The following is a 56,217-nucleotide window of genomic DNA, read 5'->3' on the forward strand; positions in this document are numbered from 1 at the left end:
GTATACGAAGCTGAAACCATTGAACGGCAATACCAGCGCTTGAAATCCGCATTTCAGGTTGAAAAACTCAAAATCAGTTATGCCTGCAAGGCATTGACCAATATTTCGATCCTTAAATTCATCAAACAACTGGGCAGTACCATTGATTGCGTGTCTATCCAGGAAGTGCAAATTGCGCTCAAAGCGGGCTTCAACCCCGTAGACGTATTGTATACGCCTAGTGGTGTGAATTTTGAAGAAATCGAAACCGCAGTATCTCTCGGAGTGCGCATCAACCTGGACAATCTTCCCGCGATCGAAAGATTTGGAGAGACCTACCCACATATCCCCGTTTGTGTGCGCATCAATCCACACATCATGGCAGGAGGCAACCTCAAAACATCGGTGGGCCACATCGATTCCAAATTTGGAATTTCATACCTGCAAATGCCACTCGTACAAGGCATTCTGGACAGCACGGGCATGAAATTGGAAGGTTTGCACATGCACACAGGTTCAGACATTCTCAATCCCGAAGCTTTTCTGGCGGGCGCAGATGTATTGCTCAATTTGGCCAAAGATTTTCCTGATCTGGATTACATCGATTTTGGCAGCGGCTTTAAAGTGCCTTACAAACCCAACGACCTGGAAACCAATATCGAAGAGTTAGGGGAGAAATTGTCTGCCAAGTTCAACGAATTCTGTACCACCTATGGCCGCCCACTCACGATGGTGTTCGAACCTGGCAAATTTTTGGTCAGCGAAGCCGGGTCGTTTCTGGTAACGGTGAATGTGATAAAACATGGCGCCACCACGGTATTTGCGGGTGTAGATTCTGGCCTCAATCACCTGATCCGCCCCATGTTTTATGATTCATACCACCGCATCAGCAACATTTCTAACCCGGAAGGTACCAAGCATACCTACAATGTAGTGGGGTACATCTGCGAAACCGATACTTTTGCCAGCAACCGCGAGATCCCAGAAATTGCCCCTGGCGATGTCCTCTGCCTCCACAATGCTGGCGCATATTGTTATTCAATGGCTTCGAATTACAACTCCCGGCTTCGCCCAGCCGAAGTGCTGATCTATCAGGGAAAAGATTTTCTGATCCGGGAACGCGAAACCATCGAAGACTTGTTGAAACATCAAATTGACGTATTCTGATTTAGGTTTTAAGATCTGGGTATTACGGTTTCAATCATATCGTTTCAACTTAATACCCAAATCTTAAAGCCCCAAAACCCAATATCATGTCCTTGTCCACACGTTACACCCCGCAAGAAATCGAAAGCAAGTGGTACCAACACTGGTTGGATCAACGGTATTTTCATTCTGAACCCGATGATCGTGAGCCATTTACAGTGGTGATTCCGCCTCCAAACGTAACCGGGGTATTGCACATGGGACATATGCTCAACAATACCATTCAGGACATCTTGATCCGCAAGGCGCGGCAGGATGGAAAGAATGCTTGTTGGGTACCAGGAACCGATCATGCCTCCATCGCAACCGAAGCAAAGGTGGTACACTTGCTGCGCGAACAAGGCATCCGCAAATCAGACATTGGTCGGGAAGCATTCTTGCAGCACGCCTTTGAGTGGAAAGAAAAATACGGTGGCATCATCCTGGATCAACTCAAACGACTCGGCGCATCCTGTGATTGGCAGCGGACCCGTTTCACCATGGAACCCAGTCTTTCAGCTGCCGTTGTGCGGGTATTTGTGGATTTGCACCGCCAAGGGCGCATTTACCGGGGCTTGCGCATGACCAACTGGGATCCAGAAGCCAAAACGGTGCTTTCCAACGAGGAAGTAATCTATGGCGAGGAAAATGCCCAACTGTTTCACCTCCGCTATCCGCTGGAAGGTGACCCAAGCCAGGGCATCGTCATTGCTACCCAACGCCCAGAAACCATCATGGCGGATGTTGCTGTAGCAGTTCACCCCGAAGACGAGCGCTACCAGCACCTGATCGGTAAAATGGTATTGATCCCGCTGATAGATCGCGCCATTCCCATTATCGCCGACGAATACGTAGAGCGTGACTTTGGAACAGGTGCCTTGAAAATCACTCCTGCACACGATCAAAATGACTACGCGATCGGGCAACGCTACAACCTGCCCGTAATTGATATCCTCACCGAAGATGGAAAGCTCAATGAGCAAGCCCAAATTCTGGTAGGAGAAGACCGCTTTATTGCCCGCAAAAAAATCCGCAAACTCCTGGAAGAATCCGGGCATTTGATCAAGCTCGAAGATTACCGCACCAAGATTGGTCGCTCCGAGCGCACCAAAGCGGTAGTTGAACCCCGCTTGACCTTGCAGTGGTTTGTGGAAATGAAACAATTTGCCCATTCTGCCCTGGAAGCGGTGCGCAGCGGTGAGGTTGTGTTTTATCCAGAGCATTTCTGGAACATGTACAATTCCTGGCTCAACGAAGACAATGTGCGCGACTGGTGTATTTCTCGCCAGTTGTGGTGGGGTCAGCGCATACCCGCCTGGTACCTGGCCAACGAAAAAATGGGCGAAGAAAGCCATATTTTTGTGGCAGATACAGCTGATGAAGCCCTCGCACAAGCCCAGGAAAAAACTGGAAACCCAACCTTGGAAATAACCGACCTGCGACAAGAAGAAGACGTAGTCGATACCTGGTTTTCATCCTGGCTTTGGCCCATCTCGGTTTTTGATGGGTTCCAATCTCAGAAAGAGTTGGAATATTACTATCCAACCAGCGTTTTGGTCACGGGCTGGGACATCATGTTTTTCTGGGTGGCACGCATGATCATGTCGGGCTACGAATGGGCGCCGGCGTTGATTCCAGAAGCAGTAAAAGCCAAAGGCGCCATGCCTTTCAAAGGGGTGTATTTCACCGGGATGGTGCGCGATAATTTGCGCCGCAAGATGAGCAAATCATTGGGCAACTCGCCTGATGCTTTGGCACTGTTGGACAATTATGGCGCGGATGGCGTGCGTTTTGGCATGTTGTCAAGTGCAGCTGCTGGCAACGACATCATCTTCGATGCCCCCATTGGCAAAGATGGGGTACTCAACGAAAGCAAACTCTGTGAACAAGGCCGCAACTTTTGCAATAAAATGTGGAATGCCTTGCGCCTGATCAAAGGCTGGGAAGTAAGCGAGCAGGCCCCTGATACAGAAACCGCACAAGTCAATCAACTGGCGGCTACTTGGATGGAACACAAACTGAACCAAACTCTGGCTCAGGTGGAAGGCATGTTCATTGATTACCGCCTGTCAGAAGCCCTGATGACCTTGTACAAATTCATATGGGACGACTTTTGCTCCTGGTACCTGGAAATGATCAAACCCACTTACGGAGCCCCCATCGATCGTCCAACTTTGCAGCAAAGCATCTCCTTATTTGAGCGCATGATGACGCTTCTGCAACCATTTATGCCTTTTGTGACGGAAGAAATCTGGCACCAATTGAGCGAACGTGCCGCAGGCAACGATTGTGTAATCAGCAGCTACCCTAAATCGACATCGTTTGACGCCAATTTCATCGAAAACATCGAACGCGCCAAAGACATCGTAGCGGGAGTTCGGGATGTGCGCAACAACAACGGACTCAAGCAAAAGGAATTGCTGAGGGTTTTTGCCCAGGATACCCCTACCAGCCAGGCCTTACTGGCAGTAGATGGCCTGTTGCCAATGGTGGTCAAAATGGCCAGTCTGGAGTTTTTGCAAATCACCAACGCTGAAATCAGCAATGGTGTAGCGTTTCTGGTTGGCAACGAAAAATACTACGTGGAGCTGGAAAAAGCAATCGATGTAGTCGAAGAGCGCCAACGTCTGCAAAAAGAACTGGAATACTATCAGGGCTTTGTGAAATCGGTGCAAAACAAACTGAACAACGAAAAATTTGTCAGCGGCGCTCCCGCAGAGGTGGTAAACAAGGAGAAACAGAAACTGGCCGACGGCGAAATGAAAATCAAGAATTTGGAAGAAGAATTGGGAAAATTAGGTTAACCGTTAATTATCGAAACAAACAACAATCGACCATGCAAACGCTCATTTTTGCCTCCTCCAACCCCAATAAAATCCGCGAAGTGCGCGAAATGCTGGATGGCCTTTACGAAATTAAGGGCCTTCATGACATTGGCTGCAACGAAGACATTCCGGAAACCGCTGATACCATTGAAGGCAACGCCCTGCTCAAAGCCCATTATGTTGTGGAGCATTATGGCCTCAACTGTTTTTCGGAAGACACCGGACTGGAAGTAACCGCGCTCAATGGTGCGCCGGGAGTTCACAGCGCCCGTTATTCTGGTGAAGACCGCGATCCGCAAGCAAACATTGACTTATTGCAAAAAAACCTTGCTCCTCACGCCGACCGCAGCGCCCGTTTCAAAACGGTAATTGCGTTGAGTTTGGATGGCGTAGAGCATTTGTTTGAAGGCCTGGTGTACGGCCATATTCGGCAAGAACAGTTTGGCACGGGTGGTTTTGGTTACGATCCGGTTTTTGTGCCCGATGGCTATTCTATCAGTTTTGCAGAAATGGACAAGGAGGAGAAAAACCGCATCAGTCACCGGGGCAGAGCTGTGCAAAAATTACTGGATTTTTTGAAGCAAGCTTGATGGAAGCTGCTTTCCGCTGCCTGATCCTGGAAGACGAGCCACCCGCTGCCCGGGTACTTCTGCGTTACCTCCAGGACTACCCCGAATGGACTTGCCTGGGCGTGCATCATTCGCCCCAAAGTGCCATCGCCGCATTGGAAAGCCAGTCCCCTGATCTGCTGTTTCTCGACATTCACCTGCCAGATATCAGCGGACTGAATGTACTGCGGCAATTGTCTCAGCCGCCTTTGGTCGTTTTCACCACTGCTTATCCACAATACGCGGTGGAGGGTTTTGAACTGGCTGCACTGGATTATTTGCTCAAGCCCATTTCTCCTGAGCGCTTTCAAAAAGCCATGGAAAGAGCCATCGAACGTCTGGAACAAGAACGCATTTTGGAAAATACCGGCCAAGACAGTGGTTTTTTGAGCTTTCGAGCCGATCGTAAAGTACACCGCCTTCCCTTTCAGCGCATCCTGTACTTGCAAGCCCTGGACGATTACGTCAAAATCATCAGCATTGAAGGGACTTTTTTGCCAAAAATTACCTTGTCACAACTGGAAAAAGAATTACCTGATCATTTGTTTTTGCGCATTCACCGTTCGTACATTGTCAATCTGAAGCAAGTGAATCTCTATGATCACCAAGAAGTGGGCGTTGGAGAAAAAAAATTGCCAATTGGCAGTTCGATCCGGGAACAGGTACTGGCAAAACTGAAGTTGACGCTTAAAGCTTAAGAGCATGTCTCCAATTCTACAAACCGAACGGCTCTATTTACGCGCCCTTAACCTAGAGGACGCTGCCTTCATTCTGGAACTAGTCAACAGCCCTGGTTGGTTGAAGTACATCGGGTACCGCAACATCAATACCATCGAGGATGCCCAAAACTACCTCTTGGATGGCCCATTGAAGAGTTACAGCATGAATGGATTTGGATTGTGGTGCATTGTACTTAAAGAAAGCAATGTTCCAATCGGGATGTGCGGTTTGCTCAAACGGGAATACCTGGATCATCCGGATCTTGGTTACGCCATTTTACCTGCTAATGAAGGCCTTGGTTACACCACCGAAATCACCAAAGCGACACTGGCGTATATAGTTGAAATCCTGAAAATCAACACCATTATGGCCATTACCAATGTAGACCATGTGCGATCCATTCGGGTGTTGGAAAAAAATGCTTTTGTGTTTGAGCGATATATGAATATGCCTGGAGAGGATAAGGCGATACGGCTTTTTCGTTTGAATAATAAAACCTACTAATCCTTCAACTCCTCCACCCGATCCAGATAAAAACAAAACTCGTGCCGACTCATCCCGATTTTCGGGTAATATCCTGTTGCTTTGGGAGCAGAAAGCAAAATCAATTTGGCTTGTGGGCTAGCCAGTTTGGTATGTCTAATCAGTTCTGTACCAATGCCCTGGTGCTGAAAAGACTCATCTACAGCCAGATCCGACAAGTAAGTGCAATACACAAAATCCGTCAGAGCCCGAGATACGCCTACCAATTTACCATCTGCTGTGCGCGCAGTCACAATCAGGTTGCCGTGTTCCAGCATTTTTTGCAGGCGTTCGGGTTCGTCCACCGGTCGGCGTTCGCCGAGGGTAGAAGCGATCAACAGGTCCCGGAATTCGGATACGGAGAGGTTATTTTCGATTTGATAGGTTAGCATGTTAAGGCGTTTTGTTTGATGTCGAGCTTAATTTTGGGTCTAAACATCAAAGCTAAGTTTCCACTTCGAATGTTCCAAAACATTCTAGATACTTGTATACCAGCCCATGCCATCACAGCGAATACATGCATCCGCGGATGTTGCCTCTGGTGGTTTTAACCAACCGACCCCGGAACAGCGTTCACATTGGCGCATTCCAGAAGGCGCCTGCGGAATCAATACACTAAGTTCAGGATAGTCACGTGCACCCTGGTTCAGTACAGCAAAAATCGTTTTGGGATCAGTCTCCTCATCAATGGGATGGCTAAAAGCTTCATGATCCATGCACAGTACCTGTCCATCAGGTCGCAAGGCCCAAATGTAGATACTCGTGCTGTGCAAAGGCAACATTTGTTCTTCTTTGCACACATTCAATACCCAATTTGAAAGTCCGCCAGTAGGTAGTGCTGCGATCCATTCCTCAATCTGTGTGGCCAATTTTGCTGAAGGTTGTTTCATAATCATCATAGACGATTGAGCCTTTAATGTTTGAATTGCCCGAGCCAACTTTCAATCGCCGCTTTCTCCGCAGACCGCATCGGCAAAAGATAAGTAGACCCAATCATTGTATCGGTGATAAGCTCAATGATCATGCCAGAGCCCTTGAGTCTTGAATCTTCATGGATGGTTTTATTGGCTACACCTGCCTTCAAAAGGACCTCAATTTCATTGAACTGTGCTACAGAAATGGCTTTTTCAAAGGGTTTACCTCCGCTATAAATACCAGATGAACTCATGACTGGAGTGACGGGTTGGTATACAATTTTTTGGGGACCAATGCTCCATTCATTGTTGCTGCCATCGTGGTAACGGTAAACCACATTGTGAGCGAGATTGGCAAATTTAGCGCTGTCCAAAAGATCACAAAATAGTTGATGGTATTGGGTCGTATCACTGGTGGGACTCAATGGCAACAATTCTTGCGCATTCACGGAAAAAGCTTCTACGGTTTTTTGAAAAAAGACGATACTTTTTTCACCATCAGCTTCTTCTCGAACCGTGTATTCAAAGCCTTTTCCAAGCAATACCCTTTGGTTCTTGCTCAATCTTTTGGCGGTTTTTAACTTCCATTGGGCGTAACGTAATGTTAGAATATAGTTTTCTGGTGTAAGGCATTGCGACATAGGTGGCTGGTTAAAGGCGAAATTGGAAGAAACGGGTTGCGGCTGCTTACCCTCCGCATGAAGCAATGGGCAACACAAAAACAGTGTACAAAAAAAAAGTAACAGCTTATATTTCATTGGTGGATAAATTATAGGCCAAAAATAAGGGCATTTTTGATCTATTTTTCCCTATTTTTGGCAGTATAAGCACTTACACCTATGCCAAAAAAGTCATTCTACCCTACCCTATTTACTTTTCTGTTGCTGCTCTTGACGTGGACAAGTTCCTGGGCAGCCGACGAAAAGCCCAAAAAAGCCCCTCAAAAGGTCTACACCGGCATCTACCTGATGAACGTGTACGACCTGGACATCAACGGCTACTCCTATTACGCTGATTTTTACCTCTGGTTTCGCTGGAAAGGCAAACTGGATCCCACCAAAATCGAATTTGTCAATTCCATCGAAAAATGGGGCTCTACCCAGGTGATGTTTCACGATTCCACCAAAACCCTGCCCGATGGCTATTCCTACAATGGCATGCGCTTTGAGGGCCGCTTTTACCATTCCTTTGAATTGAAAGATTTCCCGATGGATCGCCATCCGCTGGACATCCGCATCGAGAGCATTGAATACTCCAAAGATTCATTGATTTACTTGCCCGACACCAGTAAAACCCTACTGCGCGAAGGCTTTAACATACCAGGCTGGGTGATCAAGGATGCCAAAATAGTCACCCACAACAATACCTACAAAACCAATTTTGGAGAGCCCACTGGTCCGCCTACTTTTTCCAATTTCACCTTCAAACTCACCATTGGCCGTCCTTTGAGTTATTTTTTACTCAAACTGTTGTTGCCGCTGCTGGTGATGCTGATGGCCAGTTTGTTGGGCCTTTTTATTCATCCAGATTACATCGACGCGCGTATTTCGCTGCCCATTGGCGGCCTGTTGAGTTGCGTATTCTTGCAACAGTCGTACAGCACAGCCTTGCCAGACGTTGGGTACATGGTGCTCATGGATCGAATTTACCTGGTGGCTTATGTGATGATAGCCATCATTATGATGCGTATCATCAAGGGTTCCAACCTTTTGACCAAAGACCACGGGCGCGAAAACGTTCAAAAAACCTGGGCAACTGACCGAAGAAGAGGCTATCAGTTAATGGGGTTTATTGTAATTGCCATATTCATTCTGGTAATCATCCGATAAGTCGCACGTTGGTCATTGTAGAAAATATTTGTTTTTTTCCCTTGCATCATTCGGAGGTCTGACTTACATTTGTTGCATCCACACGGGTGGCCAACTTCTATTTTGACTCTAACAATTGAACTAAATTAGGGGGAGATTCAGTGTAACTAGGGCGGGCCTCAACTGTTTGACTTGTCGCAGTTCTCTTCGGGGACAAGAGGATTACCGAACCATGCTGACTACCTTATTCGTGTGCTCTCGAGGGTCTCAAAATAACCCTTAGCTGCTTGTGTGGTCTTTTTTTTTCGCCGAAGGCGCTAAGCAAACTGAATTGCTTAGCGCCTTCTTTCATTTAGAACAGGTTATAGAGTCTACGCCCGATTGCTGCGGCGCAATAGATCGTGCAACAGGTCATTAAATTCTACCGCTTCCAGCAAAGTCTCGATTTTCACATGCATCCGATACCTCCAGTAATAAGGCATGATCGCTGGAACGTTGATGCGCTCTTCCATGGGGTTTTCCCGCCGCAATTGTAAATCCATCGCCAAAAGATCCTGGAGCGGGAATACCGTCCACATGCACGGCCAACGCAGGTGTTTTTCAACTACTGCCTTGGCAATAAATGGCTCACAGGTATAAGGCTCTTGGCCCATCAACTGCAACTCATTGTGAAAATACCGACTGATGGTTTCGCGGCTTTCTTCTTCCCACCAGGCCCGAATGGGTGCCATGTCATGGGTGGAAGGACTCGCTACGGAGAGGTACGGGATATCGGCTTCCTGCAAAAATTCGGTAGCCGGATTCTTGGACATGCGTTGAATTTCCAGCGTCAAAATACCCAATTCGCGCATCACTCCGGGCACACAGGCTGGTACCATGCCCAGATCTTCTCCACAAATCAACATATCGGTAGCAGCCTTGATGGCAGGCAATTTTTGCATGGCTTGGGCGCGCCAGAATTCTTCCTGCCGGCGGTAAAAATAATCTACATACAAGTCTTGTAACTTGTTCTGCTGATTGTAATCGAGGCTTTGAAAAGAATGTGTTTTGCTCAGATCGATCCGTGGATGGAAAGCATGGCCATTGCTACCAGGAATTTCCAACAACAACACATTGCTGATCAATTTGAACAGGATGCTTTGCAGGTGAATTTTATCTTGATGCTCAGGCGCTTGAAAGAATTGTTCAATTTTCCGTTGTGTATCAAATTCAGGTTTAAACGCAAAGAAATTGAAGCGGATTTCGTCCAAAAATAGTGCCTGTACGTAGGCCAGATCAGCACCCAAGCGCTCTTCAAGCAGTTGCCGGGTGAGGTAGGGTTTGCAATAGCGCTCCTGATCAAACTGGATGCCCCGAGCATCCAATTCTTCACGCATGATGGGCAGCGCGGGGTTAAAAAAGCCTAGTGTACCTTCCACCTGATCGAGCGGAATTTGCCAGATGCGGAAGAATCCCAAAATATGGTCAATGCGGTAAGCATCAAAGTAACGAGAGAGTTGCGACATGCGTTGCCGCCACCAGAGGTAACCATCTTTGGCCATTTCAGCCCAGTTGTAGGTCGGGAAGCCCCAGTTTTGGCCATTGTCGGAAAATGGATCCGGTGGCGCACCTGCCTGTCCATCCATGTTGTACAAATGCGGTGCTACCCAGGCATCCACACTGTGGCGGTAAATGCCAATTGGCAAGTCGCCTTTGAGAATCAAGCCTTTTGACCGGGCATAATCCGAAGCTTCGCGCAGTTGTTTGTCCAGGTGGTATTGCAGGTAGTAGTGAAAAGCGACCTCGGCATATTCTTTAGCCTTAGGTGATGCTAATTTGGCCAGTATTTCGGGAGAAAAAGTGGCATAATCCCCCCATTTTCCAGCAAACTCTACCGATTTAAATTTTTCACGCAGGTAGCAAAACACCGCATAAGGCTCCAACCAATGTTTGCTTTCCTCAAAAAAAGCAATAAAGGCAGGATCGCTCAGAAACGCATCTTGCGTTTTGTTGAAAGCTGCTCTGGCCATGCTCAGTTTAGCCTTATTCACTGCCTCATAATCCACCGCTGTGAGCAAATTCAACTTTTTCCGCTCGGCAGCTACTTTCTTGGCATCGATGCCTTCAAGTACATCCAGGTGCAAAAACTGGGGATGCAGGGCAAATACCGAAATGGCCGCATAAGGATAAGAATCCGTCCAGGTATGATTGGCAGAGGTATCATTGACAGGCAGGATCTGCACCATGCGCAAACCCGTCTTTTGCGCCCAATCGATGGTTTTTTTCAGGTCGTTGAACTCCCCTACCCCCATGCTTTCCTCCGTACGCAAAGAAAACACGGGGACTGCTACACCTGCGCCTTTCCAGTTGCCGCTGGTCTTGGTGAAATATTCGTCATTGATGATGGTCGAACTCACCAGTGCATCCAGAGGGGCTCCATCGAGTTTGCGGTTGGGGCCTGCTTCCAGTTCAACAATGCGCTTTGCCTTGGGGTCGTACAAGCCGTACTTGTATTCAAAAGCTTGCCGAAAACCGACACTGATCTCACCCGTCCAGATGGGAAAATCAGCATTCCCCAAAAGCACCGGATGCCCGTAATCCCAAGAACCAAGCTCAGGGAGACTTCCAAGAACAGCAAGTTGTAGCCCCGCCGGAACCTGCACCGCCCGCAACTGAAAACGGATGCTCAGGCGCAACTCGTCTGGCGCAACCGTAGTGCCTTTAAAAGTAGCTTGTGGTTTAAAAATTACTTTTTCAAACGCAGCGGTATAAAAGGCATTTTCAGGATGGTCTACTGCCCGCCAACTGTCTTTGAGAAACAGGTGTTCTCCGGCGTTGCGGGCTATGCGGAGTTTGCGGCGGTTGCCCCATTCAGGGGTATTCGAAGAAAGGGTTGAGTTATCGGTAAGTATGTATTGGTATTCCAGGCTGGAGGGTGCTTTTTTCAAAGGAATGGATACGCGCCAAAAGCCGCCGCCGATGTATTGCATGGTTTGGGCTTGCTGATTATTTCCATTGCCCAACTCTGGTATATTTCCAACTACAGCAATCTGTTGCCCCCAATTGGTGAGGTAGTGAATTTGAAAAGTAATTGTCATGGTTTCATACATTGAAGTGGGGCGAAAGATAATAAAAGTTGGGGAGTTTGGGGAATATGGAATACGCTGAGTAACCTTAGTTCAAATTAATCAATTTTTGCATCAATAATTTCGTGTTCTTCCATCGAATCTCTACTGATTTTCCACATTTCTATTGGCGTAAGGAAATGAGTAAAAGTAGCTGCCAAGCTGCCAAAAATCCAAAATCCCATGTTGATGGCAAGAATGGGTAACCCACAATTTACCCGATTAGGCTTCGGTTCAGGGTAAAAATATTGGGGTAAAATGAAGAAATAGACAATAAGCACGGCAACCAAAATGAAATATCTGGCAGGTTTAAATCTCAGTGCCGCAGCAAAAAGATAGAGCAATGCCTGGATAAAAGAGATCAAGAGGATGATTTGGAGGATCATTGGTTGTGATGAATTATGTTTTTAAAACGGTTCATCAATGTGCAAAGTATTCGTAAAATGGCAAAGAAAAATCTCTCGCTGCAGCGCAAAAGCTTACTCGCCATTACGTGGGCGCTCGTCGATCCTTTTAAGCTCGTTAAGGAGAGCAGGTTCGACGATCGTAGCTACCTTGAGCCTACCTCAGCGCAACAAACTTACGCTACCCTGCAAATCCACCCCCTTTCCCAAAACATCCACTCCCCGCAATCGATAATAATACATCCCTGCATCTATTGCCCGCCCCCGAGCGCTTCCATCCCAGCAAGGCTGGGGCTCATTGGGATTGGATTGAAAAACCAAATTCCCCCAGCGATCATAAACCCACAATTGTGCCTCCGCAATACAAGGGCTATAGGTGCAAAAGGCATCATTGATCTGATCACCATTGGGGCTAAAAACATTGGGCATGTACACCTGGCACTTGCCATCAAGCGTGACCTCGGTACAAGCCTCGCTGCGGCAATTGCCGTCGCTGACCACTGTGACGCAGTATTTCCCGGATTGGGTCGTGCGCAGCTCGGGGTCGGGGCAGTTGGTACAACTTAAGCCATCGGCGGGTGTCCATTGGTAGTTCCCGGTTTGGGTTCCGGCAACTAATTTTAAGCTTTGGCCCAGTTTGAGTTTGTATGCGGGCAATAGGGTCAGTTCTGGATGAGCTTGCACCTCCAGGGTATAACTTGCGGTATCCCGACAGGCATTGGCATCTCGCACAATCAGGGAATAGGTACTGGTCTGTTGGGGGCTTACTTCGATTTGTTCCGTACTTTGACCATCCTGCCAACTGTAGCGATACGGCGCTCGTCCCAGTGCGACAGATTTTTTCAAAGTTGCTTTTTCGCCCACACAAAGCTGTTTAGGTCCCGTAATTGATATGTCCGGTAGGGCGTTGACCAGGATGGAGACATTGCCACTCGTTTCACACCCTTGTCCATCGGCAATGCGGAGGCCCAGAGAGGAGCTATTTGGCGGGCGAAATTGGATTTTATTGCTGCTAAAACCATTGCTCCAGGTGTACCTGTATGGAGCAGTACCCCCGCTGACTTGTGGTTCAATGTTCACTGTTTCACCCGCACAAACCTCAATGTTACTGGGAAGTTCCAGTTTCGGGACAGGATTGACTTGCACCTGCACTTGAGCGGTATCTTTACACCCTTCGGCATTGGTGCCCAGTAGCGTATAAGTTTGGGTACGGTTGGGCAAAAAAGCCACACCATTTAGTACGCCTCCATCCCACTTGTAGTTCAAAGCTCCACTTCCTTGCAAAGTCAGTGAATCTCCTGCGCAGATTTGGCGATCCGGGCCGGCGCTGACCTCTGGCTGTTCATTTACTTTGACGGAAAGATAAGCCGTATCCATACATTGGTTGTAGCCAGTGAGTACCAATCGGTAAGTCTCGGTCCGGGTTGGTTTCAAGCGGATTTCCTGGGTTTGCTCCCCGGTATTCCACTCAAATGTACCACCCTGTAAGCTTGCCAAAACTAGGGAATCACCTTTGCAGATACTGGAAGGCCCTACAATCATGGCCCCAACCCGGGGGGGTACCGTTATTTGAAACGAGGTATTGAAACTACAAGCTCCCTGAGTACTGCGACCAATTACATCGTACCTGCCTTCCAAGGGTCTACGAAAGTATACGGAAGAACCCGTACCTTGAAATCCGTCTGGCCCACGCCAGATGTATTCATCCGCGCCAAAAACTTTTACGGTTAGGGGAACGCCGGTGCAAATGACAATATCCAGCCCGGGTTCAACGCGCAAATCAGGGGCAGCAAAAACTTGCAGGGTATAACTTGCCGTATCCCGGCATCCATTGCCATCCTCTAAAATCATGGTGTACGTGCTTGTTTCACGGGGTGCCACCGTAATTTGTTCGGTGCTTTGGCCATCTTGCCAGGTGTAGCGATAAGGTGGGCGACCAACATTGATTACCCTTTCCAAAATGGCCTGATCGCCCGTGCAAATGGAGTCTGGGCCGGTTATCGACACCTGGGGTGGTGCATTGACCACGATAAAAGCGGTATCTCTTGCTTCACATCTTTGTTGATCGGTAATGAGGAGCCTTAATTCCAAATTGTACTGCGCTTGAATCTGGATGCTGGTCCCCCTGAATCCACCGCCCCAGGTATAAAAGTAAGGCCCCTTTCCACCACTTACCCGAGGTTCGATAGTCACTGTTTCTCCGATGCAAGCTCCGATAGTGCCGAGAAGTTCGATGATCGGTCGAGGGTTTACCTGAACCTGCACTTGTGCCGTATCAGCACAACTGTTGGCATCACGCCCAATTAGTGTGTAGACTGCAGTACTCGATGGCCGAAAAAGTTGATTGTTGATCACGCCACGATCCCAGGTATAAGTCAGCGCCCCTTTGCCTTCCAGACGTATTTTTTCCCCTTCACAAATGACCCGATCACTTCCTGCACTGATCCGGGGGCGGGGAAGAACTGATACTTGTACCTGAGCGGTATCCCGACATTGATTGGCGTCGACCCCGATCACCGTGTAAAGGCGACTTTGGGTAGCTTGAAAAGGCTGCGCATTTTTGACACCCCAGTCCCATTCGTAAGTTAAGGCACCTGTGCCTTGCAAACTCAAGGTGTCGCCAGCACATACCCGGCGCTCGGGGCCTGCATCAACAGAGGGTTGGGGCACCTGACTGATCGTCATACTGGCGGTATCTCTACAGCCATTGTTGGCTTGACCAATCACGGTATAAGTACCACCAGATGGGGGCACAAAGCGCTGCCCGTTTACAATGCCACGATCCCAGGTGTAGCGCAAGGCACCAGTCCCTTGCAACACCAGACTTTCTCCCGGACACAATCTGCGATCGGGGCCGGCACTGACCTCGGGTCGGGGCAGTACGGTAACCAACAACTGTGCAGTGTCCCGACAACCAAAACCTCCGGTACCCACTACTGTATACGTCCGCGTTTCACGGGGGGTGAAGGGAATGCCGTTGACGGCTCCACCATCCCAAAGGTAAAAAATGGCACCTCGGCCACTGAGCATTACACGTTCACCCGCACAAACCGTTTGAGGCGAACCAGGATTGACATCCGGTCGGGAATCAACCTGTACTGTGACGGCAGTACGGGTACGGGAGCGCCCACAAACACTGTCTTGAACATAAAAAGTGGTGGTGGCAAAAAGCGGGACGGTGCGCAAGCTATCCCCTTCGCCCAATAAACGTCCACCTTCGGGCTGATCAAACCATTTGATAACTCCTTCACCTCTGGCTTTCAGGGTGGTGCGCAAACCTCCACAAATGCGCAGTCTTGTAGCGGGTGTCGTATTTTGAGGCGCCAAAGGAGCGTAACAATCTTTAAAACTACTCAACAGCAGATCAGCACCATCCCCGCCGTAATAATTTTGTTGAACATTGGGAGTCCCCATCCCTTCCCGGGAACTCGTGTATCCGAGACAATAGATGTTCTTACTGCTATCGACATCCATTGCGCGAAATCCATCAATATCCCCTCCACCGTAGTAGGTTGACCACAACAACTGCCCACTTGCATCCAGTTTTGCCAAAAAGGCATCTGCCATTCCTCCACCATATTCTGTTTGCCAAGCTTTTGAGCCAACCAAACCAGGGCTTTCGGTAGTCCCTCCTGCTACAAAAATCGCCCCAGTGCCCAGTGGATCAAGTTTCAGATCCTGGCCGTATTCCTGCCCAAAGCCGCCTAAATAGCTAGCCCACAACAATTGACCATCCGCAGAAAATTTGGTGACCATGGCATCATTCATCCCCCTTAAGGCATTCAGCCCTGCATTGCTTCCCAATGGGTAGTTGGCAGAGTAGGTTATTCCCGTAAAATAGAGGTTCTGCTGGGCATCTACTGACAGGGACCAGCCAGAATCATCACCACTGCCCCCACAATAAGTACTCCAAATGATTTTAAAATTGGGATCTAACTTCCAAAGCATAACATCCGCACCACCTGCGTTCTTGTTTTGGTAAGCATTGCGGGGAATAACCCCATTTAATGAATAAGTAGTACCCACCACATAAATATTATCCTGTTCATCACAAAGCAGAGCGTTTACCTCATCATCACTACCTCCGCCCAGATAAGTGGAAGTAATGTAGCGGCCATCTGTGGAAAAACGCGCCAAATAGCCATCCGTCGAAAAAGAAAAACGCTCTTGGAGTTGACCAGGAGCGGCGATACCTGTTTCAGAAAACGTATTACCCCCAATAATAATATCTCCCCGCTGGTTCATGGTTAGGGCAAAAGCACGATCATGATCGGGTCCTCCCCAATAACGACTCCAAATGCGGTTCCCATCGATAGTGAATTTAGCCAAAAAAACATCTTGCTTTCCGATGCGTTGGGCCATTTCTACTCCAGGACTGGCGATATCATCATTGGATTCGGTGATGCCTGTGACGATGAGTTCAGCAGTTGAGCTTAGGTGGATTGCGGTAGCACCATCATCCCGGCTTCCTCCAAAATAACTGGCCCAAATGCGATTCCCATTCGTATCAAACTTGGCAATCAAAGCATCATTGTCGCCATTGTGGATGCTTTGGTGGACCCCTCTGATGGCTATGTTGCTGGTCGACTCGGTCGTACCGCAAAGATACAGTTGCCCTTTTCCGCTGTATTCCAAATCCCATCCGTAATCATAACCGATGCTACCAAAGTAGGTCGACCATCTTAGACTGGGAATGGGGTCAATGATCAGGGTTTGGTTCAAGGCGCCACTCGGGCCACTAAATCCAACGGTAATGCTACCTTCTGGCTGCTGATCCTGATCAATCAAACGGTAGGTTAGTGGCACTTCCTGTTTGCTTTCGGCCCAAAAACTAGAAGGTATACTTTCCCGAAGGCTGCCCATGCTGAGCTGAAAATCCAGGCAATCCGGGTGAAAGTCCGTTTTTAAAGCCCCCTGGTAGCGTATTTTTATGTCGGCTATATCAGCGCCGGGATGCAGGATAAAATTGTATTCAAAAGCTTTTTTAGTGCCTGGATTGGCCACAAGCTCCAGGTCGATATTGGGATAAAGGTTATGGAAAATTATCTTTCTATGGTGTCGAACCCGCAGTCCAGCAGGATGGTCTGCCGGGTAAAAAATCAGGTAATCTTTGGCCGCTTCCAGAGATTCAATTTGAACATCAGGATTCGATCCGGGAAAATCAATATCTACCCGGTGAAACTGGTAAGTCCTGGGCAATTTCCTGGATTTTTTGGTTTTGGGATCAACAATGAGGATATCCCGAATAATTTGATAGGCATCGTAACTGAAACCTCTCTCGTGCACCTGAACGTTTAATCCCGATTGAGCGGTGTAGACAAAGCGAGTTGGAGATGTGGTGTTGTCCTGAGTATGGATTTGCCCCTGGTTTTCGATGAATCCATAGGGCTGCATGGTTTGGCTCCAGGAAGATTGGCTGAACAGCATCAGACAGGCTGACAAACAGAGGGCAAGTAATTTCATGGGAATATGATTTGCGGTTTTTGGACTAGCCTGGAACAAGGTATTCAGGCTTGCAAACCAAAGGTAAGATGCTTGCGGATGGAATGACCAAAGTAATGTATAAACGTAAGCATACGCTTTGTATACGTAGGGTTTTATTGAAGCAACGCAAAAATATCCCCGCCTTTTAATTGTGAACCAGCCCCAAAGGGGCGACATCTCATAAGGGAGGGCGCAGCCCTTTCGATTTAGGCCCAGGATCACCATCCTGCTCAGTATCTCAACTCCCAGCAGCTCACAGCTCCGCCATCCTCCCGCCCCAGGGCATCGCCTCCTCCAACTGAGCAGCCAAACGCAGCAACAAATCTTCTCGTCCTTGGGTGGCGGTGAACATCGTGCCAATCGGCAAGTTTTCATCCGTCCACAACGTTGGAATATTCATCGAAGGCTGCCCAGTCATATTGGCAAAAGGTGTCCAGGGAATGTATCCAAAAGCTTTATCCGCCAATTGACCAATGCTGGCCTTGACCAATGCACCCAAATTAAAAGCATTGATGAATTTCAGTAAAGCTTGCTCTGCCGCGGAATTTTGTAAAGCACCAATTTTGATGGGTTTGGAGGCCAAAGTGGGCGTCAGCAGCAAATCGTATTGCTGGTGAAAGTGCGCTGCCCGTTGAGCAATTTCGTTCCATTCTTTTTTGGCCCGCGCAAAATCTCCCGCCTTAAAAGTACTCCCCAATAGCGCCAGGGCATAAGTATTGGTTTCAACATCGGCAGCAGTAGCCTTCCGTTTAAGGTATTTGCCCAACTGATGGAGTTCAGCATTGGTTTCGCCAGCAATCACCACCAGAAATCGCTCCAATAAATCTTCTTTCAAATAAGGCAAAGTCACTTCTACTACAGTATGCCCCAAATCGGTCAATTGTTTGACCATTTTCGCAACAGCGTCCTTGCATACTTGATCTACAGGCAGGCCCAAGGTATGCTCAATACTGAAGCCAATCCGCAATTGGCCGGGGTTTCGCCCCAACTCAGCGAGGTATGCTCCATTAGGTACGGATACCTGATTCGGATCTCCGGGCATACAGCCCTGCATGGCATCCAAATAAGCAGCGGTGTCGCGTACCGATCTACTTACACATCCTTCTACGACCCCGCCACTCCACATTTCCCCGAAATTTGGGCCAAGGGAAATTCGACCACGGGTTGGTTTCAACCCAAACAATCCGCAGCAAGATGCAGGAATACGGATAGAGCCGCCGCCATCGCTAGCGGTAGCAAGTGGCACTATACCTGCAGCAACAGCGCTTGCGGAACCACCACTGCTGCCTCCAGAGGAATGTGCCAAATTCCAGGGGTTGCGGCTAGGCCCAAACAATTCCGGCTCGGTATATGGGGTAAGGCCAAATTCCGGGGTATTGGTTTTGCCCATAATCACCAATCCTGCCGATTTGATCTTTTGAATGGCATAGCTGTCCACGCTTGACACATAGCCGGTATATGCCTTACAACCGGTTCGAATCGGCGTATTTTTGATCTCCAGCCCCAGGTCTTTGACCAAAAAAGGCACTCCGGCAAAAGGGCCAGCCAGGTTGCCATCATTGATGGTTGCTTTTGCCAATTCATACAAAGGATGGATAATGGCATTGACTTTAGCATTGACTGCCTCTGCCCGCTGTATGGCGGCATCTAAAAGTTCGCTGGCACTAACTTCTTTTTTTAGAACGAGCGCTGCCAACCCCATGGCATCGTGTTGCCGGTATTCTTCGTAACTCAACATAGATTAAAAAAGTTTACTTTATTAAAACCAATCAATACCGGGCATTTCCCAGTTTTAATTTTTACATCACATTCAAATCTAAAAAAAAATTGGCTATTGAAGCAATTTCCCCTTTTTTATTCTTCGTTATTCAGCTAGGTGTAGGAAATACACTATCTTACCTGCCATTTAACTTTCAAACAAAAAACGTTCAATCACAACGACAATGAATAGACGGACATTCAACCAATTGGCATTGAGCGGCAGTATGGCTGCTTTGCTTCCAGAATTTTTGCTGGCCGACAAACGCCCAATTAGCGTACAACTCTACAGCGTACGTGACGACATGCAAAAAGACCTCGTTGGTACCTTGAATGCAGTAGGGAAAATGGGGTACAAACTGGTAGAAGGCGCAGGCTACAATCAGGGCAAATTCTACGGCAAGTCGCCTAAAGAATTCAAAATGATCCTGTCAGATGCCGGTCTTTCCATGCCCAGTGGCCACTTTGGTTACGGCAGTGCCAACTACGATCCCAAAACGCGCACCATCAATGATGCCTACAAAATGGCCATCAATGATGCCGCAGAAATTGGCCACAAATACGTCATTGCACCCTACATGATTGACGAAGATCGCAAAGGGGACAATTTGAAGCAATACATTGAAGGACTGAATGTTGCGGGTGAATTGTGTAAAAAAGCAGGCGTGAAATTTGGTTACCACAACCACGCTTTTGAATTCGAAAAAGAAGGCAACCGCCTCATCTATGACATGATCCTGCAAGATACTGATCCAAATCTGGTGATTTTGGAAATGGACCTGTATTGGACAGAGTTAGGCAAAGCGAACACCATTGAGTTGTTGAAAAAGAACAAAGGCCGCGTTCACCTTGTACACGTGAAAGACATGGCCAAAACTGAAAAACGCGAAACGGTGGAAGTAGGTGACGGCAGCATCAATTTCCAGGAAATTTTCAAATACACGCCGGCTGCTGGGGTAAAATACTATGTGGTTGAGCTAGAGCATTACGTAACTACGCCTATGCAAGGCATCGAAAAAGCCTATCAGGGCTTGAAGAAACTCAAGTTCAAATAGACAAAAATACTCATAACACAACAGGGGAAAGGCTAGTATTGCTTTTCCCCCGTTTTTTTTTGTCAAGTCCCAAATGCAACTTTAACAAAATTTTAAGAACCTCCTCATTCAATACTCCAAAGTATATTATAGGAAATTTTAAAAAAAAGATATTTTTTTTTGTTAACGTCGATCTTTTACGAACAACACAACGTTATAATCATAACTTTGCTCTGCTTGAATTGTAATAACCTTAACCGAACACTGCACCGTATCTCAATTATGGTCACAAACAAACTCAAACGGCGTTTGCTCCGGGCACGCGTGGTTCTTAATCAGGCCATTCGCCAAATCCTGGAAATCAACCGCCTTCGAAAGCAGCTTCCTTTTTTCCAAAATCGCGAAGCAAAAGCAAAAGAAATTGAGCAGGATCTTAAACTGCTCAACAAAATTGCTCAACAACAAGCCGTATTGATCAAAAAGTACGAGGGAGAATTGGAGACAGTTGAAACCGAACCATGAAACCGTTGTAAAAGGGTTGAAAAGCTGAATTTATTTGCTTTTCAACCCTTCCACTACCCCTCTCAAATGCCCCAACATTTCAGTGCGTTTGCTACATGCCTGTTCCAGTTGCTCATAGGGAACAGGATCTCCGATGTTGATGCGCACCGTGCGTTTCATTTTATTGATGGCTTCATACAGCAACATTCCCAAACGTAGGGGCATGCTGAATTGACTCACCATTTGAAAGAGTCGACTATTTTGTCCTTCAATGTACAATGGAATCACGGTAGCCCGAGATTGTTGAACAAGCTTCATGACAAAATTCTTCCATTCCATTTCTTCGGCAGGCCCAAACCAGGTGCGCGAAGTTGCTACAGCTCCGGAAGGGAAAATCGCCAATGCCTCTCCATTTTTCAGGCGCTGAATGGCTTTGTCGCGGGAGTCTATGTTGGTACGCAAAGCTTCTTTGGTTTCCCTGAAATCGATGGGTAAAAGATAAGGCTTCAAGCGTTCATCGCGGGTCAGTACTTCGTTGACCAAAAACACAAATTCTTTGCGCACTTCGGCCACCAAAGCCGCCAAAATCAGGCCGTCAACCAATCCAAAAGGGTGGTTGGAGATGTATACCACGGGGCCTTCAGTAGGCACTTTGGCCAATTGTCTTGGATCATAATCCAGGGTTACCTTCAGTTGTTCCAAACCGAGGCTCCAAAGCGAAGTAGCAGGCACATCGAGATCGCGAATTTTATTGTAAAGGCGCTCAATTCTGGCGCGACCAGTGGCATACTCAATCCCCTCAATCACAAGTTTTTTCCACCAGGGGTCATTTGCATCGGCATAAGTAAATTCTGCCCAACGTCCTTCGTTGCTAATAGTTTGGTTGTTCTCCATTGTCTTCTATTCCAGCCTTTCAATGCCAGCAATCAGTTTTTTTGCCACATCCCGGTAATCAAATTCACTTTTCACTAAGTTTCGGGCGGCTTTTGCCAATTTCGGCACAAGTTGCGGATTTTCTTGCAAAAGTGTAAATTGTCGGACAAATTCTTCTGGGGTATTCGCAAACAATGCCTGCTGCCCGTCTTTTGCCAGGATTCCTTCCATGGCTATCGAGGTAGCCAATACAACCCGCTCCATAGCCATGGCCTCCAGGATTTTTACTTTCAACCCACTCCCCGAACGCAGTGGAACCAAAGATATTGGATGTTGAGCTACAAAGGTATTGGCATCGGGTACTTCGCCCAAAAACCGCACTCCAGGGATTTTGTGTTTCAGAAAATGCGCTGGTGCTTTTCGCCCTGCAATTTCAAAGTGCAGCTGCGGGTACTTGCGGTGCAACAAGGGCCAAACTTTTTCCAAAAACCAAAACAATCCTTCTTGATTGGGTATCCAGTCCAAAGATCCAATGAATCCCAGACTCAAAGGCTGGCTTTCCCTATGTTCTTGCATTGGATAGGCGTCTACATCCAATCCAATTGGCGCAACCAGTTGGTAGCCCTTGTAACCCAGTTGCTGAAATACCTCTAAGTCGTGGACTGAAACGGTGGCCAACAAATCGTATTGCTGCAGTTGAGCAATCTCAAACCGACGCAATTTATGGGTTAGGTAGGCCAGGTAGCTGCGTTTCAAGCCAGCACGGGTATTGGCAATGACCCGTTCCCAAATCGAAAACTCCACGTTGTGGCTGCGCATCACCACCACAGCTTTGCTTTTGCTGCGAATAAAAGGAATGTAAGGCGCTACATAAAGGGTTTCCAGCAAGATGGCATCGTAGGCATGGCGCTCCAAAGCTGCTGCCAAAGCTGCTTCAAACTCCGGAGTGATGAACCTTGAGACATGGTACGACTTCCGGGAAAACAGGTTAGAAAATGCCCCCCATGCCGAAAGGTGGTTTTCAACCGCTACTGCATTGATTTCGGTGTAATGCGAAAATTCGGCAGGCCATTCGGCATCGGTGTAATAATGTTTGCTGGTATTCATCGTGAGCAGATCCACCGTACAGCCTTGCTCCACTAGCCCTCGGCTGAGGTAATACACGGCAATCGCTTCTCCTTCTTTGAGTGGGAAGGGGAATTTTTTGCACAATTGAAGAATCCGCATCTTGTTACTATTCGATTATGGTTTCACGCAGATTTGACACAGATGTAGGCGCAGATTTAACGCAGAAAAATCTGTGATAAATCTGCGCCTACATCTGTGTCAAATCCGCGTGAACAAAAAAAGGATTATTTCCTACTGTTGTTGTTCCGATTCACATCTGCCATCCGCGCAGAAGGATCGATTACCACGCTTTCGATCTCGGTTGCTTCTACGGGCAAGCGCAGTTCGTAGCTAGGATTTACCCAGGGCCAATCTGCCACCACTCGATAGGGAATAGTTTGATTTTCTGCCGGTTTTGCTCCGCGCATGATGTCCAATGGTATGTTGATCAGTTCTTTTTTGCCGCTTTTGTAAGTGATTACTACATCCACCGGCATGGGCATTTTGCCCAACCGCTTCAGGGTAATTTTGGTTTCCTTGCCATCCGAGTCAATCGCATCCACCCCGTAATCGATGTAATGGGTTGTATTGACCCAGTATTCCTTGTACCAGTCCAGTTCCAATCCCGACACTTTTTCCATGATCCGAATTACATCGTTGGGGTTGGGGTGCTTGAATTTCCAGGTGTTGAAATACAACAATAGTGCCTTATCCAGGGCAGGTTTACCAATCACATACTCCATCTGGTTCATAAAAATAGCTCCCTTGCCGTAGGCGGCACTGCCGTAAGCGTAATTGGTGGAGTAATGATCGGCGTGGGTACTCATGGGTTCTTCATCGCCAGAGGAAACCAAGCGGAAGTAGCCTGCATAGGTAGAAATGAAGGGATTTTCTACCTTATTCCGGTTCGGGATCAGGTTTTCGCCCGCCAAAAAATTTGAAATGTCTTGGGTGGCATAGTCCGTAAATCCTTCGTCCATCCAAGGGTACAGACTTTCATTGGAGCCCAGGATCATTTGGTACCAACTGTGCATCAACTCGTGTACCGATACGCCCACCAAACTTGGAAGCGAGCGGTTGCCCGTAATCAGCGTGGCCATCGGGTATTCCATCCCGCCATCTCCTCCTTGTACAAAGGAATATTGCTGATAAGGATATTGCCCATAGCGGCGATTGATGTAACTAAAAGCCTTGTCCATGATATTGGGAAGGGCAGCCCATACATCCTGGGTACGCTCATTTTTGAGGTAAAAAAAGTTCAGTGTAAGGCCATCGGGGCGCTTGAGGCTGGTATGGGTATAATTCGGATCGGCAGCCCACATGAAATCGTGCACATTGGGTGCTTTGAAGTGCCAGGTGAGCTTGTTACCTTTTGCTGGCTTGGGGCTTTGCCCTTCTGGCAAGTACCCATGGCCAATTTCTTCCGGGTTTTGCAAATACCCCGATCCACCCAATACGTACTGCTTGTCGATCGTGATTTTTACGTCAAAATCGCCCCAAATCCCATAAAATTCGCGGGCGATGTAAGGGTTGGCATGCCAGCCCTGGTAATCGTATTCGCACATTTTGGGATACCATTGCGCCATGGAGTAGTCTACGCCCTCTGCATTGTCGCGGCCTGAGCGGCGAATTTGGACGGGAACCTGCCCATCAAAATTCATCTCAAACGTCACTTTACTTTTGGGTAAAATGGGCTTATCGAGCGCAACTTCCAGGATGGTGCCTTCTACCAGGTATTTCAGCTCTTTGCCGTCCATCGTGAGTTTGTTCACCTTCAGGTAGCCGATTTCGTTGGGTTTCAGGTTGCCAATGCGGCTACCCACCCGTGGATCTGAATCCAAAAGCGTTTGAGAGCGCACATCCATTGCGCTTCCTGGCTGAAAAGCATTGAAATACAAGTGATAAAATACGCGGGTAAGCGTATCCGGCGAGTTGTTGAAATACACCAACTGCTGGGTTCCAGCGAACTGGTCTTTATCGACGTCAAAGTCGATGTTCATTTGGTATTCTACTTTTTGCTGCCAGCGATCGGCTTGGCTCCAGCCCAAACCGGGCAACATTGCAATGCTCGCGATCAACGCAAAGCGGTTCCACTCCCTCATTTATGCAGGTTTCGGTTAAGAAAGAAATATTGGAAAGCGAAAATAACCAGGAATACCAGAAGCAAGATTAGAAGAAGAGAAATAATCGGCGGAAAACGCCTTTAAGTAGGCCAATGGCAAATGTCTTGAAAAAAATAAGGTGAGCAACACAACGAACGCTCAACTTCGTACCCTTGCTGCGTTTCCACCCTGGGGGATTAGAAGGAGCAGCTCAAGTGCGCTCACCGGACTGCAAAAGTAGTATAAGCCAGCAATTCTGCAAATACTTTTTACTTTTTTTAATTTTTAATGAAAGAAAAATAAAAGTTGCAATCCCGCTCCATAGAAAACTTAAACCCCGCATTCCTGCGTTTATCATAAAAATCTCTGGTAAAGCCATGTCAAAAATCGGTCTTCTGCTGGTATGCAGCCTATCCACATTCGTTGCCCACGCTCAATTCGGGATCAATTCCAGTTTCCGCTTCAACAATGCTCCAGGTTGGAATTACACCAATACTTCCAATAACAACGTCACGGTACTGCCGGGCAACAACTTTGCAGTTGGCCTTGACGTTTGGCTTCCCCTCAAAGGAGTGCGCCTAGATCTGGTTCCTGAGCTAAATTATACAAGGTACATTTCCAAAGTGGTGGATCTGGGCACTTTGGAAAATGAAATGGGCAGTATTTTTCTGAATTTAAACCTGTATTTTCTTGATTTGAAAGGCGACTGCAAATGCCCCACTTTTTCCAAATCAGGTAGTCTGCTCAACAAAGGTTTGTATTTGCAGGTTTCTCCGGGTTGGTCCGTCTTCCAGGGCAAAATCAACCTGTTAAACGGAGCAGGTGCCCGCAGCCGCAGCAACGCACCGAGCATTGGAATTGGCATGGGTTTGGACATGGGGCTATCTGAAAAGATCACCATAACGCCCTTTGGCGGCGTCCGGTATTACCCCAAAGCCCGCTGGTTTGGCCTCGAAGAATCGCTGCAACTAGATCCCAGCGTTGGCGATTTAATGGTTTCCAACGAATCCACCCTTACCCAGGTTTATGCTGGGTTGCGCATTGGTTTTCGATTGGACAAACAATAAGGGGTTTTAAGTTTTTGGTTTTAAGTTGCACACAACTTCTCTATCTGTGTTAATTTGTGTGAAATTTAATACTCAAAGCTAAAACAGATGAAAAACCTTACATCAGCATTCTTTTTCTGCCTGAGCCTGTGTCTCAGTTTTCCCGTTTTTTCCCAAACCACCACACTTCTCCTCAAAGGACCGCAACAGCTCAGTGTAGCCAAAAGTCCAGAGAGCGTGGGCATGTCTGGCGTCAAGCTCAGTCGCATCGACAAGGCCATGCAAAACCTGGTAGCTTCCGACCAATTGCCGGGCATGGTAGCCCTGGTGGTGCGCGACGGACAAATTGTTTACCAAAAAGCCTACGGCACTGCCGATGCCCAAACCGGGCGTGCCTTCAAAGTGGACGACATTTTCCGCATCGCTTCGATGTCAAAAGCCATCACCGTTACTGCGGCGATGATGTTGTACGAAGAAGGCAAGTTTTCACTGGATGAACCCATCTCCAAGTGGATTCCTGAATTCAAAAACCCGCAGGTCATCAGTACTTTCAATGCGGCAGATACCACTTTCACCGCCGTTCCAGCCAAAAGCGAAATTACCGTGCGCCAGTTGATGAACCATACTTCAGGCCTCAGCTACGGCGTCATTGGCGACGAGCGCTTCAAGGCCATCAATGCCAAAGCTGGCATCGTGGACCTCTACACCACCAAAGCCGTGACCGTTGCCGACAACATCAAGAAACTGGCCAAACAGCCGCTGCTGTTCACACCGGGTGAAAAATTTTCGTATGCCTTAGGCTTGGATGTGTTGGGCTACCTGATTGAAATCTGGTCTGGCCAGTCATTCGACCAATACCTCCGCAGCCATCTGCTTGATCCTATGGGCATGAACGATACCTACTTTTATTTGCCGGATGCAAAAAAAGAGCGCCTGGTACCGGTACAGCGCCCCAGCACGGACACAAAAAAATGGGAGCGTTTTCCAGTCACTTTTTACGATCCGAACTACCCCATTAGCGGCGCCAAAACCTGGTATTCGGGTGGTGCAGGCTTGTCCAGCACCGCCAAAGATTATGCGGCATTCCTGCAAATGTTGCTCAATGGCGGGGTGTACAATGGCAAACGCTTTTTGTCACCTTACACGGTATACCTGCTTACCGTCTCCAACCAAATCGGCGATTTGTGGGGTGGTGAAAAGGGCGACTCCCAATTCAGTCTGGCCTTCAGCGTTGTGACCAAACAAGGCCAGGACAAAGGCAACGGCAGCGCCGGGCGCTTCAGCTGGGGCGGCTACTTCAACACCAACTACTGGGCCGATCCCAAAGAACGCCTGATCTTTTTGTTGATGAAACAAACCCAGGCCGCACCGGATGGAGGAAGTGAAGGAATATTGACGAGATTGGTTTATTCGGCGATTGAAAAGTAAGTCTCGTTCAATGTCCAATAGCCAATAATCAATATCCAATGTCCAATGTCCAAATGGGGTAGTGCTGTGTTTGTGTTTTGAGATTGGGATTGTGCGGATGATCAATAGAGATCTGGAATCCTTCAGGAAGGGTCGATTGGTGCTAAATTGATCACAGTTTTTAACCCCGAAGGGGTGACAGGATTATAGAAAAAAATGGCATGAAGATGTATTTGAACCCCGAAGGGGTGACATTATTTGACCGTACCCTCGCCGTTTTATTTCATAATGCCACCCCTTCAGGGTTTCTCTTACTGAAATAAACACGGTTATTCTGCTATAATCCTGTCACCCCTTCGGGGTTGAAGGCAGAACCAATCGGCCCCTGCCTTAAAGGGGCTTGGGGGTTGGTAATCACCAGCACAATCTTGCCAGCAACGCTCCTTTGGACATTGGACATTGATTATTGGCTATTGGACATTGAAGGAAACCGCTTCGGTTCCGCTTCACTCATCATTTTATAAACCGCCTCAAAAACATCTTCCGGATTCGGTTTGGTGAAGTAATCGCCATCCGAGCCATACGGAGGCCGGTGTGCTTTGGCGGTGATGGTCAGCGGAGCAGAATCGAGGTACTGGTAACCGCTTTGTACTTCCAGCACTTCGCGGAGCATGAAAGCCGATGCGCCACCAGGTACGTCTTCGTCCATGAAGATGACGCGATTGGTCTTTTGTAGCGAATGGACAATGCTGTGTTGCACATCAAAAGGCAAAAGGGTTTGCACATCGATCAGTTCAACCGAGATGCCAATTTTCTCCAGCATTTTCATGCCTTCCTGGGCCACCCGTACGCAAGAGCCGTAGGTTACGATGGTAAGGTCGGTGCCTTCGTGCAGCACTTCCGGGATACCGATGGGAACGGTGAAGGTACCGAGGTTGTCGGGCAGCATTTCTTTGAGGCGGTAGCCATTGAGGCATTCCACGATGATGGCGGGATCGTCGGATTGCAGCATGGTGTTGTACATGCCAGCAGCCTGGGTCATGTTGCGGGGAGTCAGGATGTACATGCCCCGCAAGGAGTTGATCATCATGCCCATGGGCGATCCGGCATGCCAGATGCCTTCCAGGCGGTGACCCCGAGTACGGACAATGATCGGCGCAGTTTGAATGCCGTTGGTGCGGTAGCGCAGGCAAGCCACATCGTCTGAAAGAGGCTCCAGGCCGTATAAGAGATAATCGATGTATTGAATTTCTGCAATGGGCTTCAGGCCGCGCATCGACATGCCGATGGCTTGTCCCATGATCGACCATTCGCGGATGCCCGTATCAAACACGCGCTTCTCGCCGTGCTTGGCTTGCAAGCCAGCAAAACCCTGATTGACGTCTCCGATTTTGCCTACATCTTCGCCAAAACCAAATACCCGGGGGTCATTTTGCAATAGGGCGTCAAAATTAGCATTGAGGATTTCGAAGCCGTTTTTGAGTGGGGAGTCCTCACTGTAAACAGGAGCAACCACGGGTACTTTCAGCGCCGAATAGGGCGTTTCGCTGTACAAGTGGGTATGGTAACGCTGTTGCGCTTGTGCTTCAATGTCTTTTACCCATTTGGCCAGGGTCTGGCGGGCCAAAGAATCTTCTCCCAGGGTGCTGTACAAGATGCGCCGCGCATTTTGCAACAACTCACTGATCACAGGGGTGATCATACCTTTTTCTTCTTCTACCAGTGGGCCAACTTGGGGGTGCTGGCTTAGCAGTTGTTGGTAAATCCCTTCCAACTGTTTGCGGGTTTGGGCCGTTGGCGTAGCGTAAGCTTTCCAGGCGCGATCGCGGGCATCTTTGACCGTTTTGCGGGCTTTATCGCGAATTTGGCGAATTTCTCCGGGACTGGCGTAGCCTTCGGCAATCATCCATTGCTCCATTTGGAGGATGCAATCGTAATCACGCTCCCATTGCAAGCGTTCTCTGGATTTGTAGCGTTCGTGAGAGCCAGAGGTGGAATGCCCCTGCGGTTGGGTCACCTCCTGAATGTGGATGAGGGCAGGTTGGTGGTTGACGCGCGCGTCTTCGATGACTTGTTGGTACAAAGCCACTAATTCCGGATAGCGCCAGGCTTTTTCGGTGTAGATGCGTACACCCGCGCCATTTTCATCGGGCTCAAAACCTGACAATACGGCGGAGATGCTGCTTTTGGTAGTTTGGTATTCCAATGGAACCGAGATGCCGTAGCCATCGTCCCAAACAGAGATCACCAGTGGCACCTGCAAAACCCCGGCAGCATTGATCACTTCCCAAAAAATCCCCTCTGAAGTACTGGCATCGCCAATGGTAGAAAAGCAGACTTCATTGCCGTTTACAGAAAAAGCTGTCCCATTGGCCAGGGTTTCGCTTTCGCGGTATTTTTTGGAAGCAAAAGCAAAGCCCAACGCCCGAGCCATTTGGCCTGCCGTACAGGATACATCGGCAGAAACGTTGTATTGCTCCAGTTGATTGGTCCATTCACCAGTGTGCGGATGCACGATGGGTGTGGCAAAGTGGTTGTTCATTTGCCGCCCCCCCGAGTAAGGATCGTTTTCGGTATCGGCGTACAATTGCGCAAAGTAGTCTTCCAAAGTGACGATACCCAAGGCAAACATCCAGGTTTGATCCCGGTAATATCCTGCACGGTAATCGCCCTTCAAAAAGGCCTTGGCCATGGCAACTTGAGGCACCTCTTTTCCATCTCCCGTAACGGCAAATTTTGCCTTTCCGGTTAACACTTCCTTGCGCGCCATCAGGCTGACTTCGCGGCTTACACAGCAGATGCGAAAATCCTCGAGAACTTCGTCTCGATTAAATTGTACACCTGCAACCATATGAGTCGCTTTTTTTTTCTTTAGTTCACCCACCATGTACTAGTTGGCTATGGTTTTATGCTGGTTAGCTATTGGCTAATTTCCGGGCAAAGATAGGAAAAAGAATGATGAGTTAGGAGTTAGGAGTTATGAATTAAGCCAGCGCTGTAATTTATAACTCATCACTCATCATTCATCACTAAACGATCGTTAACATTTCATTTGAAATTTAACAGGAGTCGTTGCGTTTTCCTTTCATAAATCGGACTAAATTTGTGAAGATTCAAAAACCAAAATCATTAGTGATGAAGAAAATGTTCTTTGTAGCCGTACTGCTGATGGGTGCCGTTTTCGCTGTTCAAGCGCAAGATAAAACACCAAAGATGGTATTCGAAGCCGAAACCATTGATTATGGAAAAATCAAAGAAGGTGCAGAACCTTACCGCGTTTTCAAATTCAAAAACATTGGCGATGCTGAGTTGATCATCACTTCTGCTCGTGGAAGCTGTGGTTGTACTGTTCCTACTTACACTGAGAAGCCAATCAAAGCTGGCGAAAGTGGCGAAATCAAGGTGCGTTACGACACAAAGCGTGTTGGTCCTTTCACCAAAAACGTAACCGTTACTACCAACGAAAAAGAAAATACCCACTTGTTGACCATCAAGGGTGAAGTCCTGAAAGCTGAAGAGCAGCAAGGCGTTCCTACCAAGACTGGTGGCGTGTTCAATAACTAAGTATTTTTTTGCGTCAAACCAAGACAAAATATTCTTCTGCGGAAGAATATTTGCCAAAAGCCTTTCACTTTTCGAAGTGGAAGGCTTTTTTTGCTTCGGAGACCGGGTCGCTGAGCGTAGCCGAAGCGCCCGGTCGCTTCGGGTTTTTCTTTTTCGCTTCGCAATCCGGGCGCTTCAGGCGCTTCGGCTACGCTCAGCGACCGGATCGCGAAGCAAAAAGAAAAACCCTTGCTGAACCACTCCAGCAAGGGCCTCTAACCCAAACAAATAAACACAAAAACTACTTTAAGATGCTGTAAAGCTACAATACTTTTTTCACGCAATCAAATATTTTATCAAAATTTTGTTCTGCGAAAGTAAATTTCGTAAAACATCCCATCGCATTTAGATAAATAGCTTCATTTTTATTACCATCCCTCATAGTTGCTTATCTTGTGGTATGATCGGCCAAAGGCTTATCTGTACCAAGTTGGTGCTGGATTATATCTGTTCAACAGAAACCAATAAAACCATGCGTTTTCTGAAATTTATACTGCTTGCACTTTTGGGTGTAAGTTTACTCTGGGTGCTGAATACCCACAACCCATTTGGTTCGCCACTGCCCGCCATGGGGCCCTTGCTCAATCCAGTTAGCGGATTTTGGGCAAATGCGGAAAAGAAAGGTGCATTTCCAGATTTGAAACTGTCTCTACCGGGTTTGAAATCTACGGTAACGGTGAAATTTGACGAGCGGCGAGTGCCGCACATTTTTGCCCAAAACAACGCCGATGCTTTTTTTGCCCAAGGCTACATCACAGCTTATAACCGCTTGTGGCAGATGGACATGTCGACCCGCAAGGTGGGAGGCCGTCTGGCCGAGGTAGTAGGCGAACGCGCCCTGGAGTCAGACCTGTTGCAACGCCGCAAAGGCATTGTAAAAGCAGCGGAGGAGGCCCTCAAAGTCTGGGAAAAATCGGCGGAAGACCTGGCCATCCTCAATGCCTATGTGGCTGGAGTAAATGCCTACATCAGTCAATTGAAACCAGCACAATACCCCCTGGAATACAAACTCCTGGGATTCAAACCTGAGCCTTGGACAATGCTGCGTTCTGTGCTGTTTTTCAAAGCGATGCAAGAAGATCTGTGTGCCCGCAACGAAGACCTGGCCGCAACCAACACCCTCAAAATCCTGGGTGAAGAACGGTTTCAAGATTTATTCCCGGAATACAACCCCAAACAATCGCCAATCATTCCCAGTGAGGTAAAGTGGAATTTCGCACCAGTAAAACCACAAATCAAACTGCCCGAAAGTTTATTGAGTGGCCTTTTTCCCGAAAAAAACCTTCCGCAACCTTATGAAGGAATCGGCAGCAACAACTGGGCAGTAAGTGGGCAAAAGACCCTGAACGGCAATCCAATTTTGTGCAACGACCCCCACCTGGGACTTACCTTGCCCTCCATCTGGTTTGAGATCCAGATGCAAAGCCCCGAATTCAACAGTTATGGCGTGTCTTTGCCCGGTTTGCCTGGGGTAATCATAGGTTTCAATGAAAACATTGCCTGGGGGCAAACCAATGTTGGACAGGATGTACTGGATTGGTACGCCATCAAATGGGTAGACAACAAGCGCCAAAGCTACCATTTTGACGGCGGAACCCGCGAGGTAGAAACCCGCGAAGAAGTGATCAAGGTTTTGGGTAAAAAGGAGCCACTCAAAATTCAGGTCAAATACACAAATTGGGGCCCATTGGTTTTTGAAGACTCCACTTCCTCGGCTTATTATGGGTTGGCTATGCATTGGCTGGCTTCAGATCGACCAGACAAGCGCTCGTTTTATGAAGCCAGTACCTTCATTCGCCTGATGAAGGCCAAAAACTACAATGAATATGCGGAGGCCTTAACCGGTTACGATGCACCTGCACAAAACTTCGTTTTTGCCGCCCGCGATGGCGACATTGCATTGAAAGTCAATGGCAAATTTCCCATCAAGCAAAAAGAACAAGGACGTTTTGTACAGGACGGATCACTGTCTAGCAATGCCTGGCAGGGTTTTATCCCCCGCGATCAAATTCCGCAGGTGCGCAATCCGCAGCGGGGCTTTGTTGCTTCGGCCAACCAAAACTCGGCAGACCAAACTTATCCGTACTACTATAATGGTGGCTTTGATGATTATCGGGGTCGATTCATCAACCGCAGCCTGGCGGCCATGGAGAAAATCACGGTCAAAGACTTGATGGGATTGCAAAACAACCCACACAGTTTGCAGGCTGAAGAAGCATTGCCTTTGTTTTTAAAGCTCTTGCCGCTTGATCAACTCAATGCAGAGGAAAAGGCGGTGTACCAAAAACTCAGCAAGTGGGATGGCAATTACAATTATCAAAAAACCGAGCCAGTGGTTTTCCAAACCTGGTTTGACAGTACTTACATCTACACTTTTGATGAACTCATCCAATGGCGCGATTCCGTTGAAGTGATGAATGTAGAAAGCTGGCGCTTTTTAGAGTTGCTGGAAAAAACGCCAGAACACGAGGTATTTGACTGGCAAAAAACCAAAAAAATAGAAAATGCTGCCGAGGTTTTGCTGATGACTTTCCGCAAAGCTTGTGCCCAATTCAAAAAAGCACCCGCTAAAGCCTGGCGCGAAGTCAACAACGCCTCGGTCAATCACTTGGCGCGCATTCCGGCGTTTTCGCGCAGCAACTTGCCCATCAGTGGGTATGCGCAGGCACCCAATGCAACCCGCAACAACCACGGCCCTTCCTGGCGCATGGTGGTTGAAATGGCCAAAGACGGCGTCAAAGCCTGGGGTGTTTATCCGGGGGGTACATCCGGGAATCCAGGCAGCCCATTTTATGACCACATGGTGGATCAGTGGGCCAAAGGCGAGTACAATGAGCTGTTCTTTATGCGCAATGCGGAAGACAAACGAAAATCAACCGTAAGTGAATGGTCATTTGGCTCCATAAGTAAATAATTCAAAACAACAATCATCATGCTTAAAAACATGCTTTTGATACTGGCACTAGCCGTTGCTTATTGGCTGGTGCCGATGTTTTTGCCCTGGTGGAGCGTCGCCATTCCGGCTGCTATTTTTGGTTTTCTGGCCAAAAACAACCTGCGGGCCTTTTCTATTGCATTTCTGGTTTTGGCACTGGTATGGGGTGTACCGGCACAAATGCAAAATGCGGCCAATGCGGGATTACTCGCGGGCAAGATGGGCACCTTATTGGGTGGCCTGGGAGCCATTCAAATGGTATTGGTTACGGCAGTATTGGGGGGATTGATCGGGGGAATTTTTGGTTTGTTGGGTTATTCCTGCAAGCAGATCACCGCACGTTGAGTTTTTTTACTTAATTTTTAATTGCAGCTAAACCAGGAAGGCTTTTCTCAGTCCAAGGGAAAAGCCTTCTTATGAAATCTTATACTTTTTTATTCGTCTTTCTATTCACCACAATGGCGGCTTTTGGCCAGAATTTCAGTCAAGTCGACGCCGTACTCCAAAAGAACTTGCCTGTATACCGCAACAAAGTATGCGTAATGGTTCAGCAGCAAGGCAAGCCGATTTACTACCGCAGTATCGGTGGCTATGATTCGGTGTCGGTTGCGGCGGTAGCTTCGGTGAGCAAAACTTTCAGTGGAATTTTGATACTTGCTTTGGTAGACAAAGGGTTGTTGAGCCTGGATGATACGCTCGGCAAGCACTTGCCCATTTTTACCCGTTACGGCAAGGGAAGTCCTACCATTCGGCAATTGTTCTCCCACTCCAGCGGTTTTCCTGGAGATGAAACTGCCGATTTTCTAACCAGCAAAACCAAGACGCTGGAAGAAGTAGCCAATTCAATTGCCGAAACCGTGCCTTTTGCTTACAAGCCAGGGAAAGCTTTTGCATACGGGGGAATCTCGATGCAAGTGGCCGGAAGGGTTGCAGAAGTGGTGACGGGCAAATCCTGGAACCAGGCTTTCAATGAGTACTTGGGCAGGCCCCTGGGGTTAAGCAAGACAGACTTTTGCCTCTCCAGTCCAAGCAACCCACGCATTGCTGGTGGTATATGTACTTCGCCAAAAGACATTATGATCCTGGCCGAATTCATCCTCAACAAAGGAAAATTTAAGGGCAAGCAATTGATTGGTGCCAATGTGATGGAAGAGCTTTGGAAAGATCAAACCAATAAAGCGCCACAATTGGCCTCCCCATATCCGGATAATCCCCAAAACAACAATCCTTACCGCGCCCCGATTATCTATTATGGCATTGGTACCTGGCAGGATATCTACAATCCCAGTACCAAGTACCAAGAACAGATCAGTGGTGCGGGTGCTTTCGGTACTTATTTTTGGGTTGATAGAGTCCGGGGAGTTACGGGCGTCGTGTTTATGTCTTCCATTTCGACCATTACTACTCCCTTTACATTCCAACTGGTGGATGCCATACGCGAAGCGCTGAATGTGAGCACCAGTACAAAAGCGATTGTCCCACAAGAACGAATAAGGGTATTTCCCAATCCAGCATTTAGTGGGCGCCTGTATGCCCGAACGGACAAGCAAGGGCCAGCGCTGTTGGTGAACCTTCAAGGGCGCGTTGTATCCCGATTTGAACTTCAGCAATTGAATCAGGGATTGGATGTACATACTTTGCCTACTGGCGTCTATTTTGTAAAATCAGCATTCGGCGTAGAAAGAGTTGTGCTGTTAACCGAGGTTGATTAATCACTTAAACGATCATTCCAGGAAGCTCGTCTATAAAAATAGGTTTTGCCCAAAAGGGAGGGCAATTTTGGGCAAAATCTATCCATCATGTGCGGACAATCACGTTATAAAGAAAGGTATCGCGAAAGCGCTGATTTTTTTGAAGGCGGCCCAAGGAATAAAAAAGAGTGGAAAGAATTTCAGCGCTACAAGCGCATGCAACAATCGCCACAAGCCAAGTTTTACAGACACCTCACCTGGTATCTGACCATTATGGGGTTCTTTCTTTTTAAAAACCACGGCAATATTTTTAGTTTTTATCCCATCGCTTTCTTTTGGGGGGCTGGGGTAGTGATGCATTACTTCTCTGTGTTCGGGTGGCCCAACGACCAAAAAAATGAGCCTGAAGAAGTGTTGGATGAAGAAGTGCAAGAACCCATTGTCAAAAAACCAAATTGGTCGGATAAAGACTTGGTGTAATTCGTTATTTTTGGCAAGGGTTTCGTTCGAACTGTGTAAATTTGTACTCGTACCGCCTACTACGGTATGAATTACAAAATACCCGTGTACGCAACCTATCTAATAATTTATGGGACGAAATAAAAAAAACTTGGAGCCACTTACGCCTTACGATATTGCTAGGAGAAGAGTGGAAGAAAAGAAAAAGTTTTACAGCCACCTCTCCACCTATGTGGTGATGAGTGTTTTTTTCTACCTGATCAACTATTTGAGCAATCCCACTTATTGGTGGTTTTTATGGCCGATGTTGGGATGGGGTGTAGGTTTGGCCATGCATTACGTCAAAATTTTTGGCATTCCTGGTTTGATTGAAGAAATGACCCCGGAATGGGAAGAAAAACAAATCCAGGCCGAATTGAACAAACTGGAAAAAAGAGGGATGAACACCTCCAAGCCTGAGCAAAAGGAAGAAAAACCGTTGGAATTGAAAGAACTGGAAAAACGCAAGCGCGATTCCTGGGACGACAGCGAATTGGTTTGAATACTTTTCAGCGTGTTTTTTCATGACGGAAGGTGTTTTTTTACTCCTGCTTAATTTTTTTTCACACTATCTTTGCTGCCGATTTTTTTGGATGCTGCATTGTACTTGTTTGGCATTCAAAGCAATTTCAAAAGACATGTTCATCACCCAAATTCACGGTTTTGTCAGATAGTTTGGTCATTATTCCTACCTACAATGAGCTGGAAAACATTGAGCGCATGCTCAACACCGTTTTTTCACTTGCTCATCCTTTCCACGTGTTGATCGTTGATGACGGTTCGCCTGACGGTACAGCACAAATTGTCAAAAACCTGCAATTGGTATATCCTGGTCGTTTGCATTTGCTCGAACGGGCAGGTAAATTAGGCTTGGGTACAGCCTACATCGCGGGCTTTAATTGGGGTTTGGCAAACAATTACGACTATATCTTTGAGATGGATGCCGATTTTTCGCACAATCCAAAAGATTTAATCCGCTTGTACGAGGCTTGTGCGGCAGGTGGAGCAGATTTGGCAGTGGGCTCTCGGTATACCCAGGGAGGCAAGGTCAGCAATTGGTCTTGGGATCGCATTGTGTTGTCGTATGGTGCATCCTTGTATGTTCGCCTAATGACCTTGATGATGGTAAAAGACCCTACGGCAGGATTCATTTGTTACCGAAGCAAAGTGCTGGCTAGCATCGACTTGAACAAAATTCGCTTTGTAGGCTATGCTTTTCAAATCGAAATGAAATATGCCACGCATCAGTTGGGTTTCAAGATAGTTGAAGTGCCGATCACGTTTGTGGATCGGGTGGCAGGGGTGTCCAAAATGTCGAGCAATATTATTCAGGAAGCGATTTGGGGTGTTTTTCAGATGAGATGGCGGAGTTTTTTCCAAAGTTACCGCAAACCGTAGCGACAACCCTATGTGGTTGTCCCTGAGTAGGCAACTGCAGTTGCCCAGAAGTAGGCAACTGCAGTTGCCCAGAAGTAGGCAACTGCAGTTGCCCATAAAAGAATCAATCGTACAATTGCCTTTTTGATTCGGATTACATACACTCCGCATGTTTTTTTTTACCATAAACGACAAATGCGCCTTTTGGGCGCATTTGTCGTTTATGGTAGGGGCGACCACGTAGGGTCGCCCTTACTAGTGTGGCGACCACGTAGGGTCGCCCTTACCTATTTTTTGTCTACTTCTTCGTATTCTACATCGGTCACATCTTCTGCGCCGTTGCTGCTCCCGTTTCCGCCAGCTGATCCTGCGTTTGGTGCAGTATCATCGGCACCAGCTTCGTTGCTTGCCTGATACAAATCCTGGCTAGCTGCCTGCCAGGCGGTATTCAGTTTGTTGGAAGCGGCATCGATGGCATCCAGATCCTGTGCTTTGTAGGACTCGCGCAATTCGTTGAGGGCCGACTCAATGTCTGCTTTTTTGTCAGCAGGAATTTTGTCGCCGTACTCTTTGATTTGCTTTTCAGTATTGAAAATCAAGCCATCCGCCGTGTTCAGCTTTTGGGCACGGTCTAGAGCCTGGCGGTCAGAATCTGCGTTGGCAGCTGCTTCAGCGCGCATGCGTTCGATTTCTTTTTGGTCAAGACCAGTAGAAGCTTCGATGCGTACGCTTTGCTCTTTGCCAGTGCCTTTGTCTTTTGCAGTTACGCTCAAGATACCGTTGGCGTCGATGTCAAAAATCACTTCCACCTGAGGTACACCACGAGGGGCTGGTGGAATGCCATCGAGGATGAATCGACCAACCGTACGGTTGTCTTTCGCCATCGGGCGCTCACCTTGCAGGATATGGATTTCTACCGTTGGCTGATTGTCAGACGCAGTAGAGTATACTTTAGATTTCTTGGTAGGAATCGTGGTATTGGACTCGATCACTACGTCGTACATGTTGCCCATGGTTTCGATACCCAAAGACAGCGGAGTAACATCGAGCAACAATACGTCTTTCACGTCGCCGCTCAATACACCGCCCTGGATAGATGCACCAATTGCCACAACTTCATCCGGGTTTACACCTTTGTTTGGTTTTTTACCAAAAAAGTCTTCAACCGCCTGTTGGATGCGTGGGATACGGGTAGAACCACCTACAAGGATAACTTCGTCGATGTCATTCTTGGTTAAACCTGCGTCTTGCAATGCTTTGCGGCAAGGCTCCAATGAACGTTGTACGAGCGTATCGACCATTTTCTCAAACTGAGCACGCGTCAATTTGGTGGTCAAGTGCTTGGGCACACCGTCAACTGCCGTGATGTAGGGCAGGGTAATATCGGTTTCAGTGGTAGAAGACAAATCGATTTTGGCTTTTTCAGCAGCGTCCTTCAAGCGTTGCAACGCCATCGGGTCTTTGCGCAAATCGATGTTTTCTTGCTGTTTGAACATTTCAGCCAACCAATCGATGATCACACCATCGAAGTCGTCACCACCCAAGTGGGTATCCCCATTGGTGGATTTTACTTCAAACAAGCCTTCACCCATTTCGAGGATGGAGATATCGAAAGTACCACCACCGAGGTCGTAAACCGCGATGGTCATGTCTTTGTTGCGCTTGTCGAGGCCATATGCCAAAGCGGCAGCCGTAGGCTCGTTGATGATGCGGCTGATTTTCAAACCAGCAATTTCACCTGCTTCTTTGGTAGCCTGGCGCTGAGAGTCGTTGAAGTAGGCAGGTACCGTAACCACTGCTTCGGTAACTTCCTGACCAAGGTAATCCTCGGCAATTTTTTTCATTTTCTGCAAGATCATTGCAGAGATCTCCTGGGGCGTATACATGCGACCGTCGATGTCTACCCGAACGGTGTCATTGTCACCTTTGACAATGGTATAGGCCATGCGGCTGATTTCACCTTGTACTTCCGAAGGGCGACGACCCATGAAGCGCTTGATGGAGGCAATGGTGCGCTTGGGGTTCGTAATGGCTTGACGTTTGGCAGGATCACCGATTTTGCGTTCACCGTTGTCTTGGAAACCTACAACGGATGGCGTGGTGCGCCGACCTTCGTCGTTCGGAATTACCACCGGTTCATTTCCTTCCATTACCGCCACACAAGAGTTAGTGGTACCAAGGTCGATTCCGATAATTTTTCCCATGTTTGTGTACTTTATGATGTTTATGAAGAGCTCATTCTTGCACTTTTTTGCTTGATTGAACTCAAAAATTCTGGTTTACGAGCTTTGAACAGCAAGGGATGTGCCAAAGGAGAAGGTGGCATGAAGGAACTGACATTTGGGCAGAAGAAAATGAAATCCATAAAAAAATCGGACAAAAGCAGTATTTCGGACACTAATGCAGGTCAAAATGACATAAAAGGGAAAGCAGAAACCTACCTGTGAATTCTACAACAATTCCCCACAATTGTGTAACACATCCCTTGCTGAAAGTACTCATCTTTGTGGCATTGTGAAAATTCATTTACCCCGCATCATGAAAATAGTTTTAATCATCAGCGTTCTTTTACTTGCCTCATTGCTGCTTTTTCAATTGTATCTGCTGCTGGCTTCCTATAATTCGGAAACCCAAAACTATCGTGTGGTCTTTAAAGGCAAGTTATTTGAAATTCGCCATTATCCCGCTGTCGTTATGGCTACTATCAATTCCACGGCAAAAACGTACCAGGAATTGGGCAGTTCCGGATTTGGAAAACTGGCCAAATACATCTTCGGTGGAAACGAAAGCAAATTGCACATTGCCATGACCTCACCCGTACACATGGACATCAACGATTACAACTCGTCCATGAGTTTTGTGATGCCCTCCAAATACCTTCAAGAAAATTTGCCCAAACCCATCAATGCAGAAGTCATGCTCGAAACCACAACTGATGAATACGTGGCCGCAGTTGCATTTGGCGGTTTTGCCACTGAAGAGGACGTCAAAATAAATACCCGCAAGTTGGAACGGGCACTAAAGGTAGCATCAATTGCCCATTACGGAAGCTTCCGCATGCTGGGCTACAACCCTCCTTTTCAACTACTGGGTCGCAAAAATGAAATCATCGTAAATGTGGAATGGGATCAAAAGGAACGATGAAAAAGAAACCAATCATTTGAAAGTAGCCGCCTTTTCTTTGGATGGTATCCAGCCAGGAAAGCCGCCGTACTGAGCCCGATAGAAGCATTAAGGTATGAATAAAGACTTAGAAATGCTAAAAAAGAACAACCACACTGACAACCACAAATATGTATTTTCCAAAAACATCGATCTGTATTTCATCGACGTTTACCATGCCTATAAATTTGTAACTCGCTTTTTCAGAGAGGTTTTTATTCCTCCATTTCATCTGCGCGCCATCATTGCTCAGTCTTATGAAATTGGCGTTAAATCGCTGCCTCTGATTACGGTTACAGGATTCATTATTGGCATCGTATTTACCAAGCAATCGCGGCCTTCATTGGAAAATTTTGGGGCAGCATCCTGGTTGCCAAACCTGATTGGTATTGCGATTATCAGGGCCTTGGGGCCGATACTTACCGCCTTGATTTGTGCCGGGAAAGTGGGATCAAGCATCGGGGCCGAGCTCAGTTCCATGAAAGTTACTGAGCAAATTGAAGCCATGGAAGTATCCGCCATCAATCCATTCAAATACCTGGCGGTCACACGAATCGTAGCCGCAACCACGATGATTCCCTTGCTGGCGGCGTACTGCATATTTATTGGGCTGATGGGTTCTTATTTCAACGTTCACAGCGAAGAAACGACAAGTTCCATCACTTTTTTTCAAGATGCATTTTCGAGCGTTACGTTCGTTGATCTATTTGCCGCATTGGCCAAAGCTACTCTTTTTGGATTTACCATTGGCATCATCGGGTGCTACAAAGGATTCAATGCCACCAAAGGAACCCATGGAGTGGGTAAAGCCGCCAATGAAACGGTAGTGCTGTCCATGTTCCTGGTTTTTGTGGAAGAAATTATCATTGTTCAGCTATCCAATTGGATTCGGTTTTACTAAATCATGGAAAAAGACGAATTGAAAAAACAGGAAAACGAACAGGAGGAGGTCATTGTCATCAAAGACCTGCACAAATCATTTGCAGATATTGGGGTACTGAAGGGCATTGATTTGACGGTTTTTAAAGGGGAGAATATTGCGGTACTGGGTAAATCTGGTTCCGGCAAATCGGTTTTGATCAAAATGATCGTGGGTTTGTTGAAGCCCGATAAAGGCGAAATAACGGTATTGGGACAGCAAGTCAACAAATTGAACCATGAAGAATTGGATACCCTGCGCAAACGGATCGGGTTTTCTTTTCAAAGCAGCGCGCTTTACGACAGCATGAGTGTGTACCAAAACCTCGCTTTCCCATTGACCATGAATGTGAAAAACCTCAAAAAGCCAGACATTGATGCAGCCGTAGAGGAGGCACTGCAAGCCGTAGGTTTATTGGAAAAAATAGCAGAAATGCCTGCTGATTTGTCCGGCGGACAACGCAAAAGAATTGGTATTGCCCGAACCCTCATCCTTAAACCTGAAATCATGCTCTACGACGAGCCTACCTCGGGCTTAGACCCCATCACCAGTGCTGAAATCAACAAACTGATCAACGATGTGCAACAAAAATACAATACGAGTTCGATCATCATCACCCATGATTTGACTTGTGCAAAAAATACCTGTAAGCGGATTGCGATGTTGGAAGAAGGCAAATTCTCTCAAATTGGAAAATTCGCAGAAATGTTTAAGGTCGATGACGAACAAGTAAAAGGTTTTTTTAATTACAATTTCATTCAATAAATCATGAACGAATCACACACTAAACATACGGTAATTGTTGGCCTTTTTGTTTTGGCTGGATTGATACTGCTGGTTCTAGGCATTTTCATGGTTGGCAATATACACGATACGTTTAAGCAAAAAATAGAAATTTTTTCCATTTTTGACGATGTAAATGGCTTGGAAAAAGGCAACAACATCTGGTTTTCAGGGGTGAAAATTGGGACGGTAAGCAGTTTGAATTTTTTTGGAAAATCACAGGTGGCGGTGAGCATAAAAATCGACATTAAACATCAACAGTACATTCGCAAAAATGCCAAAGTAAAAATAAGTGCAGATGGGTTAATTGGCAAAAAAATTCTGGTGATTTATGGCGGTACACCAAAATCCGGAGCGGTTCAGGAAGGAGATACCCTGGAGGTTGAAAAAACTTTTTCTTCTGAGGATGTACTCAATATGCTGCAGGAAAACAATAAAAACGTGTTGGCCATTACCACTGATTTTAAATCCATCAGCAAAAACCTGGCCGCCGGAGAAGGAAGCATTGGGAAACTGTTGAAAAACGATGCCGTGTACAACAACATCAATGCAACCACCGCATCGCTGCAAAATACCGCCATCAAAGCAGACCAGTTGATCAACTCTTTGGTGCACTTCAGCGCAGGGCTGAACAAAAAAGGAACCCTCGCCAACGATTTAACCAGCGATACCCTCGTGTTTAGTTCGGTAAAAACGACCGTTGTGCAGTTGCAACATATAGCAGATACGGCCAGGGTGTTTATTGCAAAACTCAAAGAAATGGGCACTAATCCGGGTACACCCTTGGGGGTTTTGACCCAAAACCAGGAAGCGGGTACGCAGATGAAAGCAATCATCAAAAATTTAGAGGGCGGATCGGAAAAATTGGCAGAAGACCTTGAAGCAGTGCAACACAATTTTTTGCTCCGTGGCTTTTTTAAAAAGAAAGCAAAAAAGGCCAAGCTGGACTCTTTGTCAAAGCAATAAAGTTAACCAGGTTTTATTGCATGAAGTAGCCGCCTAATTTTTTAAAGTCTACTGAAATCCTAGTCGTTTTGTAAACCGCCCCAATCTCAGTGAATCACTGGAAGGCCCACTCAATTGCAGTCCAGTGCGCAGCAACGTAGCTCGGGAAGAGAACACCCCTACCCCACCGGCTACGTTACTGTATTGGGGAGTCACCTGCGAACTGGTGATGCCCAAATTAGCTCGACTAATGCGCAGCAAATCGGCCATTTCCTTGCCTCCTGCGGTAACCAGTACATCAAACCCATCAAAAATGCGGCGGCGATTGACGGTGCCATCGATGTTATTGGCCAGAAAGGTATAAAACTGCTGGCCAGTAATGGTATGAGCTACCCGCAGCTCTTCGTCCGTACGTTCCAGGTCTTTGATGACCGTCCAGTCCAGCGTTTTGTTTTCAAAATTGTTGCCCGTAGTGGATTCCCGGTAGTGGATGCGCAAGCGCAAATCGAACAACCGCGCGCTGGTTGGTGCATTCCAGGCAAAAGTGATGCTGCGGCTGTAATCCACCATGGTAACCGGGCTAGCTGGTCGATCAAGGGATTGCAAGTCGGTCAACACTGTTGTTTCGGCGCTCACCTTGCCGCGGTTTTCGCTAGGCGTGACGACCACACGAAGCGTTTCTCCACCCTTGAGATTGAGCAGATTGGCCTTGATTTTATAGAGGTAATTTGGCGCTTTAGCAAAAGGCCCATCCACGCGTGGGTAACCTTCCTTGTTGCCATCCACCCTACTAAGCGTGAATTTCTGGGTGGTCGTACCTATTTTTTCCAGCTCTACTTTGGCGCTGGGGTAATAAATTTTTTCGGGGTCTTGCGCCAATTGGGTGGCATCGGCGCCGCCTGTCAAAAAGGAGCGCTCTACCCGGACGTAATGGGCAGTGTCCTGCCGGTTGATGAAGGCATAGATTACCGGGAGGTCTTCAAAATCTCCTTCCAAGTCAAAATCTGTGGTACAGGCAAAACAACACAATAAGGCCAAAGCTGGGATGAAACGCATAAAATAGCTCAGTTTTTCGTTTATTTGACTACGCAGAAAAATTAACTTCCCGATTTTGGGTTTTGAATAGGGAGTCGAACGGTTCACTTCAAGTGAGCTTCCTATGCAAAAGCCTCTGAAAAAATCGGGAAGTAATTTTTTGCGTCAGACTAAAGCGTGCCAAAAGTAACAAAACTCTCGTTCAATGTCCAATATCCAATAATCAATGTCCAATGTCCAATACGGTAGTGCAATGTCAACGACATAAGTTTGAGTTTGTGAGGAAACAGGCTTTTTTATTTGAGTTTAAACCGACCCCTGATTAAAAATCACAAATACAGCGCTACCAACCTGGAAATTGGACATTGGATATTGATTATTGGATATTGAAAATGGTTTCCCTATATTTGCCCCTCAAATTTTCAAAGCTTCAGCATGTCCGTCAACAGAGAGGTTAAACGCATCACGACTCACGTTTTGCAGGCGATGAAGGCCAAAGGCGAGAAAATCGCGATGCTCACCGCTTACGATTTTTCCCTGGCGGGAATCATCGATGCGGGAGGAATTGACATCATTTTGGTGGGTGATTCCGCCTCAAATGTCATTCATGGTCATGAAACTACCCTGCCGATCACCTTGGATCAAATGATAGACCACGCTTCGGCGGTTGTACGAGCAGTCAGCCGGGCCTTGGTGGTGGTGGATCTTCCTTTTGGCAGCTACCAGGGCAATTCCAAACTGGCGCTGGAATCGGCCATCCGCATCATGAAAGAATCGGGTGCGCACGCCGTCAAACTGGAAGGTGGCGCACAGGTAGCAGACTCCATTCGCCGCATCCTCTCGGCAGGCATTCCGGTAATGGGACACTTGGGGTTGATCCCGCAATCGATCTACAAGTTTGGAACGTATGCTGTACGCGCCAAAGAGGATGCCGAAGCCGTTCAGTTGGAAGAAGACGCCAAATTATTGCAGGAATTGGGTTGTTTTGGGATGGTTTTGGAAAAAATCCCGGCTCATTTGGCCAAAAAAGTCAGCGAAAGCCTGTTCATTCCCACCATTGGCATTGGAGCAGGGCAAGACTGCGATGGTCAGGTATTGGTTACGCACGATATGTTGGGCATCAACAAAGAATTTTCTCCCCGCTTTTTGCGGCGGTACGCCGATTTGTACGACACCATCAAAGGAGCAGTAGAGCATTACGTCAAGGATGTAAAAGCCAGTGATTTCCCCAACGATCAGGAGCAATATTAAACCCAAATGAAACGCTTATTTTTACCCACTACTTAGCTACTTTTAAACACCATAAACAGTTCATCAAAAACCATGAAAATCCAAGCCCGCACACTGCTCATCGTGCTGTTGTTGTTGCTGATTGGCGCTTATGCCGGTTATCGTTTCATCCTGGGAGGAGCGGAAGTACCCCCAAGCATTGGCGACGACTATTCTGTAAAAATTCCCAGCAATTCCACTTTTGACGAAGTCGTAGCCCTGCTCAAAAAAGAAGGGGTGGTCAAAAAAGAAAATATTTTTCGCAATGTTGCCAATCAAATGGGCTACAAACAAGACCCCATGCGCAGCGGGCGCTATAAAATTGAGCCAGGTTGGACGATTTTTCACCTGATTCGCCAATTGCGTAGTGGTGAGCAGGCTCCCGTCAAGGTCATCCTGACTACCGAGCGCACCCTGGAAGAAGTGGCAGAAAAAGTATCGCGCTTCATCGAGCCGGATTCAACCAGCTTGAAAGCCCTGTTTTTTGATGAAACCTACCTGAGCAAGATTGGTTACAACCGCGACAACCTGATGTCGGTTTTCATTCCCAACACCTACGAAGTATACTGGAACCTGAGTCCGGAAAGCTTCATGGAACGCATGCTGCTGGAGCACAAAAACTTTTGGAAGCAAAAAGACCGACTGGCCAAAGCCAAAGCCATGGGCATGACACCTGAAGAAGTATATACCATGGCCTCCATTGTGGAAAAAGAGACCCTCAGCGACGATGAAAAACCCATCATAGCAGGAACCTACCTCAACCGAATCAAAATTGGTATGCGCCTGCAAGCCGATCCGACCGTGGTGTTCGCTACCCGCGATTTCACGACCAAGCGGGTCACCAATTACCATACTTCTTTTGATTCGCCGTTCAATACTTACATGTATGCCGGATTACCACCTGGCCCCATTGCCATGGCTTCTATCTCCAGCATTGATGCCGTACTGAATTTCGACAAAAACAACTACACTTACTTTTGTGCAAAAGGTGATGGTTCAGGCAGGCACGCTTTTGCAGAGACCTATGACCAACACTTGGGCAATGTGCGCACTTACGTAAAAAACCTGGAAGCCCGGGGGCTTCGCTAGGATGCGACTGGTTTTCACGGTTACCAATGATCTGGTGTACGACCAGCGGATGCAGCGCATTTGTGCTACTTTGGCAGAAACTGGCCATGAGGTAACGCTGGTGGGCAGGTTGCGTCGATCTTCACTAGAGTTGACCAGCGCAAATTATCAACAGATCAGGTTGTTTTGCTGGTTTGAACACGGCAAATTGTTTTACCTCGAATACAACCTCCGTCTGTTCTGGTGCTTGCTCTGGCGTACTTTCGAGGTGTACACAGGCATTGACCTGGATACCCTCTTGCCCAATTTGCTGGTGGCCCGCCTCAAAGGCAAAAGGTGTTTTTACGATGCCCATGAGTACTTCACCGAAGTACCCGAAGTGGTGGATCGGCCATTTACCAAAAGCATTTGGGAGGCGGTAGCCAGGTTTGCCATCCCCCGGGTAGATGCGGCTTACACGGTTGGCCCTGCCCTTGCACAGATTTTTCAAAACCGCTACGGCATCCCTTTTCAGGTCATTCGCAACGTACCTATTGCGGTCAATCTTGCTGTTTCTACTCCGGCAACTTCCAATGAATTGCCCATTATCCTTTACCAGGGGGTACTCAATGTAGGCCGTGGGCTTGAAACGGCCATTGCCGCCATGCAACACATCGAGGGCGCCGAACTCTGGCTGGCTGGAGAAGGCGACTTATCGGTTTCTTTGCGGCAACAGGCTAAAGATTTACAATTGGAAACAAAAGTGAAATTTTTGGGATATATTCCTCCCTCTGAATTGCGAAACATCACGAATAAAGCATATATTGGCCTCAATTTATTGGAAAATCGGGGCCAAAGTTATTATTACTCCCTGGCCAACAAAGCTTTTGACTACATCCAGTCCGCAGTTCCTTCTATTCAAATGAATTTCCCGGAATACCTGGCATTACAAGCTGAGCATCCGGTTTTTTATTTGCTTCCTCAATTGGAAGTTGACGCGCTGGTAGCCGCCATCCAAAGGTTGTTGTCTGATGAAGAATTGTACCAAAATTTGCAAAACGAATGCCGCGAAGCTGCCCAGGACTGGTGTTGGGAAAAAGAGCAGGAACGGTTGAAAACATTGTATGCAAAGTGATGGTGTTTTATATTAGTAAAAAAAGTGATTTCCATCATTTTGGGTGAAAAGCTAAAGGCCAAACTTGCACAGATTACAAAGTATTTCTATAAAACAAGCGAGCATGAATCTCGATGCGACCTACATGGGCTTGAAATTGCGTTCTCCAATTGTTGTTTCCGCCTGTACCCTGTCGGAAGAGATGGACAATATCCTGCTCATGGAGGATTCTGGCGCAGGAGCAGTGGTGCTATTTTCCCTTTTTGAAGAGCAAATCCAGGCCGAACAAGACTGTTTCAATGGCATCATTCGTCCCAATCGAAATGCTTTTGGTGAGCTTGGAAACCTACCCGAAATGGAGGAGTACGGCTCCAGTACCGAAGAATACCTGGAAAACCTACGCAGAATCAAAGAACGGGTCAATATTCCCATCATCGGTAGTTTGAATGGCGTCACGCCTGAAGGCTGGATCGACTACGCCCGCCAAATGGAGCAAGCAGGTGCAGATGCGCTGGAAATCAACATTTATTACATCCCAACCGACCTCCACCTGACCGGAGGATCGGTAGAAAAGCGCTACCTCGAAATCGTCAGCACGGTCAAAAAAAACATCAGCATTCCCTTGGCGGTAAAGCTCAGTCCCTATTTCACCGCCATCGGCAATACTGCGCTAAAAATGCAGAAAGCCGGAGCAGATGCACTGGTACTGTTCAACCGTTTTTACCAACCTGATTTTGACATCAACTCCTTAGCCGTTTTACAAAACCTGCAATACAGCAATGCCGCAGAAATTCGGCTGCCCCTGTTGTGGATCTCCCTGCTGTCTGGAAAACTGGACCTGTCCCTTGCTGGGAGTACCGGGGTGCAAGGTGCCAATGAAGCCATCAAATACCTCCTGGCTGGAGCCGATGTAGCCATGGTTGCCTCTGCGCTGTACAAAAACGGCATCGGCTATCTGGAAACCATACATCAGGACCTGCGCAACTGGATGTCGAGCAAAGACTTTCAATCCATTGCCGATTTCAAAGGGCTGATGAATCAAGCCCAGGTAAGTGATCCTGAAGTATACGGACGCGCCAATTACATCAGGATTTTGAAAAAGGGGTAGCGGCTCTATTGGGAGGAATTTGAATATTGATCTGAAATAGTGAACATTTGCTCAATTATTTATCCAATTAATCACTATCATTGAACAAAATTTCCGTCCAAGATGAACTTCTGTCTTAAAAACACTTGCCAGATTTTGGCCATCTGCCTCACTACCGTTGTGGGCAGCTTTGCGCAATCCATCACGCCACAAACGGCGCTCAAAAATTACATCACCAACAACGACAAGACCTACCGCTGGGAGTTGAAAGACTCTAGTACGCTAGGCGGCGTAAAAGTGTATCAGTTGCTGCTGACCTCCCAAAAATGGCGGCAATACACCTGGCGCCACCAACTGACCGTTTTTGTGCCACAGGAAACCAAATACGACGGCGCCCTCTTGTTCATCACCGGAGGCTCCAACAAAGAGGAACAACCCAATTGGACCAAATCTGACGACTTATGGATCCCATTGGCCACCCTTGCCAATAAAAACAAGGGAATTGTGGCCTTGATCAGACAAGTGCCCAATCAGCCTTTGTATGGTGATCTGACTGAAGACGCCCTGATTTCCTACACTTTGCACCAGTTCAAAAAAGACAAAGACTACACCTGGCCACTGCTATTTCCGATGGTGAAATCGGCAGTAAAAGCGATGGACGCAGTGCAGGAATTCAGCAAGCAGAAATTCAACCTTGCCGTCAACAGTTTTGTAGTAACCGGCGCGTCCAAACGGGGCTGGACCACCTGGCTTTCGGCAGCCATTGACGACAAAAGGGTTAAAGCGATTGCACCAATGGTCATCGATATGCTCAACATGCCCGCCACGCTCAATTATCAGTTTCAAACCTACGGCGAATACAGCGATCAAATCGAAGATTATGTCAAATTGGGTATCCCGCAAAGTACCGATACCGAAGATGGCAAAGCCATCACGGCCATGATTGATCCGTACTCGTACCGCAACAAGTTGACCGTCCCCAAAATGATATTCATCGGTACCAATGACGAATACTGGACCGTAGACGCCATCAAACATTATTACGATCAAATTCCAGGCAAAAACCTGATCCATTACGATCCCAACGTTGGCCACAACCTCGGCGGTGGCCGGCAAGCTTTCGAAGCCTTGAGCGCTTTTTTTGGCACCACCATTCAAAATAAGGAATATCCCTTGGCCAGCTGGTCGGTGAACGCTGCCAAAGAAGGCGTAACGTTGTCGGTCAATGCCCCCACCACCGATTTGGTGGAAGCCACTTTGTGGTTCACCACCTCCGCAGACCGGGATTTTCGCAACAACTTATGGCTGAGCAGAAACATCAAATTGAATAGTTTGCCCTCGGTAAAAGCAGCTTTGTCTTTCCCCCAAAAAGGCTTTCAGGCGTTTTACCTGGATTTGAAGTACAACGCCCCGAATGGAGGCACCTATACCACGAGCACCCGAGTGTTTGTGACGGATGGGGAGAAGGTGTTGTGAGGGGCGCTTCGGCGCTTCGGCTACGCTCAGCGACCGCGTGATATGCCAGTACTATTCTAGGCTTTGCGAAGCGGCGCTTCGGCTGCGCTCAGCGACCGCGTGATATGCCAGTACTATTCTAGGCTTTGCGAAGCGGCGCTTCGGCTGCGCTCAGCGACCGCGTGCATTGCTATGGCGGTTTTAGATTTTGTGGGAAGCGCGCTTCGGCTGCGCTCAGCGACCGCGTGTTTTGTTATTGAGGTTTTAGATTTTGCTAAACGTGCGCTTCTGGTACGTTCAACGCGAGGTCCAAAAGCCTACTATCATGTCACGCGGTCGCTGAGCGTAGCCGAAGCGCCGCCTCCCACAAATCTAAAACCTCAATAACAAAACACGCGGTCGCTGAGCGCAGCCGAAGCGCGCCTCCCACTACTCTTTCCCCTTCAAAAAATGACTACTATTCTTACATTTCGCTAAAACATGCAATTGATCCACCTGCCCTGCGATCAACGCTTCTTTTTTAGCTCTGCTCCAACCTTGCACATGTTTTTCCCGAAAAAAAGCCTCGTCAATTCGGGCATATTCTTCAAAATAGACCAACTCTACAGGCAAATGCTTTTTGGTGTAATTCGCCCCTTCTCCAGCTTGATGTTGAGCGAGTCTGCGCTCCAAATCAACGGTACTTCCGGTATAGAAACAGCCGTTGGAACATTTCAGGATGTACAGGTATCCTTTCATCAGGGTATTCTTTATTTTAGGTGTAGCGACTGGTCGCTGAGCGAAGCCGAAGCGCGACTGCGCTCAGCGACCGCGTGCATTGCTATGGTGGTTCTAGACTTTGCGCTGTGTGGCAAACTATCGCTCAACGCGAGGTCTAGGTCTCGCGATCAAAACGCGCGGTCGCTGAGCGCAGCCGAAGCGCGCTTCCCACCTATCTAAAACCTAAACCATCATCCTCAATATACAAGAATATCCCAGCGCTACCAAGCCCACCAATAATTATTTCGACCCTGCCTTGTTTATTTCCAAAACATCCCTATCTTCATTTCTCTAGCCATTTAGCATGACGCAAATCACTTACTTCCCGATTTTTTTGAGCGGGAAGCTAATTTTTCTGTGTTATTTATTCATCGAACCAAACGTTAAAAATGAACAATTTTACCCGACAGGTACTACTTTGCTTCCTCCTGCTGTTGGCGGCCAACATCAGCCGTGCGCAAGACAAAAAACCAGATGTTCCCGCTACGCCTCCTGCGGCCGGAGCAGAGAAAAAAGACCCCCCGAAAAATGAACCCAAGCCCTTCAAGGAGGTCATTACGGCCAAAGCCAAGAGCAGCAAGGGTCTGGTCAATGTCCACAAAGTAGAAGACAAGTGGTATTTTGAGATTCCCGATTCGGTGTTCAACCGCGAGATCATGGCGGTGACCCGCTACACCAAAACTGCCGCTGGCGGGGGCATTTTTGGCGGCGAAGAGGTGAATCGCCAGGTGATTGCCTGGGAAAAAGGCCCCGACAACAAGGTCTTCCTGCGCTCTATCAGCTACATCATTGCCAGTCCGGACAGCACTAAGCCCATTTTCAAGGCGGTGAAAAACTCCAGTGTCGATCCGATTATTGCGGCCTTCGACGTCAAGTCCATCCGCAAAGATACCTCCATCCTCATCGAGGTGACGGATCTGTTCAAGGGCGACAATCAGGTGTTTTCCCTGAGTCCATTCCTGAAGCAGTTGTACAAAATCTCCGATTTCAAGGCCGATCGTTCCTATATCCAGAGCATCCGCAGCTACCCGATCAATACGGAAATCCGCACGGTCAAAACCTTTGGCACACAGTCGCCGCCACTCACGCCATCGCCAATCCCTAGTCCGGGCATTTACCTGCCAGCTGGTCTGGATGCGGGCGTGGTCACCATGGAGTTCAACACCTCCATGATCATACTGCCCAAAAAGCCGATGCGCAAGCGCTTCTTTGACGCCCGGGTAGGCTATTTTTCAAGCAGTTACGGCACTTTTGAGGAAGAATCACAAAAGTCGGACGAAGAAGTGTTTGCGGTACGCTGGCGCCTGGAGCCCAAAAACGCCGCCGATGCCGCCCGCCAGAAAAAAGGTGAATTGATTGAGCCTGCCAAACCCATCGTGTACTACATCGACCCCGCTACGCCTGTCAAATGGCGCAAATACATCAAAGCCGGAGTAGACGATTGGCAAAAAGCCTATGAAAAAGCAGGTTGGAAAAACGCCATTCGTGGCGAATACTGGCCAGAGCAAGACACCACGATGAGCCTCGAAGACGCCCGGTTTTCGGTAGTGCGCTATTTTGCTGCCGACATCCAAAACGCCTATGGCCCCAATGTGAGCGATCCGCGTTCGGGTGAAATCCTGGAAAGCCACATCGGCTGGTACCACAACATCATGCGCCTCTTGCGCAACTGGTATCTGATCCAAACGGCTGCGGCTGATCCACGGGCCCGCAAAAAAGATTTTGACGACGAACTGATGGGCCAACTTATCCGCTTCGTATCCTCACACGAAGTGGGGCATACCCTGGGGCTGCGCCACAACATGGGCGCCAGCTCGGCTACGCCGGTTGAAAAACTGCGCGACAAAGCCTGGGTTGCCCAAAATGGCCACACTTCCTCCATCATGGATTACGCCCGCTTCAACTACGTGGCACAACCGGAGGATGGGGTTACCGATTTCTTCCCCCGCATCGGCGATTACGACATCTGGGCCATCGAATGGGGCTACAAATACTTCCCCGATGCCAAAAGCGACGAGGAAGAGAAAAAACTCCTGAACGAGATCACCAAGGAGAAAATCAAAAATCCCCGCCAGACTTTCGGTACCGAGGTCAGCCCAATGGATCCGCGCTACCAAACCGAAGACCTGAGCGACAACGCGATGAAAGCATCGGATTATGGCATCAAAAACCTCAAGCGCATTTTGCCTAACCTGACGGAATGGAGTAAGGAAAATGGCGAAAGTTATTCCGAACTGGAAGAATTGTACAACAACCTGGTGGGTCAGTTCCGCCGCTACATGGGCCACGTGACCAAAAACGTAGGGGGCATTTATGATACCCCCAAAACCTACGATATGGCGGGTGCGGTGTACGAGGTGGTGCCCAAAGAGCGCCAAAAAGAAGCCATTGCTTTTTTGAGCACACAACTGTTTGAAACGCCTAGCTGGCTGCTGGATGCCAACATTACCAGCAGAATCCGCCCGGATGTAGGAGTGGAAAGCATCAAAACCATGCAGGAAGCGACCCTCAACAGTTTGCTGGCTGGCGATCGCATCGTGCGTTTGTTGGAAACAGGCAAGGAAGGCAACTACACTGCGGATGAATTGATGACCGATTTGCGGGCGAGCATTTGGTCGGAGTTGAAAACGCAAAAGCCGATCGACATCTTCCGCCGCAACTTGCAGAAGGTTTTTGTAGAAAAGGTCGCTGCCCTGTTGAGTCCCAAAGATCCGGCTACCTTGTTGTACGTACCTCCTGGCCAGGCGTATGGATTTACCGTGCGTCGGGTGGATTTAAAAACGACGGATTTGCCTTCCATTGTGCGTGGGCAAATGGAATCGCTGTTGTCCGAAATTCGGGCCGCAATTGGTGCTGCACCCGATAAAATGAGCCGTTACCATTTGGAAGATGTGGCGAATCGGATTGATTCTGCGTTGCATCCAAAATAAGGAGATTTGAGTTTCGATTCGAATGGTTCACGCAGATTTTGCGCGGATTTAAGCGCAGATTTTCACAGATTTTTTTCTGCGAGAATCTGCGGAAGAATCTGTGTGAAATCTGCATGAACCAACCATCATCTAAAATCAACTCACCCCCTCTAACCTATGTTCAAAACCAGTTCCATTGGCTGGAATGCCTTCGAAATTACCTGGCTGCTCAGTTTCTCTGCGTTGGCCATAGCATTGAGCATCCTCTGGAAAAACTCCTTTCTCGATTTCAGTGTGTTTCTTTCCGGTGTCTTGTGCGTGGTATTGGCCGCCAAAGGCAACATTTGGACTTACGCTTTTGGCATGTACAACACGTTTGGCTACGCTTATCTGGCTTATACAAATGGCTTGTACGGCGAAATGGGATTGAACCTCTTCTTTTTTGTGCCCATGAATGTGGTGGGCTATGTACTTTGGAAACCCAAACTGGAAGGCGGGTATGTGCAAATGCGGGCCCTGAAATCCCGCCAAATCCTGCTCACCGCGGTGGCCTCCCTGCTGGGCATCATGGGATTGGGCTATGGCTTGTCTTTGATTCCTAGCCAAAACAATCCCTACATCGACGCCATTACTGATGTATTGTCCGTTTTTGCCACCTTCCTGATGGTGTACCGCTTCCGCGAGCAATGGTTGTTGTACATCCTGCTCAATGTATTTACGGTGTTGTTGTGGTGCATTCGTACCGCCCACGGCAGTCCCGAAGGGCCGCTGATGATCGTGATGTGGACGGCCTTTTTGATCAACGCGGGGTACGGCTACTACAATTGGACGCGGGGGGTAAAACATACCAGCAGAGCTTCATGAAAAAAACCGCCCTCACCCTTGGCAAATACGCCCCATTGCACCGTGGCCACCAATACGTGTTTGATACCGCCCTGGCCGAATGCGACGAGCTGGTGGTGCTGATTTACGATACTCAGGTGATCTCCACTCCGCTGCACATCCGCGCGGGCTGGATTCGGACTTTGTACCCACAAGTTACGGTGATCGAATGTTGGGATGGCCCGGAAGGCTACTCCTCCGAGCGGGCTTTTGAAATCCTGCAAGAAGAATACATCTTCCAAATGCTGGCGGGACGGCGCATTACCCATTTTTACAGCAGTGAATTATACGGCGATCATGTGAGCAAGGCTTTGGGTGCCCTGGATCGGCGGCTGGATGAGGCCCGCGCTACTGTGCCCATTTCGGCTACCATGATTCGGGAGAATCCCCTGCAATACCGTGATTATGTGTCTGATGTGGTGTACAAAGATTTGATCACCAAAGTGGTGTTTGTGGGCGCCATGTCTACCGGCAAATCAACACTAACCGAGGCGCTGGCACAAAAATACCAAACCACTTTTGCCCCGGAATATGGCCGCGAATATTGGACAACCCATCAAATTGACCGCCGCATCAGTTTCGAAGCTTTTGATGAAATTGCCATCGGCCATTTGGCGCGCGAAGAGGAGGCGGTACTGCAAGCCAACCGTTACCTTTTTGTGGATACCAATGCCATCACCACCTACCTGTACGCTCTGGATTACCATGGCAAAGCGCCTACCTTGTTGACCCAAATTGCGCTGGAAAACGCCAGTCGCTACGACCTGTTTTTCCTCTGCGACGCAGACATTCCCTACGACGATACCTGGGACCGCAGCGGCGACCAAAAGCGGCAGGTTTTCCAAAAACAGGTCATTGCAGATTTGCAGGAGCGGCGCATTCCTTACATTACCTTGAGTGGAAGTCTGGAGGTGCGAATGGCCAAAGTGGAAGCGGTGCTGGCGGGATTTGTGAAATACGGTAATTTTTTTGGGCGTGGGTTTTGAAACATCAGAATTTAAGCTGTTGGATTATTTTGCTGTTCAATCCAGACCAAAAGGTACTCCCTATTTTTGAAAGATTTAAGCTTGGTTTCCAAGGCCATGGCCTCTGCTCTAGATTCAAACGCCAGTGAAAAGATGAGTACCCATGGGCCTTTGTTCTTGGTCCATTTGTTGCGATTGGTATTGTGTCGATGGATGCGATCGTGTAGGTTATTGGTTTGTCCTATGTACAAAATGCCAGATGTGGTCGATTGAATGACGTAGGTGTGAAACATGAGGAAGAGATTAGTTAAAATAGAGCCACACCGAAGGATGGCTTTTCTGTATTGGGGCACAAGGATTCGAACCTTGGACTCTCCCGATCTTAATCGGGATGCGCTACC

General features: G+C 47.8%; 46 protein-coding genes. 31 read left to right on the forward strand and 15 right to left on the reverse strand.

Going from position 1 to position 56,217, the window contains the following annotated elements; genetic code table 11:
• The 5 genes from lysA to ABW391_RS12535 all read left to right on the forward strand — a co-directional run.
• On the forward strand, positions 1-1,146 hold a 1,146-nt coding region (lysA, locus tag ABW391_RS12515), incomplete at its 5' end, for a diaminopimelate decarboxylase (protein WP_353482213.1).
• Between the two features lie 86 nt (positions 1,147-1,232).
• Positions 1,233-3,968 carry a valine--tRNA ligase gene (locus ABW391_RS12520; protein ID WP_353482214.1) on the forward strand — a complete coding sequence of 912 codons (2,736 nt, stop codon included), beginning with the start codon at positions 1,233-1,235 and terminating at the stop codon, positions 3,966-3,968.
• 32 nt (positions 3,969-4,000) lie between these two features.
• Positions 4,001-4,579 carry a non-canonical purine NTP diphosphatase gene (locus ABW391_RS12525; protein WP_353482215.1) on the forward strand — a complete coding sequence of 193 codons (579 nt, stop codon included), beginning with the start codon at positions 4,001-4,003 and terminating at the stop codon, positions 4,577-4,579.
• Positions 4,579-5,295, forward strand: a complete 717-nt coding sequence (locus ABW391_RS12530) for a LytR/AlgR family response regulator transcription factor (protein WP_353482216.1) — start codon at positions 4,579-4,581, stop codon at positions 5,293-5,295. Before ABW391_RS12525 ends, ABW391_RS12530 begins: the two co-directional genes overlap by 1 nt.
• A gap of 4 nt (positions 5,296-5,299) precedes the next feature.
• Positions 5,300-5,821 (forward strand): GNAT family N-acetyltransferase, encoded by a 522-nt coding sequence (locus ABW391_RS12535; protein WP_353482217.1) that lies wholly within the window; start codon positions 5,300-5,302, stop codon positions 5,819-5,821.
• Here ABW391_RS12535 and ABW391_RS12540 read toward each other — a convergent pair.
• The 3 genes from ABW391_RS12540 to ABW391_RS12550 form a co-directional block, all read right to left on the reverse strand.
• Positions 5,818-6,231, reverse strand: a complete 414-nt coding sequence (locus tag ABW391_RS12540; RefSeq protein WP_353482218.1) for a GNAT family N-acetyltransferase — start codon at positions 6,229-6,231, stop codon at positions 5,818-5,820. The genes ABW391_RS12535 and ABW391_RS12540 overlap by 4 nt on opposite strands.
• 84 nt (positions 6,232-6,315) lie before the next feature.
• On the reverse strand, positions 6,316-6,729 hold the full coding sequence (locus ABW391_RS12545) for a hypothetical protein (protein WP_353482219.1): 414 nt from the start codon (positions 6,727-6,729) through the stop codon (positions 6,316-6,318).
• Positions 6,730-6,752: 23 nt separating this feature from the next.
• Positions 6,753-7,316: a hypothetical protein gene (locus ABW391_RS12550; RefSeq protein WP_353482220.1), complete on the reverse strand. Its 564-nt coding sequence runs from the start codon at positions 7,314-7,316 to the stop codon at positions 6,753-6,755.
• Between the two features lie 276 nt (positions 7,317-7,592).
• On the opposite strand from ABW391_RS12550, the gene ABW391_RS12555 reads away from it, so the two are divergent.
• Complete coding sequence (locus ABW391_RS12555) at positions 7,593-8,582, forward strand: ligand-gated ion channel (protein WP_353482221.1); 990 nt, start codon at positions 7,593-7,595, stop codon at positions 8,580-8,582.
• 350 nt (positions 8,583-8,932) lie between these two features.
• On the opposite strand, the gene ABW391_RS12560 is transcribed toward ABW391_RS12555, so the two are convergent.
• The 4 genes from ABW391_RS12560 to ABW391_RS12575 form a co-directional block, all read right to left on the reverse strand.
• The gene (locus ABW391_RS12560; protein ID WP_353482222.1) at positions 8,933-11,638 is read right to left on the reverse strand and encodes a 4-alpha-glucanotransferase; all 2,706 of its coding nucleotides are present in this window, start codon (positions 11,636-11,638) and stop codon (positions 8,933-8,935) included.
• An 86-nt stretch (positions 11,639-11,724) separates the two neighbouring features.
• On the reverse strand, positions 11,725-12,051 hold the full coding sequence (locus ABW391_RS12565) for a hypothetical protein (RefSeq protein ID WP_353482223.1): 327 nt from the start codon (positions 12,049-12,051) through the stop codon (positions 11,725-11,727).
• Positions 12,052-12,231: 180 nt separating this feature from the next.
• Entirely contained in the window at positions 12,232-17,532 is a 5,301-nt protein-coding gene (locus ABW391_RS12570) for a DUF7948 domain-containing protein (RefSeq protein ID WP_353482224.1), read from the reverse strand.
• A 274-nt stretch (positions 17,533-17,806) separates the two neighbouring features.
• A complete protein-coding gene (locus tag ABW391_RS12575; RefSeq protein WP_353482225.1) occupies positions 17,807-19,291 on the reverse strand; it encodes an amidase in 1,485 nt (494 codons plus the stop codon).
• Between the two features lie 205 nt (positions 19,292-19,496).
• Here ABW391_RS12575 and ABW391_RS12580 point away from each other — a divergent pair, with 205 nt between their 5' ends.
• Together ABW391_RS12580 and ABW391_RS12585 are read left to right on the forward strand one after the other, a co-directional pair.
• Positions 19,497-20,366 carry a sugar phosphate isomerase/epimerase family protein gene (locus ABW391_RS12580; protein ID WP_353482226.1) on the forward strand — a complete coding sequence of 290 codons (870 nt, stop codon included), beginning with the start codon at positions 19,497-19,499 and terminating at the stop codon, positions 20,364-20,366.
• A 261-nt stretch (positions 20,367-20,627) separates the two neighbouring features.
• Positions 20,628-20,867 carry a hypothetical protein gene (locus tag ABW391_RS12585; RefSeq protein WP_353482227.1) on the forward strand — a complete coding sequence of 80 codons (240 nt, stop codon included), beginning with the start codon at positions 20,628-20,630 and terminating at the stop codon, positions 20,865-20,867.
• Between the two features lie 30 nt (positions 20,868-20,897).
• Here the strand turns inward: ABW391_RS12585 and ABW391_RS12590 are convergent, their stop codons facing one another.
• From ABW391_RS12590 to ABW391_RS12600, 3 genes are all read right to left on the reverse strand, one after another.
• A complete protein-coding gene (locus tag ABW391_RS12590) occupies positions 20,898-21,740 on the reverse strand; it encodes a lysophospholipid acyltransferase family protein (protein ID WP_353482228.1) in 843 nt (280 codons plus the stop codon).
• A 6-nt stretch (positions 21,741-21,746) separates the two neighbouring features.
• Complete coding sequence (locus ABW391_RS12595; protein WP_353482229.1) at positions 21,747-22,946, reverse strand: glycosyltransferase family 4 protein; 1,200 nt, start codon at positions 22,944-22,946, stop codon at positions 21,747-21,749.
• Between the two features lie 125 nt (positions 22,947-23,071).
• Positions 23,072-24,928 carry a M1 family metallopeptidase gene (locus ABW391_RS12600; RefSeq protein ID WP_353482230.1) on the reverse strand — a complete coding sequence of 619 codons (1,857 nt, stop codon included), beginning with the start codon at positions 24,926-24,928 and terminating at the stop codon, positions 23,072-23,074.
• A gap of 377 nt (positions 24,929-25,305) precedes the next feature.
• On the opposite strand from ABW391_RS12600, the gene ABW391_RS12605 reads away from it, so the two are divergent.
• Both ABW391_RS12605 and ABW391_RS12610 read left to right on the forward strand, forming a co-directional pair.
• On the forward strand, positions 25,306-25,995 hold the full coding sequence (locus tag ABW391_RS12605; RefSeq protein WP_353482231.1) for a hypothetical protein: 690 nt from the start codon (positions 25,306-25,308) through the stop codon (positions 25,993-25,995).
• Positions 25,996-26,082: 87 nt separating this feature from the next.
• Entirely contained in the window at positions 26,083-27,402 is a 1,320-nt protein-coding gene (locus tag ABW391_RS12610; RefSeq protein WP_353482232.1) for a serine hydrolase domain-containing protein, read from the forward strand.
• A gap of 442 nt (positions 27,403-27,844) precedes the next feature.
• On the opposite strand, the gene ABW391_RS12615 is transcribed toward ABW391_RS12610, so the two are convergent.
• A complete protein-coding gene (locus tag ABW391_RS12615; RefSeq protein WP_353482233.1) occupies positions 27,845-30,232 on the reverse strand; it encodes an alpha-ketoacid dehydrogenase subunit alpha/beta in 2,388 nt (795 codons plus the stop codon).
• A 284-nt stretch (positions 30,233-30,516) separates the two neighbouring features.
• Between ABW391_RS12615 and ABW391_RS12620 the strand changes: the two genes are divergently transcribed.
• From ABW391_RS12620 to ABW391_RS12655, 8 genes are all read left to right on the forward strand, one after another.
• A complete protein-coding gene (locus tag ABW391_RS12620; RefSeq protein ID WP_353482234.1) occupies positions 30,517-30,945 on the forward strand; it encodes a DUF1573 domain-containing protein in 429 nt (142 codons plus the stop codon).
• An 8-nt stretch (positions 30,946-30,953) separates the two neighbouring features.
• Positions 30,954-31,244 carry a hypothetical protein gene (locus ABW391_RS12625; protein ID WP_353482235.1) on the forward strand — a complete coding sequence of 97 codons (291 nt, stop codon included), beginning with the start codon at positions 30,954-30,956 and terminating at the stop codon, positions 31,242-31,244.
• 212 nt (positions 31,245-31,456) lie between these two features.
• Entirely contained in the window at positions 31,457-33,898 is a 2,442-nt protein-coding gene (locus ABW391_RS12630; protein WP_353482236.1) for a penicillin acylase family protein, read from the forward strand.
• Between the two features lie 18 nt (positions 33,899-33,916).
• Positions 33,917-34,264 (forward strand): hypothetical protein, encoded by a 348-nt coding sequence (locus ABW391_RS12635; RefSeq protein ID WP_353482237.1) that lies wholly within the window; start codon positions 33,917-33,919, stop codon positions 34,262-34,264.
• A 71-nt stretch (positions 34,265-34,335) separates the two neighbouring features.
• A complete protein-coding gene (locus ABW391_RS12640) occupies positions 34,336-35,631 on the forward strand; it encodes a serine hydrolase domain-containing protein (protein WP_353482238.1) in 1,296 nt (431 codons plus the stop codon).
• 87 nt (positions 35,632-35,718) lie between these two features.
• Entirely contained in the window at positions 35,719-36,090 is a 372-nt protein-coding gene (locus tag ABW391_RS12645) for a 2TM domain-containing protein (protein ID WP_353482239.1), read from the forward strand.
• A gap of 109 nt (positions 36,091-36,199) precedes the next feature.
• Entirely contained in the window at positions 36,200-36,610 is a 411-nt protein-coding gene (locus ABW391_RS12650) for a 2TM domain-containing protein (protein ID WP_353482240.1), read from the forward strand.
• 161 nt (positions 36,611-36,771) lie between these two features.
• Positions 36,772-37,506, forward strand: a complete 735-nt coding sequence (locus tag ABW391_RS12655; RefSeq protein ID WP_353482241.1) for a polyprenol monophosphomannose synthase — start codon at positions 36,772-36,774, stop codon at positions 37,504-37,506.
• A 266-nt stretch (positions 37,507-37,772) separates the two neighbouring features.
• Here ABW391_RS12655 and dnaK read toward each other — a convergent pair whose 3' ends face one another.
• Positions 37,773-39,689 (reverse strand): molecular chaperone DnaK, encoded by a 1,917-nt coding sequence (dnaK, locus tag ABW391_RS12660; protein WP_353482242.1) that lies wholly within the window; start codon positions 39,687-39,689, stop codon positions 37,773-37,775.
• Positions 39,690-39,740: 51 nt separating this feature from the next.
• Here dnaK and ABW391_RS12665 point away from each other — a divergent pair, with 51 nt between their 5' ends.
• The 5 genes from ABW391_RS12665 (at position 39,741) to ABW391_RS12685 (ending at position 43,315) form a co-directional block, all read left to right on the forward strand.
• On the forward strand, positions 39,741-39,932 hold the full coding sequence (locus ABW391_RS12665; protein ID WP_353482243.1) for a hypothetical protein: 192 nt from the start codon (positions 39,741-39,743) through the stop codon (positions 39,930-39,932).
• Positions 39,933-40,023: 91 nt separating this feature from the next.
• The gene (locus ABW391_RS12670) at positions 40,024-40,629 is read left to right on the forward strand and encodes an SOUL family heme-binding protein (RefSeq protein WP_353482244.1); all 606 of its coding nucleotides are present in this window, start codon (positions 40,024-40,026) and stop codon (positions 40,627-40,629) included.
• 94 nt (positions 40,630-40,723) lie between these two features.
• Complete coding sequence (locus ABW391_RS12675) at positions 40,724-41,548, forward strand: MlaE family ABC transporter permease (RefSeq protein WP_353482245.1); 825 nt, start codon at positions 40,724-40,726, stop codon at positions 41,546-41,548.
• Positions 41,549-41,551: 3 nt separating this feature from the next.
• Positions 41,552-42,331 carry an ABC transporter ATP-binding protein gene (locus tag ABW391_RS12680; RefSeq protein WP_353482246.1) on the forward strand — a complete coding sequence of 260 codons (780 nt, stop codon included), beginning with the start codon at positions 41,552-41,554 and terminating at the stop codon, positions 42,329-42,331.
• Positions 42,332-42,334: 3 nt separating this feature from the next.
• Positions 42,335-43,315 (forward strand): MlaD family protein, encoded by a 981-nt coding sequence (locus ABW391_RS12685; protein ID WP_353482247.1) that lies wholly within the window; start codon positions 42,335-42,337, stop codon positions 43,313-43,315.
• Positions 43,316-43,363: 48 nt separating this feature from the next.
• On the opposite strand, the gene ABW391_RS12690 is transcribed toward ABW391_RS12685, so the two are convergent.
• Positions 43,364-44,350 (reverse strand): DUF4249 family protein, encoded by a 987-nt coding sequence (locus ABW391_RS12690; RefSeq protein ID WP_353482248.1) that lies wholly within the window; start codon positions 44,348-44,350, stop codon positions 43,364-43,366.
• A gap of 414 nt (positions 44,351-44,764) precedes the next feature.
• Between ABW391_RS12690 and panB the strand changes: the two genes are divergently transcribed.
• From panB to ABW391_RS12715, 5 genes are all read left to right on the forward strand, one after another.
• A complete protein-coding gene (gene panB / locus ABW391_RS12695; protein ID WP_353482249.1) occupies positions 44,765-45,580 on the forward strand; it encodes a 3-methyl-2-oxobutanoate hydroxymethyltransferase in 816 nt (271 codons plus the stop codon).
• Positions 45,581-45,652: 72 nt separating this feature from the next.
• Entirely contained in the window at positions 45,653-46,687 is a 1,035-nt protein-coding gene (gene mltG / locus ABW391_RS12700) for an endolytic transglycosylase MltG (RefSeq protein WP_353482250.1), read from the forward strand.
• Between the two features lies 1 nt (position 46,688).
• Complete coding sequence (locus ABW391_RS12705) at positions 46,689-47,780, forward strand: glycosyltransferase (protein ID WP_353482251.1); 1,092 nt, start codon at positions 46,689-46,691, stop codon at positions 47,778-47,780.
• Positions 47,781-47,883: 103 nt separating this feature from the next.
• Positions 47,884-48,867, forward strand: a complete 984-nt coding sequence (locus ABW391_RS12710) for a dihydroorotate dehydrogenase-like protein (protein WP_353482252.1) — start codon at positions 47,884-47,886, stop codon at positions 48,865-48,867.
• A 102-nt stretch (positions 48,868-48,969) separates the two neighbouring features.
• Positions 48,970-50,322, forward strand: a complete 1,353-nt coding sequence (locus ABW391_RS12715; protein ID WP_353482253.1) for a PhoPQ-activated pathogenicity-related family protein — start codon at positions 48,970-48,972, stop codon at positions 50,320-50,322.
• 408 nt (positions 50,323-50,730) lie between these two features.
• On the opposite strand, the gene ABW391_RS12720 is transcribed toward ABW391_RS12715, so the two are convergent.
• Positions 50,731-51,039 (reverse strand): GIY-YIG nuclease family protein, encoded by a 309-nt coding sequence (locus tag ABW391_RS12720; RefSeq protein ID WP_353482254.1) that lies wholly within the window; start codon positions 51,037-51,039, stop codon positions 50,731-50,733.
• A gap of 410 nt (positions 51,040-51,449) precedes the next feature.
• Between ABW391_RS12720 and ABW391_RS12725 the strand changes: the two genes are divergently transcribed.
• The 3 genes from ABW391_RS12725 (at position 51,450) to ABW391_RS12735 (ending at position 55,837) form a co-directional block, all read left to right on the forward strand.
• Positions 51,450-53,990 (forward strand): zinc-dependent metalloprotease, encoded by a 2,541-nt coding sequence (locus ABW391_RS12725; protein WP_353482255.1) that lies wholly within the window; start codon positions 51,450-51,452, stop codon positions 53,988-53,990.
• 156 nt (positions 53,991-54,146) lie between these two features.
• Positions 54,147-54,833 (forward strand): nicotinamide riboside transporter PnuC, encoded by a 687-nt coding sequence (gene pnuC, locus ABW391_RS12730; RefSeq protein ID WP_353482256.1) that lies wholly within the window; start codon positions 54,147-54,149, stop codon positions 54,831-54,833.
• Entirely contained in the window at positions 54,830-55,837 is a 1,008-nt protein-coding gene (locus ABW391_RS12735) for an AAA family ATPase (RefSeq protein WP_353482257.1), read from the forward strand. The genes pnuC and ABW391_RS12735 overlap by 4 nt, the downstream gene beginning before the upstream one ends.
• Before the next feature lie 11 nt (positions 55,838-55,848).
• On the opposite strand, the gene ABW391_RS12740 is transcribed toward ABW391_RS12735, so the two are convergent.
• Positions 55,849-56,109, reverse strand: a complete 261-nt coding sequence (locus ABW391_RS12740) for a GIY-YIG nuclease family protein (protein WP_353482258.1) — start codon at positions 56,107-56,109, stop codon at positions 55,849-55,851.
• Between the last annotated feature and the right edge of the window lie 108 nt (positions 56,110-56,217).

This window comes from Haliscomenobacter sp., assembly GCF_040403615.1.
Taxonomy (GTDB): Bacteria; Bacteroidota; Bacteroidia; order Chitinophagales; family Saprospiraceae; genus Haliscomenobacter.

Bases quoted from the DNA above. Each gene is read 5' to 3' on its own strand.
- ABW391_RS12520 (WP_353482214.1), top strand. From the start codon at position 1,233: ATGTCCTTGTCCACACGTTACACCCCGCAAGAAATCGAAAGCAAGTGG.
- ABW391_RS12525 (WP_353482215.1), top strand. From the start codon at position 4,001: ATGCAAACGCTCATTTTTGCCTCCTCCAACCCCAATAAAATCCGCGAA.
- ABW391_RS12530 (WP_353482216.1), top strand. From the start codon at position 4,579: ATGGAAGCTGCTTTCCGCTGCCTGATCCTGGAAGACGAGCCACCCGCT.
- ABW391_RS12535 (WP_353482217.1), top strand. From the start codon at position 5,300: ATGTCTCCAATTCTACAAACCGAACGGCTCTATTTACGCGCCCTTAAC.
- ABW391_RS12540 (WP_353482218.1), bottom strand. From the start codon at position 6,231: ATGCTAACCTATCAAATCGAAAATAACCTCTCCGTATCCGAATTCCGG.
- ABW391_RS12545 (WP_353482219.1), bottom strand. From the start codon at position 6,729: ATGAAACAACCTTCAGCAAAATTGGCCACACAGATTGAGGAATGGATC.
- ABW391_RS12555 (WP_353482221.1), top strand. From the start codon at position 7,593: ATGCCAAAAAAGTCATTCTACCCTACCCTATTTACTTTTCTGTTGCTG.
- ABW391_RS12560 (WP_353482222.1), bottom strand. From the start codon at position 11,638: ATGACAATTACTTTTCAAATTCACTACCTCACCAATTGGGGGCAACAG.
- ABW391_RS12565 (WP_353482223.1), bottom strand. From the start codon at position 12,051: ATGATCCTCCAAATCATCCTCTTGATCTCTTTTATCCAGGCATTGCTC.
- ABW391_RS12570 (WP_353482224.1), bottom strand. From the start codon at position 17,532: ATGAAATTACTTGCCCTCTGTTTGTCAGCCTGTCTGATGCTGTTCAGC.
- ABW391_RS12575 (WP_353482225.1), bottom strand. From the start codon at position 19,291: ATGTTGAGTTACGAAGAATACCGGCAACACGATGCCATGGGGTTGGCA.
- ABW391_RS12580 (WP_353482226.1), top strand. From the start codon at position 19,497: ATGAATAGACGGACATTCAACCAATTGGCATTGAGCGGCAGTATGGCT.
- ABW391_RS12585 (WP_353482227.1), top strand. From the start codon at position 20,628: ATGGTCACAAACAAACTCAAACGGCGTTTGCTCCGGGCACGCGTGGTT.
- ABW391_RS12590 (WP_353482228.1), bottom strand. From the start codon at position 21,740: ATGGAGAACAACCAAACTATTAGCAACGAAGGACGTTGGGCAGAATTT.
- ABW391_RS12595 (WP_353482229.1), bottom strand. From the start codon at position 22,946: ATGCGGATTCTTCAATTGTGCAAAAAATTCCCCTTCCCACTCAAAGAA.
- ABW391_RS12600 (WP_353482230.1), bottom strand. From the start codon at position 24,928: ATGAGGGAGTGGAACCGCTTTGCGTTGATCGCGAGCATTGCAATGTTG.
- ABW391_RS12605 (WP_353482231.1), top strand. From the start codon at position 25,306: ATGTCAAAAATCGGTCTTCTGCTGGTATGCAGCCTATCCACATTCGTT.
- ABW391_RS12610 (WP_353482232.1), top strand. From the start codon at position 26,083: ATGAAAAACCTTACATCAGCATTCTTTTTCTGCCTGAGCCTGTGTCTC.
- ABW391_RS12615 (WP_353482233.1), bottom strand. From the start codon at position 30,232: ATGGTTGCAGGTGTACAATTTAATCGAGACGAAGTTCTCGAGGATTTT.
- ABW391_RS12620 (WP_353482234.1), top strand. From the start codon at position 30,517: ATGAAGAAAATGTTCTTTGTAGCCGTACTGCTGATGGGTGCCGTTTTC.
- ABW391_RS12630 (WP_353482236.1), top strand. From the start codon at position 31,457: ATGCGTTTTCTGAAATTTATACTGCTTGCACTTTTGGGTGTAAGTTTA.
- ABW391_RS12635 (WP_353482237.1), top strand. From the start codon at position 33,917: ATGCTTAAAAACATGCTTTTGATACTGGCACTAGCCGTTGCTTATTGG.
- ABW391_RS12640 (WP_353482238.1), top strand. From the start codon at position 34,336: ATGAAATCTTATACTTTTTTATTCGTCTTTCTATTCACCACAATGGCG.
- ABW391_RS12645 (WP_353482239.1), top strand. From the start codon at position 35,719: ATGTGCGGACAATCACGTTATAAAGAAAGGTATCGCGAAAGCGCTGAT.
- ABW391_RS12650 (WP_353482240.1), top strand. From the start codon at position 36,200: ATGGGACGAAATAAAAAAAACTTGGAGCCACTTACGCCTTACGATATT.
- dnaK (WP_353482242.1), bottom strand. From the start codon at position 39,689: ATGGGAAAAATTATCGGAATCGACCTTGGTACCACTAACTCTTGTGTG.
- ABW391_RS12670 (WP_353482244.1), top strand. From the start codon at position 40,024: ATGAAAATAGTTTTAATCATCAGCGTTCTTTTACTTGCCTCATTGCTG.
- ABW391_RS12675 (WP_353482245.1), top strand. From the start codon at position 40,724: ATGAATAAAGACTTAGAAATGCTAAAAAAGAACAACCACACTGACAAC.
- ABW391_RS12680 (WP_353482246.1), top strand. From the start codon at position 41,552: ATGGAAAAAGACGAATTGAAAAAACAGGAAAACGAACAGGAGGAGGTC.
- ABW391_RS12685 (WP_353482247.1), top strand. From the start codon at position 42,335: ATGAACGAATCACACACTAAACATACGGTAATTGTTGGCCTTTTTGTT.
- ABW391_RS12690 (WP_353482248.1), bottom strand. From the start codon at position 44,350: ATGCGTTTCATCCCAGCTTTGGCCTTATTGTGTTGTTTTGCCTGTACC.
- panB (WP_353482249.1), top strand. From the start codon at position 44,765: ATGTCCGTCAACAGAGAGGTTAAACGCATCACGACTCACGTTTTGCAG.
- mltG (WP_353482250.1), top strand. From the start codon at position 45,653: ATGAAAATCCAAGCCCGCACACTGCTCATCGTGCTGTTGTTGTTGCTG.
- ABW391_RS12705 (WP_353482251.1), top strand. From the start codon at position 46,689: ATGCGACTGGTTTTCACGGTTACCAATGATCTGGTGTACGACCAGCGG.
- ABW391_RS12710 (WP_353482252.1), top strand. From the start codon at position 47,884: ATGAATCTCGATGCGACCTACATGGGCTTGAAATTGCGTTCTCCAATT.
- ABW391_RS12715 (WP_353482253.1), top strand. From the start codon at position 48,970: ATGAACTTCTGTCTTAAAAACACTTGCCAGATTTTGGCCATCTGCCTC.
- ABW391_RS12720 (WP_353482254.1), bottom strand. From the start codon at position 51,039: ATGAAAGGATACCTGTACATCCTGAAATGTTCCAACGGCTGTTTCTAT.
- ABW391_RS12725 (WP_353482255.1), top strand. From the start codon at position 51,450: ATGAACAATTTTACCCGACAGGTACTACTTTGCTTCCTCCTGCTGTTG.
- pnuC (WP_353482256.1), top strand. From the start codon at position 54,147: ATGTTCAAAACCAGTTCCATTGGCTGGAATGCCTTCGAAATTACCTGG.
- ABW391_RS12735 (WP_353482257.1), top strand. From the start codon at position 54,830: ATGAAAAAAACCGCCCTCACCCTTGGCAAATACGCCCCATTGCACCGT.
- ABW391_RS12740 (WP_353482258.1), bottom strand. From the start codon at position 56,109: ATGTTTCACACCTACGTCATTCAATCGACCACATCTGGCATTTTGTAC.